Raw genomic sequence first — 53,190 nt, forward strand, 5'->3', positions numbered from 1 at the left:
GGGTGCTCAAGCTCATCGACAACGTGTCGTTCCCGGTGATCTCGGGCAACCTTGATGTGAGCCAATCGAATATTCTGGCGGACAAGGTTCAGAACCATGTCGTGCTGGAAGTCGGTGGAGAGAAAATCGGCATCGTGTCGGCGCTGGCCGTTGATACTGTGGAAACCTCGTCGCCGTCGGATGCCGTGATTTTCCAGAACGAGATCGACAGCATCTCTGCCGATGTTGCGACATTGACTGCTGAGGGTGTGACCAAGATTATCGCTCTGACCCATGTCGGTCTGCCGAAAGACCTTGAAATCGCGGCGGCGGTCCCGGGGCTGGATGCGGTTGTCGGTGGTCACAGCCACACCTATCTGAGCGCCTCTGATCCTGACCGTGCCGGGGCCTACCCGACATTCGCGAGCCAGGAAGATGGTACGCTGGTGCCGGTGGTGCAGGCCTATGCTTATTCCAAATATGTGGGCCATCTCGAACTGAACTTCGACGATGCGGGCAATCTGACTTATGCGTCGGGCGATACCATTCTGCTTGATGCGTCGGTCGAGGAAGACGCCGAGATCGTGGCCCGTGTGGCAGAACTCGCCGGGCCGATCGAAGAGATGAAGACACGGATCGTCGCTGAAGCTGCCGAGGCCATTGAAGGCAGCCGCGATGTCTGCCGCGCGATGGAATGCCCGATGGGCAACCTTGTCGCCGATGCGATGCTGGACCGGGTGCAGGATCAGGGCGTGCAGATCGCCATTCAGAACGGGGGTGGTCTCCGTTCCTCGATTGATGCAGGCGAAGTAACGATGGGCGAAGTTCTGTCGGTGCTGCCGTTCCAGAATACATTGTCGACCTTCGAGGTGACGGGCGCGCAGATCCTTGCGGCCCTTGAGAACGGTGTGAGTCAGGTGGAAGAGGGCGCTGGCCGTTTCCCGCAGGTGGCGGGCATGAGCTTTACCGTTGATCTGACGCAGGCACCGGGCAGCCGTATTTCGAACGTGATGGTTGGCGATGCCGCACTTGATCCAGAGGCGACCTATGGGGCTGTGTCGAATAATTATGTTCGCAATGGTGGCGATGGCTACCGCATGTTCCGCGATGCGATGAACGCCTATGACTACGGCCCCGATCTGGCGGATGTGACGGCTGAATATCTGGCCAAGGTTGGCCCTTACCAGCCCTTCACGGATGGTCGGATCACCGTGAACAAGTAAGGCATATGCAGGCCGGGTGATCGTGCCCGGCCTGCCTTTTCGCCCATGTGTGGACGTTTCGCCCTAACCCTGCCGCATGACGCGATGGCGCAATTGTTCGATGCGGTGCCGTCGAACGCCTTACCCGACATTCCCAACTACAACATTTGTCCGACTAATCTTGTCCATGCTGTGCACACGCTGGAGGGGCAACGGCGGCTGGTGGCGATGCGTTGGGGGTTCCTGCCGCATTGGTACAAGGCGGAAAATGGTGGACCACTTCTGATCAATGCGCGGGCAGAAACCATTGCGGAAAAGCCTGCATTCAAAGCGGCGTGCCGGGAGCGGCGCTGCCTGATCCCGGCGACGGGTTTTTATGAATGGACCAAGGACGCCGACGACAATCGACTGCCATGGTACATCCATCCGGCAGATGCCGAATTGCTGGCCTTCGCGGGGGTCTGGCAGGATTGGGAGCGCGACGGCGAGGCCCATCGGACTTGCGCCATTGTCACCACGGCGGCCAATGACCGGATGTCGTCTATTCACCACCGCCAGCCTGTGACGCTGCGCCCCGAGGATTGGGCGCTTTGGCTGGGCGAAGCGGGGCATGGCGCGGCAACACTGATGAAGGCAGCGCCTGAGGGCGCGATGGCGTTTTACCGGGTTGACCCAAAGGTCAATTCGAACCGTGCGTCGGGGCCAGAGTTGATTGAACCGATTGACGGCTGATCGGGGTTTTCCCTGTCGCGATGACGCAGTAGCGTGTCGCCGATTAGGGAGGCCCGCATGTCCAACGCCAACATCGAAGCAACCATCGCCGTTTTGCGCGACGTCTTGGGAGAGCGGCTGTCCACGGGACCGTCTATCCTTGATCAGCACAGCCATGACGAGGCCTATACCCGACCCGTTCTCCCGGACGCCGTGGCCTTTCCCGAGACGACCGAAGAGGTGTCACAGATCCTCAAGACCTGTTCCCAGCACGGATGTCCGGTGATTCCGTATGGGATTGGATCGTCGCTTGAAGGACATATCGTGCCCATTCATGGCGGGATTACTGTCGATACGAGCCGGATGAACAAGGTGCTGCAGGTCAACGAAAGCGATCTGGACGCTGTGGTCGAACCCGGTGTCACGCGGGTGCAATTGAACGAGGAACTGCGCGCGACAGGGCTGATGTTCACAGTCGACCCCGGCGCGGATGCCACGTTGGGTGGTATGGCAGCGACGCGCGCCTCGGGCACCAACACGGTGCGTTACGGCACGATGGCGGACAATGTTCTGGCGCTGGAAGTGGTCCTGCCGGATGGGCAGATCATCGAAACCGGAAGCCGGGCGCGGAAATCCTCGAGCGGGTATGACTTGACCCATCTTTTTGTCGGATCAGAGGGCACGCTGGGGATCATTACGAAACTGACGGTCAAACTGCGCGGCCAACCCGAGCACGTGGCGGCTGCGACCTGTGCCTTCCCGGATATCGAAAGCGCGGTGAACACGGTGATCCTTGCGATCCAGATCGGGTTGCCCTTGGCGCGGGTCGAGCTTTTGGATGAGCTGCAAATGAAGGGCATGAATATCTACAACCCCGATATGGGTTTGCCCGAAACGCCGCATCTGTTCCTTGAATTCCATGGGTCCGAGGCAGGTGTGGCCGAACAAGTTGAAAGCTTTGCCGCGCTCGTTGGTGAGCATGGCGGGTCGGATTTCCAATGGGCCACCAAGACAGAAGACCGAAACCGTCTCTGGCAGGCGCGGCACAACGCATATTATGCGGGCCGGTCGCTGCGACCGGGGGCAAACGGAGTTGTCACTGATTGCTGCGTGCCAATTTCCAAGCTGTCCGAATGCCTTATGCGCGCCAAGGATTTGGCGGCCGAGTTGGGCTTTCTTGCTCCGATTGTCGGGCATGTGGGGGACGGAAATTTCCACCTCCTTATCCTTGTTGATCCGGAAAGCGATGACGAACTTGGTCGCGCCAAAGACCTTGTCGAAGCGGTCAACATGCTCGCGCTCGAATTTGGTGGCACCGTCAGCGGCGAACACGGGATCGGTGCAGGCAAGCGCAAATATCTGGTGCAGGAACACGGCGCAGCCTACGCGCTTATGGGGACTTTGAAAAAGGCAATTGATCCGGGCAACATCATGAACCCTGGCAAGCTGGTGACGTTGAACTGAGGCTGTAGAGGATGCAATGATGCATCCTTGCTTTGCGTTGAGGCAACGCGGGGGCGCTGCCCCTGTCGCCTTTCCGGCGCCACCCCCCCGGGGCTATTTATGAAACAGAAAAAATCAGAACTTAGCCTTTGACCGCTCCGGCGGTCAGGCCTGATACGATCTGGCGCTGGAAGAACATAATCAGGAGGAACAAGGGCGCTGTGGTCGAGACCACGGCAGCAACGGCAAACATGACATTGCCCTTGGTCTGCGTGGTACCTAGGAAAGACGCGATTTTTGGCACCATGGTCTGGTTCTGCTTATCCAGGATCATCGCGGTCACAGCAAAGTCGTTATAGGCCAGCAGGAAGCTGAAAAGCCCTGTGGTGATCACGCCGGGCCACATCACTGGGATGATCACGTGGCGGAAGGCCTGAAACCGGGTGCAGCCATCGACCATTGCCGACTCATCAAGGTCTTGGGGAATGTTCTTGAAGAAGGAATGCAACATCCACAGCGTGAAGGGCTGGTTGATGGCTACCAGCACGATGATGGCCGTCGGCAGGTGCCCCCAGATGTTCCACTGGAAGAACACCGGCAGGTAACCTGAGACCAGCGTGATCGGCGGCATGGCACGGAAAATAAGGGCGATGAGCAGAAACCAAAAGGCATAGCGGTAGGTGGATCGAGCCAGCGCGTAACCGCCCAAGGTGCCCAAGGTAAGAGAGATGGTCACGACAAAAAGGCACACCAACGTCGAATTCCACGCCGCTTTCCAGAACTCTTCTTGCACCCATGCCCCAGTATAGCCCTCGGTGGTGAAGGCGTCGCCGGTTTCGCGGGTGGTCATCTCGCCGGTCAGAACGTTGGTCCAGTCGGCAAGCGAAAAGAAATCTCCCTCGACCTTGAACGATCCCCACAATGTCCAGAAGAACGGGAAGGCGGCGGCGATCATCCAGAGGATCAGGATGCCGACAAGAACGGTTTGAAGAAGAACGGGGCGTTTCTGAACTTGGCTTGCCATTGTCGTTCTCCTCAGGCCGCTTTGCCGTAGTCGCGATAGGTGCGGATCAATACCGGTGACAAAAGGATGGCGACGCCAATGATGGTCAGAACCGATGTCGCAGCAGCCGAGCTAAGCTGCTGTGTCTCGCCGCCCAGATCATTGTAGATCGCCCAACTCAGTGAGGTGGCATGGGCACTGGCGTTAAAGCTCACAATGGGCTCGAACACCCGGAAATTGTCCATCAGCTGCATCAGCGCGATGAAGGTGGTCAGCGGCAAGAGATGCGGGATCACGACGTGGCGGATTTGCTGCCACCGGCTTGCGCCGTCGATGCGGGCCGCTTCAAGCGTGTCGGTGTTCACGGTTTGCAGTCCGGCATAGTAGACGATGAATGCAAAGGGCGCGGAGTGCCAGACGCCATACACCATGAGCATGACCCACATCAGCCCGGTATCGGCTTTGACCGACAGGCTGGGATCATCGGCGAGCCAGCGCAGGGCGGTGCCGAGGATGCCGCGCGCATCGACCATCCAGAACAGGATGAGTGAGCCGATCAGCGGCGTGACCATCATCGGCAGAAGTGAGAAAAAGATCAGCGGGCCACGAATGGCGCGGGCGGCGCTGTTGACGGCCACCGCAATAACGAAGCCGAAGATGATCGTAAGTGGCGTGACCACGAAAGTAAAGGTCAGGGTAAAGCCCATCGCCTTATAGAAGGGCAGGTTCATCAATTTGCCGATGAAGTCCCCGATCCCGGTGCTTTGTTCCCAAAGTGGACCGATCTGGGCGGTGGCAAGGTGATTGCGGTCCTTGTAAATTTCCAGACCAGCAAAGCGCCCAAGCGGTTGGTCTTCACGCAGCGCTGCTGTGGCCTCTTGGTCAATGGCGGTGGCTTTGGTGCAGCCGAAGGGCCCGCAGTTTTCCACTTCGATGATGACCTGCTCATGCGCGGAATGCAGCGATTGGACCACGACCGACACGATGGGAAAGAAGATGAACAACAGCATGGCGACCGCCGAAGGCAGCACAAACCAGAAAAACGCACTGTGTTTCATCAGATCACCCCCGCGAGGTTCGGACGGTCAGAGCTGCGCGGGGCAACCGTAGTCCCCCGCGCGATAGACGGCTTAGTTCACAAAGCCTTTTTCCTTGGCTGCGGTCATATAAGCCGCTTCGATGTCAGACAGAGCCTGCTCTGCGCTTTCCTTGCCTTGCAAGAAGTCTGCGATGTTGTCGCCTAACGCAGTGTGCAGCAGTCCGTGATGCGGCAGCATCGGGTAGGGTGTCGTCTGCATTGAGATGGCCGAGAACACACCTTCATTGACCGGTGCAGGTTGGTAACCTTCGATCATCCAAACAGCCTCGCCCATTGTCTCGTTGTTCAGGATCGCCGAGCTGATACCGTGCTTCATGGCTTTGAAGGTCGCAGCCGCGTCTTCGTCGCTGATGTTCTTGGCGACGGTCCAGCCGTCCCACCACAGAGTCGATGCAGGTGAATCGCCGCCAGCGACGGTCATCGGTGCGCCGACCATGGTGTTTTCATAGACTTCGGGGGTGGAGCCTTCGGCGTCCATCAGAACGCCTGTACGCGATCCCCACATGTTCATGAGCGCGACATTGCCCGCTTCCCATTCTGCGCTCGTGGCGTTGGAATCGTGGGTCAGGTAATCGGGGTTCATATAAGCGCTGAGTGACTTGAGCATCTCAAGCGTGGCCAGACCCGCCTCGTTGTTGATCGAGACCTGTGCCGTACCGGGTTCATAGAAATCCCCGCCATGGCCGATATACATGTTCACGAATTCCTGTGCGAGGTTCCAGCCCGCCATGTACGCGCCGCCCAGTGGGTATTCGAGAATGCCCTCGGCGCGGATTTTCTCGGCTGTGGTGAGCATGTCCTCGTAGGTTTTCGGCGGCTCCATGCCAATCTGTTCAAGGATGTCCTTGCGATAGACGAGGTGCTGCGCATTCGCCATGAAGGCCACGGCCATCACCTGACCGTTGATTGTGATAAGCTGGTTTTTCGGGATGTCCTGCCCGTATGCGGCAACCAGATCATCAAGTGGGCGGATCACGTCTTCGTTCATCAGCGCCACGATAGACGAGTTGGCGACAATCGCGGTTGTGTATTCTGCCGGATCACCCTGCATACCGGCAAGATTGATCTTTTGGTGGTCGGCGGTGAGGTTCGCCTTGGCCTCGGAAAGGCCATCGCAAGCCTGCGCATTGCGCGCGACAGTCTGAATTGCGGGGAATTCGTTGCCGACGATGCTCAGCCGCCCGCTATCGATGGCGCAGTCTGCGGCCATTGTAGTCGAGGCGCTGGCCGCAACGAGGAAAGAGCCTGTCATCAGGATATGTCTAAGGTTCATCTTGGTCTCCCTGTGTGTCTGGATGCGCTGTGCAAGCGCGCATCTCTGTCTCCCGGTTGAGCCGGGAATCCCGTGATTGTTCAGCCGTCGATGCGCTGTCCTGTGTCTGTGGAAAACAGGTGGCAAATCTCGGGTGGAACGCGGATCGAAATCGGATCTCCGATTTCGGCCCGGAAGGTTTTGTCGGCCTTGACGGCAACCAGCGCCTGGCCGATCCGAACCGAGATCATTGTGGCGTCGCCCAAAAGTTCGAGCGTGTAGATCGGCGCGGTGATCTGTCCCTCGCCAGCGGCAGCAAGCGACGCATCCTCGGCGCGGAAACCCAGTGTGGTCTTGCCGCTGGCGGCAGACAGTCCGGGGATGCGCGTGTCGCGCGCCTCGAAAGTCCCGTTTTGAATGTCGCCGTTGATCAGGTTCATCGCTGGGTTGCCGATGAAACTGGCGACGAACATATTTGCGGGGCGGTCGTAAATCTCGGTCGGACTGCCGACCTGCTGGACGATGCCTTTTTCCATGACCACGACGCGGTCGGCCAGCGTCATCGCTTCGATCTGGTCATGGGTCACGTAGATCGTCGTCACGGCCAGTTCGTGGCTCAGGTTCTTGATCTGAGCGCGGGTGCTGACGCGCAGCTTGGCGTCGAGATTCGACAGTGGTTCGTCCATCAGGAACACGTTGGGTTCACGGACAATCGCGCGGGCTAGTGCCACGCGCTGGCGCTGACCACCTGACAGTTCGGCGGGCTTGCGGTGCAGGAAATCGTCAAGCTCGACCATCGCGCTTGCTCGGCGCACCTTGGCGTCATGAGTGGAGGGGTCGATGCCGCGTACCTTGAGTGGAAAGCGAATGTTTTCGTAGACGTTCATGTTGGGGTAAAGCGCGTAAGATTGGAACACCATCGCAACGTCGCGATCTTTGGGGTCGAGGCTATTCACCACCTTGCCGTCAATGGCGATTTCGCCGTCGGTGATGTCCTCAAGCCCGGCGATCATCCGCATGGTCGTTGTCTTGCCGCAACCCGATGGTCCGAGCAGCACAAGGAATTCTTTGTCGGGAATCGTCAGGTTGAAATTGTCGACGCCGACGAAGTTGCCCCAACGTTTGTTGACGTTCCTGAGCTGGATTTCCGCCATGGTTTCCCCCTGCGCAAAGATCGGATTTGCGGTCGACCACCCCACCAAGCCATAGGGTTCGCGGTTTGGCAAGAATTCTTTGCAAACGTGTGCAAAAAATCAAAACTGATCCGTGACCACTCGAAATAGAGAGGCAAATGCGGTGGAAACGGAGAGCCAAAGCTGGCTCTTGGCATCGGAACGCAGCGTCACAGGCATTCTGTCGTAGCGTCGGGGTGTCTTGTTTTGCCGAAATATCCGCTAAACAGGCGTGCCAGCGCTCAAGTGCGCAGGCGCAGACTGACACAGGGGAGGGGACGCCATGACGTTTGCGAGTTTCGAGGACCGCAACGCGATTGAGAATGAAATGCCTTGGGCAGACAGGGATGTTCCGGCCACGCTCTATGGCCAGTTGAGCAAGACGGCGGCTGCGTTCCCGAACCGTCCTGCCGCCAGTTTCCAACTGCTTTCGGGCCCAAAGGACAAGGCCGAAACCCTGACATGGTCACAGTTGTTGGCACGGACCGTTCAGGCCGCCAACCTGTTTCGCAAGCTCGGGGTCGGAGAAAATGACGTGGTTGCCTATGTGCTGCCCAACAGTATGGAAACAATTGTGACCTTGCTGGGCGGTGCGATTGCCGGCATCGCCAATCCGATCAATCCACTCTTGGAGCCGGAACAGATCGCCGCGATCCTGCGTGAAACCGAAGCCAAGGTTGTCGTCACTCTTAAAGCGTTTCCCAAGACCGATGTTCCACAAAAAGTGGCTGAGGCCTGCCGCCATGCGCCAAAGGTCCACACGGTGCTTGAGGTCGATCTGAACCGATACCTCACACCGCCGAAATCCTGGATCGTGCCACTGGTGCGGCCAAAGAATCCCGGCGGTCATCATGCCGATGTTCTGAGCTTCAATGCCGAGTTGAAAAAGCAGAACACCACGCTCGACTTCGCCGATAGCGCGGATGATCGAGTGGCGGCCTATTTCCATACTGGCGGCACCACCGGCATGCCCAAGGTCGCGCAGCACAAATATTCCGGCATGATTTACAATGGCTGGCTGGGCAACAAGCTCTTGTTCACGGAACAGGACAGTATCATGTGCCCATTGCCTTTGTTCCACGTCTTTGCCTGCCATGTGATCCTGATGGCTTCGGTCGTGTCCGGCGCACATACGGTGTTTCCAACCCCGCAAGGGTATCGGGGCGAGGGTGTCTTCGACAATTTCTGGAAGCTTTGCGCGCGTTGGAAAACCACCTTTGTGATCACCGTACCAACCGCGATGTCCGCGATGATGCAGCGTCCGGTGGATGCCGATATCTCGACCATCAAGACCGCGTTTTCCGGGTCGTCGCCGTTGCCCTTGGAACTGTTCCACCGGTTCGAGAAGGCCTGCGGGGTAAGAGTCGTTGAAGGCTATGGTCTGACTGAGGCGACTTGCCTTGTGTCCTGCAATCCTCCGGATGGCATCAAGAAAGTAGGCTCGGTCGGGATTCCTTTCCCTTATACGAACGTGCGCATCCTGACCCAGAAGAACGCGTCCGTCGTAGAGTGCGGCGTGGACGAAATTGGGGAGATCTGCGTATCGAACCCGGGGGTCTTTGCCGGGCATACCTATACCGAGGTGGCCAAAAATGCTGATCTTTTCTATTTCGACACCCACTTGCGCACTGGCGATCTGGGCCGCATCGACGCGGATGGTTATCTCTGGATCACCGGACGCGCGAAGGATCTGATCATCCGCGGTGGGCACAACATCGATCCGGCAGAGATCGAAGAGGCGCTGTTGGCGCATCCGGCCGTGTCCTTTGCTGGGGCGATTGGTCAACCCGACGAACATGCGGGCGAGTTGCCCTGCGCCTTTGTTGAACTGGTCGATGGTGCCAGCGTGACTGAGGTCGAATTGTTGGAGCATTGCAAAGTGCATGTCCACGAGCGCGCAGCAGTCCCGAAACACATGACGATCCTCGACGAATTGCCCAAGACGGCTGTGGGAAAGGTGTTCAAGCCTGATCTGCGCAAACACGCCATCACGCGAGTGTTCAATGCCGCGTTGGACAAGGTAGGGTGCCCCGCGCGGGTCGTCTCGGTAGTTGACGACAAGACCCGTGGTCTGGTGGCGCAGGTGGATTTACACGGGGCGGGTTCCGAAGATGTGGGCCATGTTCTGGGGAATTTCGCCAACCGGTGGGAGGTTGCGGATTAAGCCTGGTTCGGATCGGCTGTGCCGATCCGACCAACGCGCGCCTGTGGCGCGCTTTTTTTGCATATTTTTGAAAAAGAGAAGCAGAGGTTTGTAGCTTTGCGCCCAACGTAGGCTTGACGCCTTTGGGTGTGGGCGTGTCATGCTGGGGCATGACGCAAACGCCTGCCATCCCGGACGATATTTTGGCTGCCTTGGATGCGCTTCCCAATTCTGCGCGTCCTGTTTTAGTGCGGCTGCGGGGAGTGATCTTTGATGTTGCCAGCACGGTGCCCGGCGCGGGTGTTGTGAGCGAAACGCTTAAATGGGGACAGCCGTCCTATGCGGTTTCGACTGGCACGCCCCTGCGGGTGGGTGTGACGAAGACCGGCATTCCCAGCCTGTTCGTACATTGCCAGACCAGTGTTGTATCCGACGCCCGATCCGTTTTGGCGACGGACCTTCTGTTCGAAGGCAACCGCGCTGTTTTGGTTGCGCAGGACACTGCCTTTCCCGAGGCGGCGTTGCGGCAGGTCATCCATGCCGCACTAAGCTACCGTCTGACGCGTTAACGGACGATCGGGTCAATCAGGGTGACCGGAAGATTTAGGGTCTGTTCCAGCGTGTGCGCCACTTGTAACAGCCGCGCTTCGCCGCGCGGGGGGCCGACCAGTTGCAGGCCGACCGGCATGCCGGAGGGGGTAAACCCAACGGGCAGAGACAGCGCAGGAAGGCCTGCCACGGTGGCAAGGAAGGCAAATTGCAGCCAATCGATATAGTCGCGCATCGGGCGACCAGCGACCTCTTTCGGGTATTCGATCTCGACCGGCAGGGGGGCGAGTCCATTGACCGGGCAGGCGAGCACATCGTGGGTCTGAAAGAAGGCCGCCATGGTGTTGTAGATCGCGGCTCGGTCGCGCTCGGCCTGCACGTAATCGTCAAAGGTCATTGCGCGGGCATCCGCGAGATTGCCCTTGATCGTGTCCTTGTAGTGCTTTGTCACGCTTTCAGGCGTGACCTGATAGCTGCCCATGAAGGACATGCAGCGCAGGGCACGGAAGGTTTCGTCCAGCCTGGGCAGGTCGGGACAGTGGTCCTCAACGGTGACATTTGGCAGGCGCAGGCTGTCGAGTGCGCCACGGAGCACCGTGTCGATTTCGGATGTGACGGCCGCAAAGCCGTTGAGGTCGCGCGTGTAGGCGATGCGGATATTGCCTGCGTCGCGGCGCGCGGTCTCAAAGTATGAGGTCTCGGGAGCAGGGAAGGAAATCGGCCAGATCGGATCGTAGCCTGCCATTGCGTCGAGGAAGAGCGCGCAGTCCATAACGTCACGTGCCATTGGGCCGTCGACGCCACCATTGGTAAAGCCAAGGTGGGCCGAACTGCCGCCCGCAATACCGGGCGAGGGGCGTAGGCCGACGATACTACAGTAATTCGCCGGGCTACGCAGGCTGCCGCCAAAATCCGAGCCATGGCTCAACCACAGTTCTCCGGTGGCGAGCGATACTGCAGCGCCCCCTGACGATCCGGCGGCGTTCATCCGTGTGTCCCACGGGTTGCGAGTGGCCCCGAAGACAGCGTTGAAGGTATTGGCACCGGCGCCCATCTCGGGTGTGTTGGTCTTGCCTAGCACCACGCCACCGCGCTCTTCCAGCCGCAGCACCAGCGGGTCTGACGCGCTGGGCACGTGGTCGGCCATGCCTTTCGTGCCGAAAGTTGTGCGGACGCCTTCGACTGGGTTGAGATCCTTTATGCCAATGGGCAGTCCGGCCAAAAGGCTGTCTTTGGCGGCAGTTGCAGCACGCGCGCGGTCGGGACAGCGGGTGACTACGGCGTTCACGGCGGCTTCCACCTGATCCATGCGTGTCACGCTGGCAGTGATGAGATCATCCGTCGTCACCTCGCCTTTGCGGAGGAGAGTGATCACATCACGCGCGGATTTCGCGCAAAGCTCGGGGCCGGAAAAGGCGGTGTCAGGTCGCGTCACGATCCGCAGAACATCCCATGCAAATGCGCGATCAGACGCGCGGTGTTGTCGTCGTTCAGGCTATAGTAGATGGTCTTGCCATCGCGCCGGGTCTTGACCAGTTGCTCGTCACGCAGACGGGCGAGCATCTGGCTGACCGCTGCCTGCCGGATATTGAGCAGAGCTTCCAACTCACCCACAGACTTTTCGCCCACGCCAAGGTGGCAGAGGATCATCAACCGACCCTCATGGGCAAGCGTCTTGAGATACGCAGATGCCTGCGCTGCGCTTTGGGCCATGTCTTTTGCGGCATCTGGCGCAACACTCGTATCATTCATCGGAGAACCCCCAGTAACCCCCGAGCTTTTAACACCGAAGCGGGGAGGGTTTCAAAGAATTATCACGGTTCTGTCTGTGTCACGGGCGTTGGTGCGCCGCCGGTGAAGGCATTGCCGTTCTTATAGTCACATGGCGCTTCCTGCATTTGCAGGTGCAGGCCAGTTCCGGTGAAGGGATGGGCCCGTGCCAGGTCTTCGTCCACGTCTATTCCCAGACCGGGTGTGTCGGGCGCGGTGATAAACCCGTCTTCCACCCGGATCGTGTTGCGGATCAACGCCGCGTGAAATGGTGTTTCGATACTCTCAGCCAGCAGCACATTGGGGATCGACGTGCACAGGTGCACATTTGCGGCCCACTCGACTGGGCCTGCGTAAAGATGTGGCGCCATCTCGGCGTTGAAAGCTTCGGCCATGCCAGACAGCTTTTTCATCTCCCAGATACCGCCCGCGCGACCCAAGGCGGGTTGCAGGATCTTTGCTCCTCCTGTGCGCAGTAGCGTTGCGAACTCGGCCTTTGTGGTCAGACGTTCGCCTGTCGCGATGGGGATGCGAACAGCACGCGCCACCTCGGCGAATTCGAGCAGATTGTCGGGCGGAATAGGCTCTTCGTACCATAGCGGCAGATAGGGCTCGATTGCCTGTCCCAAACGGATCGCGCCCGAAGTGGTGAACTGGCCATGTGTGCCGAAAAGCAAGTCGGCCTTGTTCCCCACCGCCGCGCGAATGGCTTTGCACATCTCGACCGAGAGCGCGATGTCGGTCAGCGCGGGTTGGTGGCCGCCGCGCAGGGTGTAGGGGCCAGCCGGGTCGAATTTCAGGGCTGTAAAGCCCTGTTTCAGGTAGAAGGCCGCAGCTTCGGCTTGCGCGTCAGGGTCTGTCCAGAAACCGTCGATATCGTGATGGGGAAGGGGATAAAGATAGGTGTAGGCGCGGACCTTGGGGGTCATTTGACCGCCCAAAAGCGCCCATACCGGGCGTTCGCGTGCCTTGCCCAGAATGTCCCAGCAGGCAATCTCCAGCCCAGAGAATGCGCCCATCACCGTCAGGTCGGGTCGCTGAGTGAAACCAGAAGAATAGGCGCGGCGGAACATCAGCTCGATGTTCTCGGGGTTCTCGCCGCGCATGTGCCGGTCGAACACGTCCTCGATCACCGCTTTCATCGCGTTGGGGCCGACGCTCGAGGCATAGCATTCGCCCCAACCGGTGAGGCCGGTGTCGGTCGTGACTTTGACCAGTGTCCAATAGCGCCCACCCCAGCCCGGAGCAGGGGGGGCGGTGGTGATCACATCGAGCGCTTGCAGTTTCATATGCGGTCCCTCTCCTGTGGGCGGACGATGCGTTTTCGCATCGTTGTGTTTCCGTTGACGGAAACGCACGGGTGGCGGTTGTGGGTCAAAACAGGATCACGTTGCGTTTGGCCCCGCCGGCCTTGGTGTCGGCGATGGCCTCGTTGATTTGATCCAGCGACCAGCGCCCTGACACCAGTTCGTCCAGCTTCAGGCGGCCCTGCCGGTAGAGGTCGGCCAGCCACGGGATGTCGCGGCGGATCACCACGTCGCCCATCTTCGAGCCGACCATGCCTTGCGCCATGTAGGCCAGCACCACCGGTTCGTATTCTGCCATGGCACCGGAATGGGGCATGCCGATCATCACCATGCGGCCGCCCCATCCAAGGTAGCGCGGCGCTTGGTTATAGGCCGGGATTGCGCCGACCGTCACCGCGATCAGGTCTGCACCGCGCCCCAAAATCTTGTGGACCTCTTTCCATGGAGCCTTGCCCGTAGCCAGAACGCCGTCGGTCGCGCCAAATGTCTTAGCGGTTTCCAGCTTGTCCTCGGTCATGTCGACCGCGACGATGCGCCGAGCGCCGGCAATCCGCGCGCCCTGAATGGCGTTGAGGCCGACGCCACCTGCGCCGATGACCACCACGTCTTCGCCCGCGCGCAACTTGCCTGCGTTGACGATTGCGCCGACGCCTGTGATCACGCCACACGCCATGAGCGCAACCGCTTCGGGCGGCATGTCATTGGGCAAAGGCACCACTTGGCTTTGATGTACGACGACCCGCTCGGCAAAGGCACCGCAATCCATCGCTTTCTTGACTGGCGTGCCGTCAGGGCGGGCGATTGGCGATGCTCCGGTGTCAGGGGCCTCGCAGATCGTGGGTTTGCCGCTGGCGCAATTGGCGCAGGTGCCGCAGGAGCGGATCAAAGTGACCACGACGCGCTGCCCAACCGTCAGGTCACTGACCGATGCACCCACGGCTGAAATCCGCCCTGCCGCTTCATGGCCGTAAACCGCAGGCAGGTCACCGCCCCACGCACCTTCGGCAAAGTGAATGTCGGAATGACAGATTGCCACCGCTTCAAGAGTGACTTCGATTTCACCCATCTGCGGCGCGCGCAACTCAACGTCTTCGATCTGTAGAGGTTGGCCGAATTCGGTACAGACGGCGGCTTTGATGCGGGTCATGCGGTCTCCCTTGTTCTGCGGTCAACCTGAGGGCGTCGAAGTCCAAGCGCAAGCGGGAAGTCGACCTGAACAGGTCAGGCTGCGACAGGGCTGCGGCGCGGAGCCAGAAAGACCACCAAGGCGACGAGGATCAGCGTCAGAGACAACAGGAACGGCGCACCGGGGAAATAGATATCGGCGTCGGTGCGAGTGTATCGCGCAAAGACCCCGGTCATCACCAAAGGGGCGATGATCATCGCGATGGCCCCGATTGAGGTGAGCGCGCCTTGCAATTCGCCCTGTCTCTTGTCTCCGACCGCCCTAGACATGATGCCCTGCAACGCAGGGGTGATGACCGCGCCAAGGGCAGCCAGTGGTGTCAGGATCAAAGCAATGGTGCCCGATGTGACAAAGGCCAAAGCGCCAAAGGCGAACACATCAAAAACAAGTCCGTAGATCACCGTGCCGCGTTCGCCCAATCGAGCGAGGATCAGGCGGATGAGACCACCTTGAACCACCGCCATCATGATCCCAAACAGGCCCAGCGACAGACCGATCATACCTGCGTTCCAGCCGAACCTAGCCTGCCCGTAATAGGCCCACACTGCCGGGTAGACGAAGAATGCAACCTGGTAGAGGAAAAAGACCGCAAAAAGCCGACCAAGCCCCGGCAGTTCACCCAAGGCGCGGAATGCGCCAAACGGGTTTGCGCGGCGCCAGTCAAAGGGTCGCCGGATGGCGTCGGTTACAGTCTCGCGCAAGACGAAATAACCCAGCACCGCATTTGCGCCGGCCAATGCTGCTGCGGCCCAGAAAGGCGCGCGTGTGCCCCATTCGCCCAGCAGACCGCCCATCAGTGGGCCGATCACGAAGCCCAGCCCAAAGGCCGCTCCGACCAGCCCGAAATTCTGCGCCTTTTTGTCTGGGTCCGAGATGTCGGCCATATAAGCCGAAGCGGTGGCCTGCGTTGCGGAAGTGATGCCGCCGACGACCCGTCCCAGCAGCAACAGCCAAATGCTGCCCGCTACGGCCATCACCACATAGTCCGCTGCCATCACCACAAGCGAGATCAGCAGCACCGGCCGCCTGCCGAAACGGTCCGACAGGTTGCCGATCACCGGGCCGAACAGGAATTGCATCACGGCAAACACGGTTGTCAGCACACCGCCCCAAAGGGCTGCATTGGCCAGATCGCCGCCTGTTACCTCGCGGATCAGATCGGGCATGACCGGGATCATCAATCCAATCCCCATCGCGTCGATCATCACGGTGATCAGGATAAAGACGACGGGCAGGCGCATGTGCAGTGCTTTCGGGATCAGGCAGGTGCGCCTTCAATGTGTAAACTACACTTGACAGTTCGCCAGTCAATGCGCCTGTGCAGCAATGAACTCGGCCAGCACACGGGCGTATTCGTCCGCGGCCTCGACGCACGGCAAATGGCCCGCCTTGCGGATCAAATGGAACTGCGACCCCGGCACAAGTTCGGCGGTTTCGCGAACCAGATCAGGCGGAGTCGATCCATCCTCGCTGCCTGCGATGCCCAGCGTGGGAAGTCGCAGCGCGGCGGTCGTCGTGTAGAAGTCGGTGCCTGCAATCGCATGGGAACACCCGATGTACCCTTCGGCCGAGGTGCGGACCATCATGTTGCGCCAGAAGCGGAATTCGTCCGTGGCACGAAAGGCTGGTGTGAACCAGCGGATCATCGTGGCATCCGCCAGCGCCTCGACCCCGCCGGTTTCGACATTGGCGATACGCTGAGCCCAAATCTCGCGTGTGGCAATGCGGGTGGCGGTGTTGGACAGCACCAACGCGCGCACAAGATCCAGCCGCTTGGCTGCAAGCCCTTGGGCGGTCATCCCACCGATGGAGAGGCCAACGAACACCGCACCCTTCACGCCAAGGTGGTCCATCAACCGCTCGACATCGCGCACCAGCGTGCCCATCCCGTAGGGGGGAGGAGTGCCGTCGGACAGCCCATGCCCGCGCGTGTCATAGCGGATGTATTTCAATCCGGCCTTTGGCAGACGGGCGATAACCTTGTCCCAGAGACGCAGATCAGTGCCGAGGGAATTGGAGAATACAACCGGCGCGCCGTCGGGGTCGCCATCAATGCGGTAGTGCAGGCGGATATCGTCAAGATCGGCGCTCAGCATAACGAGGCCTTTACCCTTCTCCGAACTGATCGAGCGCGTGCAGGAACACAGCGCGGTCCACGTTGCCGCCGGAGATGGTGCAGATGACAGTGTCAGCGTCGATTTGATCGCCGTGATAGAGCGCAGCAGCCAGCGCCACCGCGCCACCCGGTTCTGCAACCAGTTTGAGCCGGGCAAAGGCTTGCGACATTGCTTTCTGTGCCTCTTCGTCGGTCACCACGATGCCCGGACCACAAAGGCGGTGCATGATGGGAAACGTCATGTTCCCCGGTTGCGGGGTGACGATTGCATCGCAGAGACCATTCGCGCTGCCGGTGTTTCGTTCGATCTGTCCCGACGCCAAGGACCGCGTCACGTCATCAAACCCTTCCGGTTCCGCAGGGCGCACGCGCATGCCTGGAGCATGTGCCTCTAACGCCAGCGCGATGCCGGAAGTCAGACCACCACCACCACAGCAGACAATGACGTCGGCCTCGGTCACGCCCAACTCCGCCGCCTGTGTCGCGATCTCAAGTCCACAGGTGCCTTGCCCCGCGATCACTTCGGGTTCATCGAAGGGGCGGATCAGGGTCAATCCACGGTCATCGGACAACTTGGTGCCAATGGCATCCCGGTCTTCGGTTGCCCGGTCATAAAGTACCACTTCGGCTCCGAGGGCGCGGGTGTTGTCGATCTTCATCTTTGGGGCATCTGACGGCATGATGATCACCGCGCTTGCACCAAATTGCTTTGCCGCCAAAGCAACGCCCTGCGCATGGTTGCCCGAAGAGTAGGCGATCACGCCGTTCCTGCGCTGCGCGTCAGAAAGGGCCGACACGGCAGATCGGGCGCCGCGGTATTTGAAACTCCCGGTGTGTTGCAGGCACTCTGCCTTGACCAGCACCCGCCGCCCGGCGATCTCGTCCAGAAAGGGCGAAGACAAGAGCGGCGTGATCCGCGCGTGACCTTTCAGGCGACCCGCTGCCGCTTCAATGCGTTGAATGTCCATAGCTTACCTCAGCATATCCAGCCAACGCCACAGGGCGTTCAGGCTTTGGGGTTCGTCAAGAAAGGGGATGTGGCCACGGTCCGGTACGTCGACAGCGATCATGTCGGGCCGGCGGCGTTTCATTTCGGCGAAGGTTTCGGGCGAAAGCAGGTCGGAATTCGCGCCCCTTATACAAGCAAGCGGCAATCCTGACATCGCATCGAAAAGTGGCCAGAGATCCGGCATCGGTTGCGCCCCGCCCTCTAGCACCGCGTCGCGAAGGCGGGGGTCGTAAGTCAGCTCCAGCCCGTTTTCAGTTTCGTTGAACAGGATCTGAGCTTCGCGCAGCCAACGGTCTGGAGGCACGTTCTGGAAAGCGATCAGCACACGGGCGCGGGCTTCGGCCATTTCTGCATGGGTTTTCAGAACCGGCGGTCGGCCAAGGTAATCCTTGATCACCTCAAGCCCCTGTGGCGCGATCTCGGGGCCGATGTCGTTGAGTGCCACTCCCAGCAGCCGATCCTTGGCCGTGGCGGCCAGAACCATTGCGATCAAACCGCCGCGTGACGTGCCCAGCACGGCCGCTTTTTCCAGCCCCAGATAATCCAACAATTCGATGGCATCGCGCCCTTCGACGGGGATTTGATAAGTGGTCGGTTCGCCCCAATCGGACTGGCCTCGGCCGCGATAATCCAGACGGATCAGGCGCACACCTTCAAGATGCGGGGCCACGAATTCGAAATCGCGCCCATCACGGGTGAGGCCGGCCAGACACAGCAACGGCAGACCGTCGCCCTCGTCCGTGTAGTGTAGAGACAATCCGTCGGACGTTGTGAAACGGGGCATCAGGCCAGCTCCGGGATAGTGGACAGATCAGACAATATGTGGGCAGGGCGATGCGGCAGACGGTCCACAGGATCACCCGCGCGATTGACCCAAACTGTCTGGAAACCATATCCCGTGGCCCCGGCTATGTCCCATCCGTTCGAGGACACGAAGAGCACGTCCTTCGTGCCGCAACCGAACCGCGTGCCCACCATGTCATAGACCAACGATGAGGGTTTGAAGATACTGACATCTTCGACCGACAGAACCGCGTCAAGGAATTCGCCGATCCCGGCGCTGTCCACCGCACCTTCCAGCATGTCTTTGCTGCCGTTCGAAAGGATCGCGCATTGTTTTCCAGCGGCTTTCAATTGGGCCAGCATAACCGGCACTTCGCGATACGCGGCAAGCTCCCAATAAAGTGCCAGCAGACGTTCGCGCAGTTCAGGATCGTCGATCAGACCGACCTTCTCCATTGCCCAATCCAGACCGTCTTTCGTGACCTCCCAGAACGGTGTGTATTCGCCCGTGATGGTGCGGAGCCACGTGTATTGTAACTGTTTCAGCCGCCAGTGTTCGGCCAGTTGTGGCCAGACCGCTTTGAGCGCATCGCGCCCTGGTTCATCGGCTGCAACACGTGCCGCAGCCGCCACATCAAACAGCGTCCCATACGCGTCGAACACACAGACCTGCGCCATGATCGGAGCCTCCCGTCCTCGTCTTGGCCGCAACGTGTCAGATCACGACGGGGGAGGGAAGCTCTGTTTCAATGGTCAGAAATCTGCGCTTGTCCAAGCAACCCGATCTCCGTTGCGCCGCAGCGGGATAACCGGTCGATATATCCTCTGGTATGATCTGGGATGATAGTCGCAGACCAACGTGTCGCTGGCGTCTTTGATGAACAAGTAGGCGCCGTTTCTGTGTTGCCATGCCACACCGCCATAGCTTGCGATCGTCATCGCGGTGATATGGTTGTTGGCAGACCAGAAGCCATAATCGTCCGTGCCATATATCCCGCCACGTACCGCTTCCGGTTCATCCTGCTTCGCCTCGGCAACCAACCCGCCCACGTAATCGTCCACCGCTGCTTTGATGATACCGGTCACGGAGGCTGGGACAGCAAGAATCCAGCCAGCCATAGCCCCAGCCGCACCAACGCCATAGATGAACGCGTCCGCCGCATCCGGGCCATTGCCGGTGACCGCCCAGACAACGGGTTGGACCACAAGCCCGGCAGCGCCACCGCGAGACAGTCCGCCCGCCATACTGATCCTGCCTTCGATGGCATATTCCACGGAAAATGCAGCGACTGTAACGGCAGCATTTGTTGTGGAGTTTTCTCCAGTCATAAATCACCCCTCTTACAAGGCGGCACAAACCGGATGCTGAATCGCACAGGCCATCCAAGTAGGCCGTTTATTGAAATCGAAAGCTTCGGCGGAAATGTCAGGCCGAGCTTAGGTGTATGATCTCACAGTCCAAGCGAGTCGGGCAAGTCGTTGTATGAGCTTTGACGCGTGGGCGCGCGCGCCAGAAAACCATGCTTTGAGACTGCTGCAAAATCCTGAGCATCGCAGCGGCACCCAAGGATGTTCGTTCAAAACTTTTTGGGTTGTCGATATTGCAAAAGCCGGCAACCGCAAAAACAAACCCCCGAAAGCGCGGGGCTCCGGGGGCTGTCAAAATCAAAGCGTGTTGGAAAGAACTGCTTAGAGCATACCTTCGCGCTGTGCCTTTTTACGCGCCAGTTTGCGCGCACGGCGGATCGCTTCGGCTTTCTCGCGTGCTTTTTTCTCGGACGGCTTTTCGAAATGTTGCTTGAGCTTCATTTCACGAAAAACGCCTTCACGCTGCAGCTTTTTCTTCAGAGCGCGGAGCGCCTGATCGACGTTGTTGTCACGAACACTAACCTGCATGTGGTTTTCACCACCTTTCTAAGTTGGATTTGCAAGGATTTGCAGGAGCGCGCCGTATAGCAAGCCTTTGACTGTTTGTCCAGTCACCCGGTTGCCATGCGTTGCTGTGTGGTGTCCTCGTCCAAAGGGTTGGCCGGATGAAGAAAAATCGCAAGCGACAACAGCGCAAAAATACACTCGTAGACCTCCCACCTGCGGCTTTCGTCTAGAAACGGGATAATCGCCGTCACCGCAAATGCGAATGCTGCGTGATAGCGTCGTGGAACCGGGATGATCATCTGACGCACCAACCGCTGCACCCACTCAATTCGCGGCCATAGCAGCGGCAGAACGATGAGGTAGGCAAGGATCACGTAGGACAGCACCGGTCCAAAGATCAGCTCATCCAGCTTGACGTTCCCGATCACCAGATTGTGGAAGGTGAATTCCTGTTGGTCGTTGTTCTGTTGAAAATAGTCGGGGCTGTCAAAGCCCAGAATGCGTTGACCCCAAGACACTTCTTCACCGCCCGCCCAGACATAGACGAGACCATATAAAACACCAAGAATGACCGCCCCGCGCGGCACCATGCTGCGCGCGCCCAAGGCACGCCACCAAAGCGCAACACCGCAAAACGCCAAGAGAATGGCTGTGGCAGTCTCGACAGGTGAGTCCTCGGCGCCAAAATAGACGAAGAACAGGTCGCCTTCTTGTGCGGACGCGATAAACGACGCAACAAGTAGCCCTGTAGCGATCAAAAGAAGTGAAAAATCAGCGGATTGCCGTGTCACGAGTGGTTGATTCCTGATCTTGAAGAGCAAGCGAGCGTACAAAGCCGTCAATTATCTCAAGTTTGAAACGCGGCGTAACCCCCTGAAGTTCCGAAGATCATCACGTTTTTGCGTTTGCAAATAAGAGTTCGCCCAAATGGCCCTGTTGGGGCGAACGTTCAGAATATCGTGTCGCAGTGGCGCTAGGCGGGATGTCGCCCTAGGTTGACAAGCAACACTGATTGAACCGGAGTGTCATCCATGACCGAAACATCGCGCGATATCGCCACCGAGCTGCTGGACGCGGCGCTCATGCACGTGCCTTTCGATGGTTGGTCCGAAACCGCCTTCAAGGCAGCCATCGCCGATGTGGATGTGGCCCCTGCTTTGGCGCGTGGGCTGTTCCCGCGTGGCGCAATCGATCTTGCAGCGGCCTTTCACCGTCGCGGTGATGATGCGATGGTGGCGGCGCTTGCTGCGCGGGACTTGTCCGAACTTCGGTTCCGCGATCAGGTTGCACTGGCCGTGCGACTGCGTCTTGAACTGATCGAAGATAAAGAGGCGGTTCGGCGCGGTGTGACACTTTTCGCGCTCCCGATGCATGCGCCCGAGGGGGCCAAGCTGATCTGGGGTACGGCGGACCGTATTTGGACCGGGCTTGGTGATGGGTCGCGCGACATCAATTGGTACACCAAGAGGGCAACCCTTGCAGGGGTCTATTCGTCCACCGTGCTTTACTGGCTTGGCGATGATTCGCTCGACAATCAGGCAACTTGGGCCTTCCTTGACCGCCGGATCGACGATGTGATGCAGATCGAAAAGGTCAAAGCGCAGGTTCGCAAAGCGCCAGGTGTTGCTCGGATGATGAAAGGCGCGGAGGCCGTTCTGTCCCGGATCAAACCACCCAAGCCGCGCCGTGACGATCTGCCCGGTGGCTGGACCGCCCCAAGATAATCCGATTCAACGGATCGGCTCGAACAGCGCATCTGTCGCGGTGCAATCGCGGATCACATCGCGACCACAAGGGACTGGCTCCAGTGACTTTGACAGGCAAATCCGCGCTTCCTGAATCCGCCCATCCTTGCAGGTGATCGTGATCATGTCCGGCGCAAGCTGCGGGTTGGCCTTGATGAATGCCTCCTCGACCAATTTGGCCGGGAGCCTGACCGCCTTATCCAACTGGCGGAACACTGGGGGACGGACAATTGCGTCGTATGCTTGGCGCGAAAGATCGTAGTACCCGGGGGCGGACAACCCTGTGCACACCCCGTGTTTGTTCCACTGGTGCCACGCCAGACCGGACGTGCCCATGATATCCGCCATATCATTGGTCATGGCCCGCGATGGGTTGCGTTCGACGGTCGGGCAATAGGACGGCCAGCCGCGATGATACTGTGGCCAGAGTCCGTGCAAGACCCAGCCGAAATCAGCATTCGCATCGCATTGAGGCGACTGACGCGCATCGCCTTCGATGGCACACCAAGTGGGTGACCAGCTGAGCGACATGACGTAATAATCGAACACTCCAGAGCGTTCGCCTTTCGCCCATGCCATCGACGCCGTGATCAGCCCTGCCAAGGCCAGCACCAAAACCCGCATTGCCTCTTCCCTCTTTGCCTCTGCGCGACTATAAGGCCGCCAAGTTCCCTGACAATGGAAACCGTCCCGGCAAACCGGGACCTCTTGGACCCGCTCCGAGAGACCGAAAAAGCTTTGCGTAAGGAGACGCGAGATGGGTAAACCGATCATGGCAAAAGCCACCGCTGTCTGGCTGGTGGATAACACGACACTGACCTTCAAGCAGATCGCCGATTTCACCGGCATGCATGAACTTGAGGTACAGGGCATCGCTGACGGTGATGTGGCTGCCGGTGTCAAAGGGTTCGATCCCATCGCCAATAACCAACTTGATACCGACGAGATCAAGAAGGGCGAAGCCGACCCGATGCGCAAGCTCACGCTCAAGATTTATGCGGCCGCCCAAGGCGAAGAAAAGAGGCGTGGCCCGCGCTATACACCGCTGTCCAAGCGTCAGGATCGCCCAGCGTCGATCTTGTGGCTGGTCAAGTTCCACCCGGAACTCAGCGACGGTCAGATTTCCAAGCTGGTCGGCACCACCAAGCCCACCATTCAGGCGATCCGTGAGCGCACGCACTGGAACATTAACAACATCCAGCCGATCGACCCGGTGGCACTTGGACTGTGCAAACAGTCCGAATTGGATGCGGCTGTTGCCAAAGCTGCGAAAAAGCAAGAAGCGGTGATGACCGACGACGAACGCCGCAAGCTGGTGTCCACAGAACAGAGCCTGGAGATGGACGCTGAACCGCGTCTGCCGAGCGCGATTGAAGGTCTCGAGACCTTCAGCCTCAGTGGCTCATCGTCCGATAGCGAAGAATCTGGCGGTCGCGAAGATTACGCCGATGCCGACAGCTTCTTTAACCTGCCAGACGGCACGCATGATGATGACGATGAGGATGAGGACGACGATCACCGTCGCTAAGATCGTCCGGTGCGACAGATTGAAAGCCTGGCCCGCGTTGCGGTGCCGGGCTTTTTCTTGAACTACGATGTCTTTCGCATTTCCTTTGGGGCACCAGTCGCCATGTCGGTTCCCATATATGTCTGGCCATCGTCCTTCCATGCCGCGAACCCACCTGCCATATGGGCGATCCGGTCTTCCCCGGCCGCAAGGCACAGCTTGGCCACCCGAGCCGAGCGGACACCTGATCCACAGTGAAACACGATCTGTTTCTTGGACTGGTCCGGCATATGGTTCGGCTGGAAAGCTTGCATCGGGGCCAGCAGCGCTCCGTTGATCCGCTCAAGCGCAAATTCCTGCGGCGTGCGCACGTCGATCAAGACGATCCTGTCTTCGCTGAAAGCGGCTGCCACTTCGGATGGCGTCCAGTGTTCAAGGGTGCCGTGTTCCGTCTTTTCAATGTCCATAGTACTCTCCTGAATGCGCATCGGCATGGACGCAGTCTTGCCGTAAGCGCTGTGTCGAAGCGAGAATTTTAGCCGTGTGGTGTGCAGCAGAGCGGAAGGCCTGGCCTAAATCGGCTTGCGCGCGTTCATGGCGGCCGTGATCGTACCTTCGTCGAGGTAATCCAGCTCTCCCCCAATCGGCACACCCTGCGCCAATGAGGTCAGCGCGACACGCCCGTCCAACTGATCGGCGATGTAATGCGCCGTCGTCTGGCCGTCGATCGTGGCATTCAGAGCGAGGATCACTTCGGTGATCTCTTCGCTGTCCACACGGGCCGACAGCTTGGGAATGCGCAGCTCGTCCGGACCGATCTGATCCAGCGCCGACAGGGTGCCGCCAAGAACGTGATAGCGGCCTTTGAACACGCCAGCCCGTTCCATCGCCCAGAGGTCTGACACATCTTCGACCACGCAGAGCAAACCGTTGTTGCGCTGGTTGTCCTGACAGATGTCGCAGATGTCTTGCGTACCGATATTGCCGCAATTCAGGCATTCGCGCGCGTCTCGAGCGACGCGTGTCATCAACTCGGCCAACGGCCCCATCAAGAGTCCGCGCTTGCGGATCATATGCAGAACGGCGCGGCGAGCCGACCGGGGGCCAAGCCCCGGCAGGCGCGCCATCATCGCAATGAGCGCTTCTATGTCGCCGCCGTCACGCATCAAATCACTGTCATCTCCGGGCGTTGAAGTGCACCGTCAGAACGGCAGGTTCATCCCCGGCGGTAGACCCAAACCTTCGGTCAGCTTGGACATTTCTTCCTGTGCCTTGGCCTGCGCCTTCTGCTGCGCATCCTTGATCGCGGCAAGGATCAGGTCTTCGACCACTTCCTTGTCGTCGCCGTTGAAGATCGACGGGTCAATATCCAGCCCGGTCAATTCGCCTTTGGCTGTTGCCGTCGCCTTGACCAGACCTGCGCCGGATTCGCCGGTCACGGTCAGGGATGCAAGGTCTTCCTGCATCTGGGCCATCTTGCCCTGCATTTCCTGCGCGGCCTTCATCATCTTGGCCATGTCGCCCATTTGGCCCAAACCCTTGAACATGTTTTTCTCCGTAGGTCAGCGCCCCTTGATCGGTGGCGCGGTGTAAAAAATCGTCCCTACACATATTGCAGCGATGATGCCGATGAACAAGGCGGGTGACCCGACGCAGCCTTCCGCCATCGCCAATTCCCGCGAGGCCGGGGCTAGCATCGTCAGGAAGGTGACAAAGGCTGTCCAACCCAGAACCACAGCAAGTGATCCCCATTGGCTTTTGAAGCGGATCGCGACCGCGGTGCCCAGAAGCAAAACCAACGCAGCAGGCGAAGAAGCCAGAAACACCGCTTCCTGCACGGCGCTTACTGGCGCGCCATCCCATCCGGGGCGCTGCACCGTGCAATCCTGCGCCCATGCCATTCCCGGCAGGAGCGACAGGATCACTCCTCCTCGAACGGGTCCCATTCGTCTTCCACTTCGGGCAATGCTTCGGCTTCGGCCACGGCGGCCAATTGGTCGGGTGTGCGCACCTCTTCGATTACAGCACCGGGAAAGGTGTCGAGTACAGCCTTGACCAGAGGATGTGCCGCCGCCTGCGCCTTGATTGCGTTTTCGGCGGCGTCGCGGGTTTCCACGATGGTCGGCGCGTCCGATCCGTTGACCAGCGTCACCGCCCAGCGGTTGCCAGTCCAACGTTGCAGCGCACCGCCAAGCCGTTGCGCCAGATCGCCGGGCGCGTTGTCGGTGGGCGTGAATTCGATCCGACCGGGCTGATAGGCAGCCAGCCGGACGCAGCCCTCGACCTCGACCAGCAGCTTTACATCGCGGTTGGACCGGATCAGCTCGATCACATGCTCAAAGCTCGGATACCGGGCCAACGCCTGATCCACGGCAACGGCCACTGCAGCACCGCCGTAAGACGCATGCGGGCCAGAGGATGCGCCATGTGTCGGGGCAGGGGTGCCCATCGCCTGCGCGCGCGCGCCACCACCCGAGTGCATTCCACCACCGGACGGCGGCGGCGGAGGCGGGGTGTCCTGCAGGCGCTTCACCAAATCCTCGGGGCTGGGCAATTCGGACACATGAGTCATGCGGATGATCGCCATTTCCGCCGCCATCATCGCGTTGGGCGCCTGTGCCACTTCGTCCAGCGCCTTGAGCAGCATCTGCCACAACCGCGTCAGAGGCCGCATCCCCAGCGCATGGGCAAAATCCTGTCCGCGCTGGCGTTCATCCGGGCTGATCGTCGGGTCTTCGGCGGCTTCGGGCGTGATCTTGACCACGGAAATCCAATGCGTGATTTCCGCCAGATCGCGCAGCACCGCCATCGGATCGGCCCCGTCGGCATATTGCGCGCTCAGTTCGGTCAACGCGCCTGCCGCATCGCCCTTCATCACCATGTCAAAGAGGTCGAGCACGCGGCCCCGGTCGGCCAGACCCAGCATCGCGCGCACCTGTTCAGCGGTGGTTTCCCCCGCGCCATGGCTGATCGCCTGATCCAGAAGCGAGGTCGCGTCGCGTGCCGACCCTTCGGCTGCACGTGTGATCAAAGCGAGCGCATCATCCGTGATCTCGGCGCCTTCGCGCGTGGCGATCTTGCGCAGCAGGGCAATCATCATCTCGGGTTCGATCCGCCGCAGATCAAACCGCTGGCAGCGCGATAGCACCGTGACCGGCACCTTGCGGATCTCGGTTGTGGCAAAGATGAACTTCACATGCGCGGGCGGTTCCTCAAGCGTCTTGAGCAGTGCGTTGAAGGCGCTGGTCGACAGCATGTGCACTTCGTCGATGATGTAGATCTTGTAGCGTGCAGAGGCTGCCCGGTAATGCACGGAGTCGATGATTTCTCGAATGTCGCCCACCCCGGTGCGCGAGGCAGCGTCCATCTCCATCACGTCGACATGACGGCCTTCCATGATCGCCACGCAATGTTCGCACTGGCCACAGGGATCGGTCGTCGGCCCGCCGGTGCCATCCGGCCCGATGCAGTTCAGCCCCTTGGCGATGATCCGCGCGGTGGTGGTTTTGCCGATGCCCCGAATCCCCGTCATCACAAAGGCCTGCGCGATGCGATCGGCGGCAAACGCGTTCTTGAGCGTGCGCACCATCGCCTCTTGCCCGACAAGATCGGCAAAGGTTTCGGGGCGATACTTGCGGGCAAGCACCTGATACGGGGTTGCGTCAGTCATCCGGGCATCCTTGGTTGCGGTCGAACCTAAGCCGCGTGGGCGTCAGCGTCCACCACTTGCGCGCTGGTCTTGTTCCTTATCCATTCCAACGAACCGTTCCGGCCTTGGAAACATCGTAGCCTTTCAAAGCCGCGGCATGTGTCCTGAACTCGGTCGACGAAAGAAAGCTGACGAAACGTTGCATGGGTTGGTCGAAATACGCGCGGCGGCAGACCAGCAGATCGAAGTGTTCCTCGATCAACGGAACGAATCCCAGATTGTGCTGTGCCGCCAGGGCCTCAAGGCCGAAAGTGGCGTCTGCTGTTCCGGTCGCCACATCCAGCACCGCGTCTGCCTCGCTTCGCGCGACGGGACGCATATGGACCGTGTCGGGTAGAATGTCCGCTTCGCGCAGCAGGTGATCAAAAAGCGTCCGGGTTCCCGCGCCGACCTGCCTTGGTGTCATCGTCCGCCCCGCAAGATCTGCAAGACCTCCGATATCTGCCATCAGGTCGGACTTGATCACCAGACCGCGTCTGCGTTTGGCAAACCCCAGCAACACCGCCGAGGCTCCTGGCATTGCTGCGTTCACCGCCGCGATGTTCCAGGAAGCGGACGCAGCATCGAACATGTGCAACCCGGCAGCGATACCCTCGCGTGCGGCGAACCGGTCCAAACCGTCTTGGGACCCATCAAAGAAAGTGGCAATTCCGCATTCTGATTGCCGCAAAGCCCAGTCCAGCAACGGATCATGGCTGCCCAGAAACACCACCCGACGCGCTGACTGTGTTTGCGCCGACCCGGTCTGGCCACGTTCCAGCCAGCGCCGAACAGCTTGCTCTGGAAACAGCAACTTGCCGGTGACCTTGGAACAGGGCACCGCTCCTGTTGCCGCAAGATCATAGACCTTGCGTTCCTTGATCCGCAAAAGTGCGGCCAATTCCGGCACGGTCAGGTAGCGCTCTGCAGAGGATGGATCTGTGGTCGTCATAGCGTCGCGACTATGTCCTACAGTCGTCCGGGCGGCAAGTCAGACAAACCGGGTGTTGTCGCGTTCCCGATTGGAGATTTGTGCTGATCTTGGCAATGTTGCCGCGTAGTCTTGCAGGCAGGAGGACATGACCGTGAAAAAGACCAGCGACATGCGCGACGGAGAGGCGGTTCTTGATGCACCGCAGGCCCAAGATGCCTTTGTTCAGTTCATCGGCACGATTCGAACGCCCTTCACAACCCGAGATCTGTGCCCCCGTCAGGGAAAACTGGAAGGGCCGGACTGCCGGCTCGAGCTGCTCCCCGAATGGGCTGCCGCCTTGAAGGGGATCACCGCGTTCGAATACCTTGATGTCCTGTATTGGCTGCATATGTCGCGCCGCGATCTCGTGCTGCAAAGCCCGAAAAGTAACGGCACAACCACGGGCACCTTTGCTTTGCGGTCTCCTGTGCGACCAAACCCGATCGGCTTGTCCCGTGTGCGGCTGATCCGGCAGGAGGGTCCGACACTGATCGTCAAGGGATTGGACTGTCTGGACAAAACACCATTGATCGACATTAAGCCCGAACGCTGTGCGTTTACACCTCAGGCGCCGCACAAGGATGCCGACAAGGCGTGACAGTGGCAAAATGCCTCGGATCTGCATTTGGAGGTGAAAGATAAGTAGGCGGATTGCATCGCATCGGGTAGAACGCTGCAACGCAAACGAAAAAAGCAGGCTTATGTCCGAGCAGTTTACAATCAGCGGGCATACGCCCGCGACGACCTCCGCAAAAGACTGGGTGAAAGTTCTCGCCAAATACCGCGAACCCGATGCGATGCGCAGCTCTTTCGAACTCGCCGTAACTCTTGGCCCGTTCGTGGCCCTTTGGGCCGCGGCATGGTGGGCCATGGGTGTCAGCTACTGGCTCACTTTGGCGCTGTCCTGCGTCAACGCAGCCTTTTTGCTGCGCCTGTTCATCATCCAGCATGATTGCGGCCATGGATCGTTCTACAACAACCGCACGCTCAGCGATTGGTTGGGACGAATTCTGGGCGTTCTGACGCTGACACCCTACGATGTCTGGCGGCGTACACATTCGATCCATCACAGCTCGCATGGCAACCTCGAACGGCGGGGAATCGGTGACGTACACACCATGACGGTTGCCGAATACAAGGCGCTGTCTGGGTGGAGCAAACTGATGTACCGCGTGTATCGTCACCCAGTTATCCTGTTCGGATTGGGGCCGGGATATCTGTTCCTTCTGCAAAACCGCATTCCGCTGGGCCTGATGTCCAGCGTCCGCTACTGGGCCAGTGCAATGGGGACGAATGCCGCCATTCTGACCGGCCTTCTGATCATGCTCTATTTCGGGGGGTTGATGCCCATCCTGCTGATCTTCTTGCCGTCCACGCTGTTGGCGGCGACGGCGGGCGTGTGGCTTTTCTATGTGCAGCACCAGTTCGAGACCACCTCATGGGACGGCGACGAAGAATGGCAGCTTCACGATGCGGCGCTGCATGGAAGTTCATATTACGTGTTGCCCAAGGTGCTTCAGTGGCTCAGTGGCAATATCGGCATCCACCATGTGCATCACCTCTACAGTCGCATTCCGTTCTACCGGCTGCCCGAAGTGGTCCGTGATCACGCCAATCTGGCGGATCACAACCGCATGACAATCCGCGAAAGCTTTGCCAACGCGCGGCTGCACCTCTGGGACGAAGGTTCGCGCCGGTTGCTGTCGTTCCGCGACGCGCGATCACTCTGATCAAGCCGATGGCGTAGGCCGGGCGTCAGCCCGGCATCCCCACCAGACCACATAGCACAAACAAAAAGGCCGCCCCGAAAGGCGGCCTTTTCGATATTCTGGAAGCGTAGATTAACGCTTGGAGAACTGGAAGCTCCGACGCGCCTTGCGCTTACCGAACTTCTTACGTTCCACAACGCGGCTGTCGCGTGTGAGGAAGCCGGCAGCTTTGAGCGCCGAACGCAGGTTCGGATCGTACAGCTGCAGCGCCTTGGAGATGCCGTGCTTGACCGCACCGGCCTGACCCGAGAGACCGCCGCCCTTGACGGTGGCCATCACGTCGAACTGGTCGGCAACGCCGGCGACGTCGAACGGCTGGCGTAGGATCATCTGCAGAACTGGGCGCGCGAAATAGGCGTTCATTTCCTTGCCGTTCACGCTGACCTTGCCGGAGCCCGGCTTGATCCAGACGCGGGCGACCGCATCTTTCCGCTTGCCGGTCGCATAGGAACGACCCAGCGCATCACGCTGCGGCTCACGCGGGGTTTCAACCACTTCCGGCGCGGCATCAAGGCCTGCGGCGGTGTTCAGCTCTTCGAGAGAATTGAGTTGCTCAGCCATTATTTCGCCGTCCGGGTGTTTTTGGAGTTCATGGATTTCACATCCAGCACTTCGGGGCTCTGGGCCTCGTGCGGGTGCTCGGTGCCAGCATAGACGCGCAGGTTGGTCATCACCTTGCGGGACAGGCGGTTGCCCGGAAGCATACGCTGAACTGCTTTCTGGACGACGCGCTCGGGGTGTGCACCCTCGAGAATCTGCTGCTTCGTGCGGGATTTGATGCCGCCCGGATAGCCGGTGTGCCAGTAGAAATTCTCGTTGCGCTTGTTACCGGTCATCTGGATTTTGTCCGCATTAATCACGATGACATTGTCACCCATGTCCATATGCGGAGTGAAGGACGGCTTGTGCTTGCCGCGCAGGCGGGTGGCGACGATCGCAGCAAGACGGCCCAGAACGACGCCTTCAGCGTCGATCAGGATCCATTTCTTGTCGATGTCTGCCGGTGTTGCAGAAAAGGTTTTCATCGTGGGATGTCCCTGACGTTGGATTGGTAAGGCAGGGTGCAGGCACCCCGTGTATTCCGATGCGCGGGTTATAAGGATTGCCAAATCCCAGTCAAGCGACGTTTGTCTCAATTAAATATTCAAAAACAATAGGTTAAAAATAAGGTATTACTATACCCCACACTTTTGAAGGTTTCAGGCCTCCGCCAGTTCCAACTTGCGATAGACGAGGTACTTTTCGAACGCGGCAGGGTTTGCAGTGCCGTCATATCGCGGCGTTTCGCTGAACCCCAAACGGTCATAAAGAGCCAGCATTGAACTGTTGCCGCGCACCGTATCGGCAAGGATTGTCGTAGCGCCCATGTCGCGGGCTTTTTCAATCCGCATTTCGATCATCCGACGCCCCAGACCGTAGCCACGTGCGATATCGCGGACAAACAAGCGTTTCAATTCCGCGCGGTGATCGTCGATCATGCGGACAAAGCCACATCCCAGCAAATACCCCGAACTGTCGCGCGCCAGCAAAACGCCGCCTGTCGGAGGCAGGAAATCGTCGATCACGTCAAGGCTGGATTGCACATGGTCTTCAACCGACAGGCTCGGTCCCCCTACCGCCATCAGACGTTCGAGAATCTGGGCGTAGTATTCTGTCAGAATGTCAGACAATTCGTCGAGATCTGGCCGCGTCTCAACGAAGGCCAAGCTGATTTCCAAACCCATTTACGTTCCATGGTAGGTGAGTCGCCCTGCAAGCCTAGCGTTCGATTTGAGGGCAGGCGACCGTTTTTTGGTCATTCCAGCGGAAAATCAGACACTTATCTGCTCAGGCGGATGCCCGAGGAGATCTCTGAGTTGAAGCATGGCATTTTCGAACACCTGTAGGGGCACTTGCGCGTTCACGGCTATTCGAACCGCATGTGGTGCGCGTCCATCCCGCAAAGCAAATTCATCGGCTGAACGGATCTGAATGCCGCGCGCCTCTGCGGCCCGACAGAAGGCGGCGGCCCTCCAACCCTGAGGTAGCGGGAGCCACAGGAACGGCACATCCTCGTGCCATGTCAAACGGTAGGTGCCCAATGCGTTCACTGCCACCCGCACGTATTCAGCCATGCGCTCGCGGATCGCGACCATGATCTCATCGGTTTCAGGCGCGGTCAGGATGCGCTCTGCCACTTCGGCCAAAGGTTGTGCGATGCCGAAAAAACCGTGTTCCGCGATCTGTCGCAACTCCGGCCCGCGTCCACGCGGCGCAGTCGCAAAGCCGATCCGCAGAGCGGGGGTCAGCAATTTCGAGATCGACGTCAGGTGCCATGCGCGTTCAGGCGCGAGGATGCGGTAGCTCGGTGCTGTGATGTCGGTGCGGCGGTAACAATTGTCCTCGATGATCTGTATGTCCTGAGTGCGGCAGACTTCTGCGATTGCCTTGCGCCGCTCCGAAGGTGTGCAGGCAAGCGTCGGATTATGCACGTCCGGCGAGGTGCAAAGCACCTGCGCGCGTGTCGTGCGGGCGATCTCGGACAGTGCATCGGGCAGCAGGCCATGCTCGTCGCTGGGAACACCGACCACATCGGCCCGCAACAGATCAGCCGTGCGACGAAAGCCGGGATAGGCCATGTCCTCGACAAGAACCGTTGGCCTTGGCCCGTGAAGTATGGTCTGCAAAATCACGCTCAGCCCGTTTTGGGCGCCATGAACGATCACAACATCGGATTCATCGATGCTGCCCAACGGGATACTGCGTAACCAATAGACCGCTGCTTCGCGCAAAGGACGGTAGGCTTCGCGGGTCGGGTAATGCAGCAGGCGTTCGGGGGCGGTTTCTCCGATCCGTGCAAACGCATTCTGAATCAGCGAGACCTGTCCAAGATCCGGCAGTTGCGGGCTGAACAATGACAGCTTTCCGTCCTGCACAGGGACAGTGACGTATTCGCGCACGGGGCGTGTGACCCGCGTTGTCCGATTGGCGACAAATGTCCCGCGCCCCACTTCGGCCACCGCGTGACCGGCATCGGTGAGCAAGGTATAGGCCCGTGCGACCGTTCCGGGTGTGATCCCAAGCGACCAAGCCAGTTCGCGCACCGGAGGCAACTTGTCACCAGCGCGCAAATCTCCCGAGCGGATTGCGGTTTGGATCGTATCCGCCACCCGTTTGTACTTGGGACCGGCGGCAGGTTGCGGCAATGCCACAATCTTGTCTGGCGAAATTGTATCCGACACAATCTTTCTCTGGAGCGTTACATGACTCGAATGTATCCATTTTTGTATCGTTATGGCAATACACTTGCTGCGATATATCAAGATTGTGTCGATACATTTGAGGAGTACACCCATGGCACACGCAACTCACGCCCCGCAGATCGCCTATCTTGGCGGACAGTCCAAGCTGTCCCCGCTGGCCGTCGTCGCGCTGCGCGTTGCAGTGACCGTTACGGTGTGGTCCGAACGCCGCCGCACGCGGCTGCATCTCAAACATCTTGATGATCACCTGCTTCAGGACATCGGAGTCGATCGGTTGGCCGCCCAAAAGGAGGCCAACCGTAAGTTCTGGCTGATGTAAATCCCTGCGTCAGACAGACCTCTGGGGGCGCAAAGACCGGCTTTGCGCCCCTTTTTTGTCCAGCGGGATCATCCGCTATACAAGACGCCCCATCGTGCCAGCAGCCTTTGTTGCAGTTTGCGCGCGGCAACCGCATAGGTGCGTCCCCCGGGCGGGCTTTCGCGCTGCTCCCGGGTGAGGGAATCGCGGGTTGGTAGGTCGGCAGAAAAGGTCGCAAACGCCAGTTCGGTCCCGTCAGGCAGGTCGATGAAGCCGCCAAGGCCACTGACGAAATTCAACGTTCCTGTTTTTGCATGCACACTGACAGGGTGGTTTTCGAGTATCTTACGGTCCTCGTCCCTCAGCGGGTGCTCTTTGAGCAGTGCCTTGATTCCCATTGCTTTTCTTGCAGAGATCAACGCCTTCACCATGTCACGCGCGGTAACGCGGCTGTCATCGCCCAGGCCTGAATGGTCTTCGAGCGCGACAGATGTCATGCCCAGCCTGTCTTGGGCCCATGCATTCATCTCGTCCGCAGATGCCTTGAGCGAGGCCACGGTTCCACTGCGCGCGGCAGTGGCCGTGAGCCCGACACATTCCGCTGTGATGTTGGTCGAGAATTTCAGCATGTCGCGCAGAATGATGCGCAGTGGCGCGCTTTGATGAACGACAATAGCCGTGGTTCCGGTAGGCACCGTGTCGATCAGTTCCGGCGTTTTCAGGACAATGCCGTTGGACCGCGCCAGAATCTGGAACACTTCGGCGGCATACCGGGCAGGTTTGCGCACAGGCAGCCAGCGTGCGCCGTTGCGCCCCAAGGCCCCGCGTGCCACGGTCCAATCATCGAATGCCCCACCGTCCTTGTAGGTGTAGATCGGATGGTTCCGGCCTTCGACGCGCATGCGCGCAGCCCGCACTTCCGGCCGCAGCGTGGCAGAGCGCGCGTCCATGGTCACATTGTACCCGTTGCCGGCACGCTGCCATTCAAAATGTACGCGGTTGAAATTCAGGTTCAGTCCGGAGATCCCCGGATTGTACCCCACCTGAGACGGCTGTTCACTGTCGATCCCGTTCAGCGCAGGCAACGCGCCGCCCCATACAAGGAACCGGCCCGTGACTTCGGTCACGCCTGCCTCTTCACGCAGGCGCCTGGCAATCGCGGCAATCGCGTCGGTGTCCAGCGTCGGGTCACCCCCTCCGGCAAGAATTAGGTCGCCATTGATCCGGCCATTCGTCACCGGCGCCGTTGCCAGAACACGGGTCTCAAAGTGATACCCCGGACCCAGTACATCCAGCGCGTAACACGCGGTGATCGCCTTGGCCACGCTGGCCGGAGGTAAGGCGCGCAAGGGATTGTGCGATTCGAGCACCAATCCGGTTTTGACATCCGCCACCTGTACACTGACCTTGCCCGCAAGATCGGCCTGATTGATCAGGTCGCTCAACGGCGGAAGATACGATTTCAGAATGTTCTCGGCCCGCGCCGCGGGGCGCAGTGACGTGGCCGGGGCAAATGCGGATTGTGCAAATGCGGACGGGGCGACCATGGCCGAAGCCAGACCGCTCAAGACCGCGCGACGTGAAACCTCCCGTGTCATGTCGCGGATGTAACCTCACTCATCGCCAAGTGACAAGAACACGCTTTGGTGAGGAGCAAGGTATTCAGCTGTGGCATCATGTCTGTCTGAATCGCTCTCAGGGCTCGGCCCCCCAAATGCCCTTTGCTCTCAGTTCTGTCGAACTGATCTGCACCATCGGCATATTGACGAAACACCATGCCGGGGCAGGCTGATCCGCCAGCATTTTCGAAGACCGGCCGGGCAGGCGCATATGTTGATACTTGCGGGCTGTGCGGGAATTCAGACCCGCTTGTCGCCAACCCGGGCGGGCCAGTACCCCGACGGGAACCGCCCGGAATATGTCTTCCCATCGCTGCCAGCGGTGAAACTGATGCAGATTGTCCGCCCCCATCAGCCAGACAAACCGCACACCGGGGTAGGCTGATTTGAGTGTGTTAATGGTCTCGGCCGTGTATGCGGTTCCGATCTGAGCTTCGAAATCACTGACGATCACACGCGGATCGCGCATGATCTCTTGCGCCCGTGCCACGCGCGCGTCGAGCGCGGCTGGACCACGTGCCTTAAGAGGATTTCCCGGCGAGACCAGCCAGATCACCCGATCCAACGCAAACCGACGCAGCGCCACCCGCGTGAGATGGACATGTCCTTCATGCGCCGGATCGAACGACCCGCCAAGAAGGCCCACGCGCATGCCGGGCCGAAGGTGGAACCTGTTGTGGGGCAAGACTATTGTGACCAGTCAGGGGGGCGCTTTTCCAGAAACGCGGCGATCCCTTCTTCGGTGTCACGGTAGAGCATGTTCTCGACCATCACCTGTCCGGTATAGGCATAGGCGTCATCAAGGCCCATCTGTACCTGTTCATAGAACGCGTGCTTGCCGATCTTCACCGCTGCACCCAGCTTGCTGGCAACCAGCTGCGCCATGTCTTGCGTTGACACGGCCAAGTCATCCGCGGGCACGACCTTGTTCACCAATCCCAACGCTTCGGCACGGTGGGCGTCGATGAACTGGCCTGTGACCAGCATCTCGAATGCTTGCTTTCTAGGGATATTGCGGGACAGCGCCACCATCGGTGTTGAACAAAACAGTCCGATGTTTACGCCATTGACCCCGAACCGCGTGCCTTCGGCGGCGATTGCCATGTCGCAGGACGCAACCAACTGACACCCGGCCGCCGTGGCAATCCCATGCACCTGCGCGATCACCGGCTGCGGCAGACGCTGCACACCCGTCATCACGCGCGCACAGCGGTCGAACAAATCCTTGAAATACGCCTTGCCGCCATCTTCGGCCTGACGCCCCGCCGTCATCTGCTTGAGGTCATGCCCGGCGCAGAACGCCTTGCCAGCGCCCGAGATCACGACCACCCGCACAGATGTGTCGTCATGCAGCGCGTCGATCTGCTCTTGCAGCGCGGCCAGCATTTCGTCCGAAAGCGCGTTCAGGCGCTCTGGTGCATTTAGGTGTAAATGGCAAACCGCATCCGTGTCGCGACGTTCCAGGATTTTCATCTTGTCCTCCCAGTGACTTGGCGCAACTCTATCGGTTCAGAGCAGCGGAGGAAAGCATGGCGCTCAAAGTTCCGGCAGATGAGATGGAAGCGTTCTTGGACGAGGTGTTCCCACAGGTCAAAGGCATTTTCGGGATCGACCACCTGGATGAAGACCTGTTGGTGATGCGTCTTCATGCAGGCGAACAACACCTGCGCCCCGGGGGCACCGTGTCCGGCCCCGCCATGTTCAGCCTTGCCGATGTCGCCGCCTATGTCGCCACAATGTCGCGCATCGGAAAAGAGGCGTTGGCAGTCACCACCAATTGCTCCATCGATTTCATGCGCAAACCCGTAGCTGGTGCTGATGTCATAGCGCACGCCAAAGTTCTGAAACTTGGGCGCGCCCTTAGCGTGACAGACGTGCTGCTTTATTCCGACGGGCAATCCAGTCCAGTGGCCCGAGCCACATTGACTTATTCGATCCCGCCCAAACGCGACGCCTAATCATTCACTCAGGTGACGCGCCCGTGCGCCGCGCTCGATCGCGGCCGCGTGCAGGCGATCAAGCGCCAGTTCATAGCGGATTTCTTCCAGCAGCCGCAGTTCCGCCTCGCGCAGCGTGCCGTCGGCTGCCGCCACATCGCAGGCCAAGGCATAGGCGGTTTCGAACAGGCGTTCCGGCAGGTTATCGCGGATCAGGCCGAACAAGGCGTCCAGCCCGTCTTCTTGCTCGAACAGTTCAAAGACCAGCCCGGACATTTCTGGAATGCGTGCCTCATCATAATCGGCAAAGATCGGCAGGTTGTTGACCGCCGTCTGGATCTTCACCAACTCGGCCGTCCGTATGCTTTCATCGGAGGCAGAAACCGCGATCATGAGCGCGACAAGACAATCCTGCGGGCTGAGGGGGTGGGGGTCGATGTCTGACACGGCGTATCGCTTTCTGGTGTGAGTGTTTGATACCCAACTTATTGACCCGCCCCCGCCCCCGCAATAGGGAGTGCTTTTTGAACACACGCACAATCCCGTGCGGCGACCATCCGGAGTAACAGAGCAATGTCCGATCTGCGCGAAGCTGCAATGACCTCAAAGGCCTGGCCCTTTGAAGAGGCGCGCCGGCTGCTCAAACGCTACGAGAAAAAGCCGCCAGAAAAGGGCTATGTTCTCTTCGAGACGGGCTATGGCCCGTCCGGCCTGCCGCATATCGGCACCTTTGGCGAAGTGGCGCGCACCACCATGATCCGCCGCGCGTTCGAGGTGATTTCGGACATCCCGACCAAGCTGATCTGCTTTTCCGACGATCTGGACGGCATGCGCAAGGTGCCGGGCAATGTGCCCAATCCCGAGATGCTGCGCGAACACTTGCAACGCCCGCTGACCGATGTGCCGGACCCGTTTGGCACCCATGACAGCTTTGGCGCGCATAACAATGCGATGCTGAACCGTTTTCTGGATACGTTCGGGTTCGAATACGAATTCATTTCGTCGACCGAATTCTACCGCTCGGGCAAGTTCGACGAGGTGCTTCTGCGTGCGGCTGAACGGTATGACGCGGTTATGGAAGTGATGCTCAAGTCTTTGCGCGATGAACGGCGCGAGACTTATTCGATCTTCCTGCCGATCCACCCCGACACGGGTCGCGTGCTCTATGTTCCGATGAAGAACGTCGATGCCGCACGTGGCGAGATCACCTTTGACGACGAGGACGGGCGCGAGATCACGCTTCCAGTCACGGGCGGCAACGTCAAACTTCAGTGGAAGCCCGATTTCGGCGCGCGCTGGGCGGCGCTCGATGTCGATTTTGAGATGTACGGCAAGGATCACAGCACCAATACGCCGATCTATGACCGCATTTGCGAGATCCTTGGCGGCAAGAAGCCTGAGCATTTCACCTATGAACTGTTCCTTGATGCAGACGGTCACAAGATTTCCAAGACCACCGGCAATGGCGTGTCCATTGATGAATGGCTGACCTACGCCAGCTCGGAATCGCTGTCGTACTTCATGTATCTCAAGCCGAAGACGGCCAAACGGATGCATTTTGACGTGATCCCAAAGGCGGTCGATGAGTACCACCAGCAACTGCGCGCTTACCCGACGCAGGACGCGACCCAGCAGGCCAACAACCCCGTCTGGCACATCCATTCCGGTGATGTACCCCAGTCGCACATGGTTGTTCCGTTCTCGATGTTGCTGAACCTCGCCTCTGCCGCCGGGGCCGAGGACAAGGATACGATGTGGGCCTTCATCAAACGCTACGCGCCTGATGCAACGCCGGAAACCCATCCCGATCTGGATCAGGCGGCAGGGTTTGCCGTTCGCTATTACGAAGACTTCGTGAAGCCCACCAAGACTTTTCGTGCGCCAGATGAAAAAGAGCGTGCCGCGATGGAGGATCTCGCCTCCCGTCTTGCAGCGCATGATGGCCCGAATGACGACGAAACCCTGCAAACCATCGTGTTCGCGGTTGGCAAAGACCATGGGTTCGACCCGCTGCGCGACTGGTTCAAGGCGCTCTACGAGGTGCTGCTGGGTCAATCCCAAGGTCCGCGTTTTGGCGGGTTTGTTGCTCTCTACGGTGTCGATGAATCCGTTGCCCTGATCGGGAAGGGGCTGTCCGGGGAGCTTTCTTAGGACGGGCATTTTGCCCGGCGCATGAAATGCGCTACCTTTCATTCAGAAACGAAAGGTGACCCCATGCGCAAATTCATCACCGGACTGACCCTTGCCCTTTCGATGACAGGCACGCTTTGGGCGCAGGAGGTTCTTGCGCCCGAACCCGGCATCGAAAACACCATTCAAGGCCAGATCGACGCTTTCCTGCAGGACGATTTCGGCACCGCCTTCACCTTTGCCGCCCCGAACATCCGCAACATTTTCCGCACGCCGGAAAATTTTGGTGCGATGGTCCAGCAGGGCTATCCAATGGTCTGGCGCCCCGAAAATGTGACCTTTGGCGATCTACGGGCCATCGCAGGCGGTCTGTATCAGACTGTGATTCTCACGGATACAGCAGGAAACCTGCATTATCTCGACTACCGGATGGAGATGATAGACGGGCAGTGGCGCATCGCCGGGGTGCAGATCCTGCAAGCGCCCGAACTGTCGGCATAAGGACGCGATCCGTCGATGGAACGCTGCGATGCGTCACCGCATCGCCACCGCAAGGTCGTCCGCTGTCAGAACATACGCCTTGCCGAAGCCGCCGTTCAGATGCGCGCCCAACGGGGTAAACCGCACCAGCGCGAAATCCGCAAACCCGATGTAAAGCTTGGCTTTCGGCTGCTTCGATAAGAACGCTATTGCCAAATCTGCGCGCTCGGCCTCTCCATGGCGCACGAAATGGGCCGTCGCGCGAAGGCTCAGGCGCGGATGGGTCAACGGATCTCCCTTGCCCTTCGGCTCACCGATCAAGAGCGCGCAAAGCGGGTTATGCTGCAGCGCAGCGCTGTGATGGCTGAGATCCGACATCAGACTGAGCGGCATGCCCTCCGGGCCAGCAACCAGCGCCACGCGGCTGATCATCGGCAATCCATCCGCCTTATCCGTATAGGCCAACCCAGCGAATCGAGCGCTTTCGATCAGGCTGCGAGCAAGCGTACGCGCATCGTCATCGGTGGGGCGAATGGGTGATTTCATGTAACTGATCCTAGTATCCTGACGGGCTGTGGCAATTTTTATGCTGCACCTGCACAATAACCCTGTACCCTCGGCCCGAATCGAAGGAACAGACCATGCCCGGCCACGTCATCACAGTTGCGCAACAAAAAGGCGGCTCTGGCAAGACCACCGTTTCCGCCAATCTCGCCATCGGCTTCATGCGCCAAGGCAAACGCGTCGCGCTGGTGGACATTGACCCGCAAGGCAGCTTGGGGCGCTGGTTCATGACACGGCTGGAAACCGAAGCTGGTCCTGTTGACGCGCTGGAATTCGCCACCTCTTCGGCTTGGGGCATCACCTACGAGGTGCGAAAGCTCTTGGAAAACCATGACATCGTCATCATCGACACGCCACCTAAGGCCGACAGTGATCTGCGCCCCGCCTTGCGCGTGGCCGATCTTGTGGTCGTTCCTGTCAGTGTCAGCCATGTAGACCTCTGGGCCACTGAAGGCGTGCTCGATCTCGCCCGGCGCGAGGACAAGGAAGCGATGATTGTCCTCAACCGGGGACGGCCGAACACCCGGCTTGGCACCGATGTGGCGAAAGCTGCAGAAAAGCTGATGGCACGGATCGCCGACGCGACGCTGGCCAACCGCGTGATCTATGCCGAAGCCTTGGGGCAGGGGCGTGGTGCTGCCGAAGGCCGCAAGACACCGGCACAGGCCGAAGTTGACGCGCTCACCTCAGAGGTGGCACAGGTGCTGTCAAACGGGTAAGGCAGGGCACCTGACCAAGGAGCCTGCGCAATGACCGACCTCGACGCCCTGAAAGCCGTGATCCGTGCCGATAGCGCCGCACGCGGGCAGACCGTGTCGAAGTTGGGTTATTTCTGCGCACCGTTCCGCCCTGCATCCGGCCCGTTCTCGGACAAGGTGATCAAGGTGTATCGCGGGTTGCGCGATCAGGCTGCTCTCGACCGGCTGGCGCAATGTCACGACGATTACGTCGCTGCGCTGAACACAGCTGGGGTCGCCCTGCCGCAAACCGAATTCCACCTGCTCAACATGGACGGCAATCGCATCCCGGTGATCGTGCAAGAGGCGCTGCCCTCGGACAGCATGATGCGCCCACAGATGCAGATCGCCAGCACCGATGAAACGCTCCAGATGATGGAAGCGGCAGGCGACGTGATCGCCACGTTCTGGAACAACGCCGACCAGTTCGACACCCGCATCGGCTTTCACCCGTCGATCCGCAATTTCGCCTATCTCGACGGCCGTGCGCTGTTCTTCGATACCTTCCCGCCGCTGATCCATTACAGCCGCGAGGAAATGGGCAAGATGCTGCTCCTGTTCTCGGACAAGGCGCTGATGCGCTGGGTCGGGCCGTTCCTGCAAACCAAGGTCACGGGCATTCAGGACGAATGGTACTCGGCCCCGGAAACGCTGGTGGGTCTGGTGGGGTCGGCCTGCCGCCTGCGACCCAATGATGCCGAAGCCTACCTGGCGTGGGGCCGCGATTTCACCCAGCGCCGCATGTCCCGCTGGGCGGATGAGGCGTTGCCGCATTTGCAGGAACCGCCACGCCTTCCGGGCTATTGGACAGGGTTCCGCAAGTTGTTGGGTCTTCAGGGCGAACCCAACGTGTCGTGACTTTGCAAACCTGAAGGTAAGGTTTGCAAACTTCGGCGCAAATCTGATGCGGATCAAAGAATGTCCAGTTTTGTGGCGCTAACCTGACCCTATCCTGAACAAAGGGAGGGGTTCATGTATTCGAACATTCTCGTACCCATCGCGCTCGATAATGAGGACGACCGCACATCGCAGGTCTTGGAGATCGCCAAGACGCTCTCGGCTGACGGGGCCAGGATCACGTTGCTGCATGTGGTGGAGGCGGTGCCAAGCTACGCTATCAGCTACATTTCGGCAGACATCCTGAACGTCACACGCAAAGGGATCGAAACGGAAATGGCGCGCCTTGCATCCGACATCGGCGCAAATTCTGTGGTGATCGACGGCCATTCCGGGCGGTCCATCCTCGACTATGCTGAGGAACAGGAGAGTGATCTGATCGTCATTGCCTCGCACCGGCCCGGCATGCAGACGCTTCTGCTTGGGTCTACGGCGACCCATGTGGTGCGCCACGCAAATTGCTCGGTTCATGTTCTGCGTTGATTGACATTCGCCGCGCGCACTGCACCTCCTGCCCGACAACAGGAGGTGGCCATGGACGATACTCTGACACTCGACACCCGCGACGGTTTGCCGGACGCGCTGCGCGTGCTCTTGCAGGATTTCCCGCGCGAGACATGGCCCGAGCATAACAATTTCGCGGGTCTGGTCGCGTTCTGGCTGGACCGTCATCTGATGTTTCGCCGGTTGATGACCGCCCTCATCGACGATGCCGAACAGGCAGTGGATCGCAAGATTGACGCGCAGATCCACGCCGGAAAACTATCGCGATACGGGTCTATGCTGCTGCAGAACCTGCACGGGCATCACCAGATCGAGGACCACCATTATTTCCCTGTGTTGGCCACGCGGGAGCCGATCCTGAACAAAGGATTTGAGCTGCTGGATGCCGATCACCACGCGATGGACGGCTTGCTCAATCGCTTTGCCGATGGGGCCAATGCGGTGATCCAAGGCAAGATGGAGGCGGGCGGTTTTCGAGCGGACCTGCTCAGCTTTCAGTCGATGCTCAACCGTCACCTGATTGACGAAGAGGAACTGGTCGTACCGGTGATCCTCAAACACGGACCCGGGGGCTTGGGCTGACGGGTTTACTTGGTTGCCCGGCCCATGGCACATGTGCCGCCAGACCAAGACGGAGCCCCGCGCATGGACATTGACGATCTGGCCACCCGCATCCTTGCCGGTGAACGACGCGCGCTGGCACGGGCGATCACACTGGTGGAAAGTGGACGCGCCGATCACCGGACCGATGCTCTGACGCTGTTCGACAGGCTCAAGGGCCATGAGCGCGAAGCCTTGCGCATCGGTTTGTCGGGCACGCCCGGCGTGGGTAAATCCACATTCATCGAAACCTTCGGCCTGATGCTGACAGGGCAGGGACTGAAGGTGGCGGTTTTGGCGGTCGATCCAAGTTCTGCACGATCCGGCGGGTCTATTCTTGGCGACAAAACCCGGATGGAGCGCCTGTCGCGCGATCCAAGTGCTTTTATTCGCCCTTCGCCGTCGCAATCGCATCTGGGCGGTGTCGCTCGCCGCACGCGCGAAGCGATTGACCTGTGCGAAGCGGCAGGCTTTGACGTGGTGCTGATCGAAACCGTTGGCGTGGGACAGTCCGAAACCGTGGTCGCGGAAATGTCCGACCTCTTTCTGCTGTTGCTGGCCCCGGCCGGTGGCGACGAATTGCAGGGTGTCAAGCGCGGTATCATGGAGATGGCGGACATCATCCTGGTGAATAAGGCCGATGGCGATCTGAAACCCACGGCGACTCGCACCTGCGCTGACTATGCCGGGGCGCTGCGCCTTCTGCGCAAACGCCCTCAGGATCCGCAGGGCTTTCCCAAGGCGATGACGGTGTCGGCGCTGGAGGATACGGGTCTGACCACCGCGTGGGAGGAAATGCAGAACCTGACCCAATGGCGGCGCGATAATGGCCATTTCGCCGCCCGCCGCGCGGCACAGGCGCGGTTCTGGTTTGAGGCAGAACTGAAGCAGTCGCTGCTGGCCCGGCTGGAACGGGAGCCGATGAAAGGGCTGGTCCGATCCTTGGGGCAGTTGGTGGAAGATGGGGCCAAGACGCCGAGTCAGGCAGCGGACGAGGTGCTGTCCCAGCTTGAAGGGCGAATCTCTCCGGTAGCGTGACCAGAATGTGCGCCTTTGGCGCACAGGTTTGAGCTTGGATGACCTTTGGCCATTCAAGCCGTTTGGGGGCTCTGCCCCCAACCCGTTGGGTCGGGGACGGCGGTTTGACATAAAAACCTTGAACTTCGGGTCGACTCCCGGTTTTCCGGCAAGGCCCTACTTGACGCCTTACCCGCATCCCTCTAAGGACAGCCAACGAGATTCCGGGCGCTGCCAGTCGGCGCCCTTTCATATTGGTGGAAGCCCGCTCTTCCGCTTCTGATAAAACGAGGATGAACCCATGTCGCGTGTTTGCGAACTGACCGGTAAAGGCCCGATGACTGGCAACAATGTCAGCCATGCCAACAACAAGACACGTCGGCGTTTCCTGCCGAACCTGAACGACGTGACGCTGCAGTCCGAAACTCTGGGCCGCGGCATCAAGATGCGCATCTCTGCGCATGCGCTGCGCAGCGTTGATCACCGCGGTGGTCTCGACAAGTTCCTGGCGAAAGCCAAGGACACAGAGCTGTCGTCCAGTGCGCTGAAGGTCAAGAAAGAGATCGCCAAGGCACAAGCCGCTCAGGCCTGATCCTTTTCGGTTTAAAGTTTAAACAGCCTCGCATGGTTTTGCTGTGCGGGGCTGTTTCCTTTTGTCGCCTTGTGGGTGCGCGTGCCGCCCTTATCTAGGCGCCATGAGGGTGTTGCTCCGACATATCACTGTTCTGACACTTGCGCTTTTGATTGGTGTAACAAGTGTGCAATTCGCAGCGGCGCGCGGGCAATCCCCTGCGGTCGGCACGATGGAGATCTGCACCGGCACGGGACCGATTCACATTCTCGTGGACGAGAATGGCCAGCCGACCGGCGGCGTCATGATTTGTCCTGACTATGCGATGGCGTTTTTTGCCGAAATGTCGGTTGGTTTGCCCGATCTGCAGCCGGTTGCCCTGTGGCAGAGCATGTGGATCTCGCGCACAGCCGTTGCAGCGGTCAGCGTCCCCTTAATGAGCGCGCAGGCGCGGGGACCACCGGATTTCGTTTGAGTCGCATATACATCTGATATCAAACGAAAGAACCAAGCCATGTTGAAGACAACACTTCTTGCCGGGGCTGCCGCCCTTGGCCTTGTCCTGCCCGCCTTTGCTGAAATCACGGTCGAGGACGCGTATGCGCGGTCGGCGTCGCCAATGGCGAAATCCGGTGCCGCGTTCATGCTGATCCACAATTCCGGCGAAACCGCAGATCGTTTGATCGCGGTGAGCAGCGATGCTGCCGCCCGCACCGAACTGCACACCCATCTTGAAGATGGGAACGGCGTTATGCGGATGGTGCATGTCGAAGAGGGCTTCGAGCTTCCTGCTGAGGGCATGATCGCCATGCAACGCGGTGGCAAACACGTCATGCTCATGGGGTTGAACGATGCGATGGAGCAGGGCGAAACCGTGACCATCACCCTCACCTTTGAACAGGCTGGCGATGTCGTGATCGAGGTTCCGGTCGATCTGGAACGGCAGGATCACGGTGGCATGCAGCATGGCACCGGCGCCATGAAGCACGGCTCGGACAGCTGATCCTTCAGCTCAGCAGGCGGTCCACCCATGTGGGGACCGTCTTGCTGGCCCGTCCGGTGATGTGGTCCTCAAAGGCATGGGACATGTCACTGTCGCGCAGGTTCAGCTCGACTGTGGCTGCCCCTGCCATCCGGGCCTCTTCGACGAATCCGGCAGCGGGGTAGACCTGTCCCGAGGTGCCGATTGCTGCGAAAAGATCGCAGGTGTGCAGTGCGTCGATGATGCGGTCCATGTGATAGGGCATTTCGCCGAACCAGACGATGTCCGGACGTGCCGATGGGGCGCTGCAAGCTGGGCATGCCTCTCCCACCTCCATTTCTGCGGGTGCATCCCAGCGGTGCCCGCAGGTGGCGCAGAGTGCACGTGACAGTTCGCCATGCATGTGGATCGCCTGCGCGCCGGCTTTTTCATGCAGCCCGTCCACGTTCTGTGTGACAAGGGTGATGTCCCCGGCGAAATCTGATTGAAGCCTGGCAAGTGCCTGATGCGCGGCGTTCGGTTGTGCATCCGTGGCTTGGATACGACGCGCATTGTAGAACCGATGGACCAAGGCTGGATCGCGCATGAAGGCCTCGGGTGTGGCCACGTCTTCGATCCGGTGCTGCGCCCATAACCCACCTTCATCGCGGAAGGTGCCAAGCCCGCTTTCCGCCGATATCCCGGCTCCGGTCAGAATAACGATCCTGTCGATCCGTCGCATCGCGTCCCCTTTCCCCACTGGCCGCAACCGGCTAAGTCATGAGCATGTCCCACCGTATCCTCTTTGTCTGTCTGGGCAATATCTGCCGCTCTCCCACCGCAGAAAGCGTGACCCGCGCCAAGGCAGCGGCGCGTGGGATGGACGTTGTGCTGGATAGCGCAGGCACAGGCGACTGGCACATTGGAAAGCCGCCTTACGGCCCGATGCAAGAGGCGGCGCGGGTGAAAGGCTATGATTTGTCACGCTTGCGCGCCCGGCAACTATCGCGGGACGATTTCGGCCAGTTCGACCTGATCGTTGTGATGGATGGAGACAACGCGCGCGATGTTGCCGCCGTTGGCCCAGCCGATCGGGTGAAATTGTTTACGGATTTTGCGCCCGAGACCGGGGCAAATCACGTGCCGGACCCATATTTCACCCGTGACTTCGATGCCGCTCTTGCATTGATCGAAGCCTGTGCGGATGGCCTGTTGGACAGGCTCGAAGCCGCGACGGATCAGGACTGATAGACTTCTCGCGCGATCAAGTACGAAACCGGCAACGCCAGCGTCGCCCCTACGGCGGCCGCTGCCACAATCGGGACAAGCGTGCCGTATCCGGCAGTCAGGACCACAACAACAGCCGTACCAGCAAGTGTGGTTGCAATCAGCGAATAGAGAATTGTCGCGAGTCGGATCATTTTGGCCTCCCATTCCTTTAGGATGGCCATAACATTCCATAATGCGTATGTGTTTTCTTTGATGCGGATCAAGTTCGCTGAACCGCCCTGAGCCACCACCACAATAAGCCAGCTCAGGCGTTAGCCCCGTCCAGTTTTCTTGGCTGCAAGCGTTGCATAAGCTTCGATCAAGGTCAGGAACGTGCCACTCTTATGACACCAGGGAGGCGGGCCGTCATCTGATCCGGTTTGCCATTCAAGACAGGTCTTGGGGCAATGGCATGCACCACATGCGCCGAACGTCGCCTTCAGTTCGACGACAAGCAAAGATGCGTCGAGATCCGTCAGATGCAAACCAAGATGCGCGAGCATCCCTTCGTGTGCAGTCATGCGCGCGTCGAAATCTCGCCGCATGGAGTCTAAAAATTCTGACACAACCCCTCCCCAAGTGTACTTTTTTGTAGACACTTTGATGTACGGTTGCATGCGGCAACTGGATCACAAGCATGTTTGAAAAAATAGTAAGTTTCTGTAATGCAATGAATAATAAGTCGTCTCACTCCAGTTTGTCTGGGAGATGAAAAAAGGCTGCCCGGCACCAGCGCATACCAGATCGTCAAGACGAAAGCCGTGGAATGCACAAGCAATGGGGCGGGGTCTGAGGTCATCGGGCGGTCACGGTGGAAATCTCAGGCGCATTGCCGACACAGGGCAGCAGTGGGAACTGCGCGCAGTCGTTCCTCGGCAATGGCATCGCCGCATTTTGCGCAGATGCCATAGCTTTCATCCGCGATACGCCCCAATGCGGCGTCGATGCGGCGCAGTTCGTCAAGATCGGATTTGCCAAGCGCTTCTAGAACCTCGTCGCCCTGACGCTCTGATGCGCGATCACCCCAATCCTTGGGCATCGGATCATCCAGTGTGTCCTCGATCTCGATGAGATCACGGGTCAGCTCGGCCCGCCGTTTGAGGAGCAGTGTTTCTTGTGCCATCAGGTCCATGTCGGTTCTCCTGCTATTGGGCGTCATTCTGCCAGATAACACTGAGTTCCACGTTGATATCGGTCAAATCGGCTGAGGCCGTTTGACAAACCAGTTGCCCGACTCTGGGCTGTCGCGCTACAATTCCTGATATTGTGACGAATTTTTTTAAAGCTGGAGTATTCAAATGAGCTACACGATCAATGTCGTGCGCAAAAATGGCACGGGCATACTCACGTTCAAAAGCGGATCGATCAACATCTCGGAGACCTGCTGGTGGGATCAGGAGGTGGTCATCGATGCCGGATCCTATACCGGCTATGCGACGCGCATGGCGAACAAGACCGATGGCACCGATGGCGGCAATCGCGAAGCGATCTGGCTGGGCCTCAAAGTGCCGTATAACGGCAATGGCGGCACGGCGAATGGGTTTTTCATCCACAAAGGCACCAGCGCTTCTTGGTCCGATGGGTGCATCGTGTTGCCGGGGGCAAAAGTCTATCAGATGTGGTCCGAAATCACGCCGAAAGAAAGTGGCAACATCACGGTCAATATCTCGGATGAGTCCGTAGAACGTGGTCGTCCGTTAGATTGGGATTGCACCCAGCATATGCATTCCATGTGGGGCGGTATGCCCGCGTTCGATTGATGGTCTTGCGACGTACCGGGGCGGTCGTGGGTCTGTGTTTCGCAGTGTCCACCGCTGGGGCACAAGACCTGCCGCCACCTCAGCCCGGGGATGCGGTCGAGATGATCGAATTGATGCTGGGACGTGTTCCGTCCCGGCATGATAGCCCGCTGGCAGCCATGCACGGGCTTGCCGATCTCTATGGTCGCGGCCTTGAACAGGCGCGGTCCGGCACTCCGGGCGCTGCGGGCCTTTGGCTTTTGCTGGGGGATGTCGCGCTGCGCAGCACAGATGCGGGGCTCACCCAATCTTATGCGGCGGATATGCTGCCGCTCTACCGCCAACAGCCAGATGCCATCCTTTTGGTACTGACAGATGCGCCGTGGCTTGCCCCCTCCACCTGTCATCACCTGTCCGCCTATTTCGGCTCTGAGGACCGACCCGAAGACGGTCGTGCGCCATTTCTAGCGTCCGAGACACCGCGCATTGCCAAGGCGCTTCCAGACCCGGTCGCTTCTGCCTGTCTTGAAGCGTTGGCGACGCCCCGGTAACGCAGCAGAACGCGGGCGGGTCGCGGTATCTCGCAAGGTGCGGGCAGTCCAGTGGACCGTTCCCGTTTTCCGCGACAAGACAACGGTCTGGCTGTGGAAAAGGCTCAGCCGGCGTCTCCGACCACCTGAAGCGCAACATTCCCGATCACCGTGTTGCGTCCCGCGTCCCGGTGCATCAGCACGCCATCGACGATGTAGAGGTTCTTTACGTCGAACAGGAACGGCCCGACACCCGCAGCCGCGATCCGCACCTTGTCCTCACCAGCCAGTGCATTGCGGCCCTTGAGTGTGACATATTCCGCTCCCTTGGGAATCAGCCGGAACATCGTTGGGTCAGAATTGGCTGACAGGTTCGACACGATATACCGGATCTCGTCATAGTCTGTGATCCGCTCTTGGCGCAAATAGCAGGCCCCTTCGTAACTGCCGAGCGCCACAGCTGTCAGTCCAGCCACCGTAATGGTGACGGGCGCGGTGACAATCGCCGTCGCTGTGGTCATCGCACCACTGGCCCCAGCGGCGACGCTGCTGCCTGCCGCCGCGGCGCTGTTGACGCCGGTGCTGATCATGCTCAACCCCGACACCGGGTTTTCGAGCGTGAACACTCCGACAGCCCGCACCGTTTGCGACGCGGCCAAAGCTATGCTTCCCGCAGTCGCCTTGGCGGCCTGTCCTGCCTTGCTGGCAAGGACACTGGGGCGAAAATCGCAGACATCGGCCTGCGCATAAGGGGCTGCCACCAGAAGGGAAGCCAGAAGAATCGGGCGCATTGTTTACGGATCCTGCTCGGGACTTTTCCGGCAGCTTACCCTGTCTTGCAGATGCTGTGCAGAGGGTGCGGGATCACGTTGCCGGGACTGGCAAGATGATGCCCGCACCGCGCCTGAGGTTAGGGCTTCACGTAGGCGTAGCCTTGCTCTTGCAATTCGATCAGGCGCACCACGCCCGACGGGGTGACCGTCGCTTCGGACATCAGCACGATGTCATGCCCGGCCTTCTTTTGCATGGCGGCCAGCGTGTTGCCACAAGCGGAAAAGCTCAGGGTCTCGATCTCGAGCGACATGGTGGAAATTCGATCTTCGACCGGGCTCTTGCCGGGGATGAACATGTTCAGACCGGGGCCATAGGCCACCATCTCGATCACCACCTCATCCCCCTTGGACGCATAGTAGTTCGCCACGTTCTGCGCATTGTTCAGCGCGATGTTCATGACCTGCGGGTCGTTCTCGTTGACGTGGATCGCAATGTGATGTGTTTGGCCTTCGGCATAGGCGCCGCTTGCCATCGCCAACGACAGCGCGGCGGCAGTGATCAGATGTTTCATAAGTGTGTCCTCCCTTGACGAGGGAAGCCTAGCACGGGTGCGAAACTTTGCATGTGTTTTCTCAGGCGTAGGGTGCGTGCTTGCACGTACCAAAAAGGCAAACTCGCCAGGATACGGGCAGGGGATGGCCGCGGCCTGCCGCACGATGGCCCGTGGTCGCGACTTTATGCCGGGCAGATCCGGACGACCTCAATCCTTGCGAAGGCGTTGCCAAAGCGGCTGGCCGGGGGGTGGCCATCCGCTGCCCGCAGTTCCTTGGGCGGGGGTAGGGTGCGTGTTTACACGCACCATTCCACGGGTTGCGGTGAATTGGTGCGTGAAAACACGCACCCTACACCGTGCTCACCCATCCATCTTCAACGCCGAGATGAACGCCTCCTGTGGGATGTCCACCTTCCCGAACTGGCGCATCTTCTTCTTACCGGCCTTCTGCTTTTCCAGAAGCTTCTTTTTCCGGGTGGCGTCGCCGCCATAGCACTTGGCGGTCACGTCTTTGCGCAGGGCGGACAGGGTTTCGCGGGCGATCACCTTGCCACCGATGGCGGCCTGAATGGGGATCTTGAACATGTGGCGCGGGATCAGGTCCTTGAGCTTTTCGCACATGGCGCGGCCCCGGGTCTCGGCCCGGTCGCGGTGAACCATAGTGGACAGCGCATCCACGGGTTCGTCATTCACCAGAACCTGCATCTTCACGAGGTTGTCCTCGCGGTAGCCGATCATCTGGTAGTCAAAGCTGGCATAGCCCTTGGTCACCGATTTCAGGCGGTCATAGAAATCGAACACCACCTCGTTCAGCGGCAGGTCATAGACCACCATCGCGCGGCTGCCGACATAGGTCAGGTCAAGCTGCAGGCCGCGGCGGTCCTGACACAGCTTGAGCACGTCGCCCAGATAATCGTCCGGCACAAGAATCGACGCCTTGATGCGCGGCTCTTCGATGTGGTCGATGGTCGAGGGGTCAGGCATGTCGGCGGGGTTGTGCAATTCCTGCATCTCGCCGTCTTTGGTGTAGACGTGATAGATCACCGAGGGTGCTGTGGTGATCAGGTCGATGTCATACTCGCGTTCCAGACGGTCGCGCACCACTTCGAGGTGCAGAAGACCAAGGAACCCGCAGCGGAAGCCAAAGCCAAGTGCGGCCGATGTTTCCATCTCGAAGGTGAAAGAGGCGTCGTTCAGCGCCAGCTTTTCCATCGCGTCGCGCATGTCTTCGAAATCGTTGGCATCTACCGGGAAGAGGCCGCAGAACACCACAGGGATCGACGGTTTGAAGCCGGGCAGGGGTGTCTCGCACCCCTTCTTCTCGGTGGTGATCGTGTCACCGACGCGGGTGTCGCTGACCTGCTTGATCTGTGCGGTGATATAGCCGATCTCGCCGGGGCCCAGCTCTTTGACCTCTTGCATCGCGGGGCGGTAGACGCCGATCCGGTCGATGTCATAGGTGCCGCCGGTCTTCATCATCTTGATGCTCTGGCCCTTTTTCAGAACTCCGTCGATGACGCGCACGATGACCACGACGCCCAGATAGGGGTCGTATTTGCTGTCCACCAGCATCGCCTTGAGCGGCTTGGTCGCATCGCCTTCATGGGGCGGCGGCAGGCGCTTGACGATAGCCTCAAGCACTGCGGGAATGCCGACGCCGGTCTTGGCGGAAATCTCCAAAGCCTCGGACGCGTCGATTCCGATCACGTCTTCGATCTGTTCCTTGACCCGGTCAGGCTCGGACGCGGGCAAGTCGATCTTGTTCAGAACCGGCACGATCTCGTGGTCCGCGTCAATCGCGGTATAGACGTTGGCCAGCGTCTGCGCTTCCACACCTTGCGTGGCATCCACTACCAGCAGCGACCCTTCGACCGCGCGCATCGACCTGCTGACTTCGTAGGCAAAGTCCACGTGTCCGGGCGTGTCGATCAGGTTGAGGATATACACCTCTCCATTCTCGGCCTTGTACTCGATCCGAACGGTGTTGGCCTTGATCGTGATGCCGCGTTCCCGCTCGATATCCATCGAGTCGAGAAGCTGTTCCTTCATCTCCCGTTCCGAGACCGTGTTGGTCGATTGGATCAACCGGTCGGCCAGGGTGGATTTCCCGTGGTCGATATGGGCAACGATGGAAAAATTGCGGATGTGCGAAAGCTCTGTCATGCGCCGGATATGATGCGGTTTTGGGGTCTGGTCAAGGTGGCGTGAAGGCCGCGGTTCGCTTGACAAAAGGTGATTTGAAAACACGTGACATTTCGGGCATGCTTTCATCAGGCAGTTGGTCGCGACACGGGGCACAAGACCTTGGGCACGGCCGCAGAGAAAAGAGATCAGGCGTCATGAAATTCTTGGCAGCGTTAATGGTGACGGCATTGGTCGCAGGATGCGGCGGCAGCAATCGTTTTGATCGGAATGACACGGGCGCCGTAACGCGCTTTTCAACCGGGCCGATCAGCCGCGCTTGTCTGTCCTCGGATCGCAAGGCGC

The 53,190-nt window shown here is 59.5% G+C and carries 65 protein-coding genes (1 of these 65 only partly in view); 25 read left to right on the forward strand and 40 right to left on the reverse strand.

Going from position 1 to position 53,190, the window contains the following annotated elements:
- A partial coding sequence (locus tag MCRY_RS15850; RefSeq protein ID WP_139834106.1) for a bifunctional metallophosphatase/5'-nucleotidase occupies nucleotides 1-1,202 on the forward strand: 1,202 nt, incomplete at its 5' end.
- A gap of 45 nt (nucleotides 1,203-1,247) precedes the next feature.
- A complete protein-coding gene (locus MCRY_RS15855) occupies nucleotides 1,248-1,913 on the forward strand; it encodes an SOS response-associated peptidase (protein WP_085631661.1) in 666 nt (221 codons plus the stop codon).
- Here MCRY_RS15855 and MCRY_RS23715 read toward each other — a convergent pair.
- Complete coding sequence (locus MCRY_RS23715; protein WP_477401791.1) at nucleotides 1,841-2,038, reverse strand: hypothetical protein; 198 nt, start codon at nucleotides 2,036-2,038, stop codon at nucleotides 1,841-1,843. The two genes, MCRY_RS15855 and MCRY_RS23715, sit on opposite strands and share 73 nt — an antisense overlap.
- On the opposite strand from MCRY_RS23715, the gene MCRY_RS15860 reads away from it, so the two are divergent.
- Nucleotides 1,971-3,356 carry an FAD-binding oxidoreductase gene (locus MCRY_RS15860; protein WP_085631663.1) on the forward strand — a complete coding sequence of 462 codons (1,386 nt, stop codon included), beginning with the start codon at nucleotides 1,971-1,973 and terminating at the stop codon, nucleotides 3,354-3,356. The two genes, MCRY_RS23715 and MCRY_RS15860, sit on opposite strands and share 68 nt — an antisense overlap.
- Nucleotides 3,357-3,477: 121 nt before the next feature.
- Here MCRY_RS15860 and MCRY_RS15865 read toward each other — a convergent pair whose 3' ends face one another.
- The 4 genes from MCRY_RS15865 to MCRY_RS15880 form a co-directional block, all read right to left on the reverse strand.
- Nucleotides 3,478-4,359, reverse strand: coding sequence for a carbohydrate ABC transporter permease (locus MCRY_RS15865; RefSeq protein WP_085631665.1), 882 nt, complete (start codon nucleotides 4,357-4,359; stop codon nucleotides 3,478-3,480).
- An 11-nt stretch (nucleotides 4,360-4,370) separates the two neighbouring features.
- Complete coding sequence (locus MCRY_RS15870) at nucleotides 4,371-5,396, reverse strand: carbohydrate ABC transporter permease (RefSeq protein ID WP_085631667.1); 1,026 nt, start codon at nucleotides 5,394-5,396, stop codon at nucleotides 4,371-4,373.
- A 72-nt stretch (nucleotides 5,397-5,468) separates the two neighbouring features.
- Nucleotides 5,469-6,710 carry an ABC transporter substrate-binding protein gene (locus MCRY_RS15875; RefSeq protein ID WP_085631669.1) on the reverse strand — a complete coding sequence of 414 codons (1,242 nt, stop codon included), beginning with the start codon at nucleotides 6,708-6,710 and terminating at the stop codon, nucleotides 5,469-5,471.
- Between the two features lie 80 nt (nucleotides 6,711-6,790).
- Complete coding sequence (locus MCRY_RS15880) at nucleotides 6,791-7,843, reverse strand: ABC transporter ATP-binding protein (protein ID WP_085631892.1); 1,053 nt, start codon at nucleotides 7,841-7,843, stop codon at nucleotides 6,791-6,793.
- 301 nt (nucleotides 7,844-8,144) lie between these two features.
- Between MCRY_RS15880 and MCRY_RS15885 the strand changes: the two genes are divergently transcribed.
- Nucleotides 8,145-10,025, forward strand: a complete 1,881-nt coding sequence (locus MCRY_RS15885) for an acyl-CoA synthetase (RefSeq protein WP_085631671.1) — start codon at nucleotides 8,145-8,147, stop codon at nucleotides 10,023-10,025.
- A 149-nt stretch (nucleotides 10,026-10,174) separates the two neighbouring features.
- Nucleotides 10,175-10,573, forward strand: a complete 399-nt coding sequence (locus MCRY_RS15890; RefSeq protein ID WP_085631673.1) for a DUF1801 domain-containing protein — start codon at nucleotides 10,175-10,177, stop codon at nucleotides 10,571-10,573.
- On the opposite strand, the gene MCRY_RS15895 is transcribed toward MCRY_RS15890, so the two are convergent.
- The 12 genes from MCRY_RS15895 to MCRY_RS15955 form a co-directional block, all read right to left on the reverse strand.
- Nucleotides 10,570-11,988 carry an amidase gene (locus MCRY_RS15895; RefSeq protein ID WP_244897922.1) on the reverse strand — a complete coding sequence of 473 codons (1,419 nt, stop codon included), beginning with the start codon at nucleotides 11,986-11,988 and terminating at the stop codon, nucleotides 10,570-10,572. The two genes, MCRY_RS15890 and MCRY_RS15895, sit on opposite strands and share 4 nt — an antisense overlap.
- Nucleotides 11,985-12,305, reverse strand: a complete 321-nt coding sequence (locus MCRY_RS15900) for an ArsR/SmtB family transcription factor (RefSeq protein WP_238939516.1) — start codon at nucleotides 12,303-12,305, stop codon at nucleotides 11,985-11,987. Before MCRY_RS15900 ends, MCRY_RS15895 begins: the two co-directional genes overlap by 4 nt.
- A gap of 62 nt (nucleotides 12,306-12,367) precedes the next feature.
- Nucleotides 12,368-13,612, reverse strand: a complete 1,245-nt coding sequence (locus MCRY_RS15905) for a mandelate racemase/muconate lactonizing enzyme family protein (protein ID WP_085631679.1) — start codon at nucleotides 13,610-13,612, stop codon at nucleotides 12,368-12,370.
- A gap of 85 nt (nucleotides 13,613-13,697) precedes the next feature.
- Entirely contained in the window at nucleotides 13,698-14,777 is a 1,080-nt protein-coding gene (locus MCRY_RS15910) for an alcohol dehydrogenase catalytic domain-containing protein (protein WP_085631681.1), read from the reverse strand.
- 74 nt (nucleotides 14,778-14,851) lie between these two features.
- Nucleotides 14,852-16,057: a TCR/Tet family MFS transporter gene (locus tag MCRY_RS15915; protein WP_085631683.1), complete on the reverse strand. Its 1,206-nt coding sequence runs from the start codon at nucleotides 16,055-16,057 to the stop codon at nucleotides 14,852-14,854.
- A 66-nt stretch (nucleotides 16,058-16,123) separates the two neighbouring features.
- Nucleotides 16,124-16,912, reverse strand: coding sequence for a 3-oxoadipate enol-lactonase (pcaD, locus tag MCRY_RS15920; protein WP_085631685.1), 789 nt, complete (start codon nucleotides 16,910-16,912; stop codon nucleotides 16,124-16,126).
- Between the two features lie 10 nt (nucleotides 16,913-16,922).
- On the reverse strand, nucleotides 16,923-17,900 hold the full coding sequence (locus tag MCRY_RS15925) for a threonine ammonia-lyase (RefSeq protein ID WP_085631687.1): 978 nt from the start codon (nucleotides 17,898-17,900) through the stop codon (nucleotides 16,923-16,925).
- A gap of 3 nt (nucleotides 17,901-17,903) precedes the next feature.
- Complete coding sequence (locus tag MCRY_RS15930) at nucleotides 17,904-18,725, reverse strand: alpha/beta fold hydrolase (RefSeq protein WP_085631689.1); 822 nt, start codon at nucleotides 18,723-18,725, stop codon at nucleotides 17,904-17,906.
- Nucleotides 18,725-19,402: a haloacid dehalogenase type II gene (locus tag MCRY_RS15935; RefSeq protein ID WP_085631691.1), complete on the reverse strand. Its 678-nt coding sequence runs from the start codon at nucleotides 19,400-19,402 to the stop codon at nucleotides 18,725-18,727. The genes MCRY_RS15930 and MCRY_RS15935 overlap by 1 nt, the downstream gene beginning before the upstream one ends.
- A 75-nt stretch (nucleotides 19,403-19,477) precedes the next feature.
- Nucleotides 19,478-20,053 carry a hypothetical protein gene (locus tag MCRY_RS15940; protein ID WP_085631693.1) on the reverse strand — a complete coding sequence of 192 codons (576 nt, stop codon included), beginning with the start codon at nucleotides 20,051-20,053 and terminating at the stop codon, nucleotides 19,478-19,480.
- Between the two features lie 360 nt (nucleotides 20,054-20,413).
- On the reverse strand, nucleotides 20,414-20,620 hold the full coding sequence (gene rpsU, locus MCRY_RS15950) for a 30S ribosomal protein S21 (RefSeq protein ID WP_008207378.1): 207 nt from the start codon (nucleotides 20,618-20,620) through the stop codon (nucleotides 20,414-20,416).
- An 83-nt stretch (nucleotides 20,621-20,703) separates the two neighbouring features.
- Nucleotides 20,704-21,390: a hypothetical protein gene (locus tag MCRY_RS15955; protein ID WP_085631697.1), complete on the reverse strand. Its 687-nt coding sequence runs from the start codon at nucleotides 21,388-21,390 to the stop codon at nucleotides 20,704-20,706.
- 240 nt (nucleotides 21,391-21,630) lie between these two features.
- Here MCRY_RS15955 and MCRY_RS15960 point away from each other — a divergent pair, with 240 nt between their 5' ends.
- Entirely contained in the window at nucleotides 21,631-22,323 is a 693-nt protein-coding gene (locus tag MCRY_RS15960) for a COQ9 family protein (RefSeq protein ID WP_085631699.1), read from the forward strand.
- Between the two features lie 6 nt (nucleotides 22,324-22,329).
- Here MCRY_RS15960 and MCRY_RS15965 read toward each other — a convergent pair whose 3' ends face one another.
- Nucleotides 22,330-22,968 carry a ribonuclease T2 family protein gene (locus MCRY_RS15965; protein WP_085631701.1) on the reverse strand — a complete coding sequence of 213 codons (639 nt, stop codon included), beginning with the start codon at nucleotides 22,966-22,968 and terminating at the stop codon, nucleotides 22,330-22,332.
- A gap of 133 nt (nucleotides 22,969-23,101) precedes the next feature.
- On the opposite strand from MCRY_RS15965, the gene MCRY_RS15970 reads away from it, so the two are divergent.
- The gene (locus MCRY_RS15970; RefSeq protein ID WP_085631703.1) at nucleotides 23,102-23,872 is read left to right on the forward strand and encodes a DUF1013 domain-containing protein; all 771 of its coding nucleotides are present in this window, start codon (nucleotides 23,102-23,104) and stop codon (nucleotides 23,870-23,872) included.
- 62 nt (nucleotides 23,873-23,934) lie between these two features.
- On the opposite strand, the gene MCRY_RS15975 is transcribed toward MCRY_RS15970, so the two are convergent.
- The 6 genes from MCRY_RS15975 to MCRY_RS16000 form a co-directional block, all read right to left on the reverse strand.
- Nucleotides 23,935-24,318 (reverse strand): rhodanese-like domain-containing protein, encoded by a 384-nt coding sequence (locus MCRY_RS15975; protein WP_085631705.1) that lies wholly within the window; start codon nucleotides 24,316-24,318, stop codon nucleotides 23,935-23,937.
- 105 nt (nucleotides 24,319-24,423) lie between these two features.
- A complete protein-coding gene (recR, locus tag MCRY_RS15980; RefSeq protein ID WP_085631707.1) occupies nucleotides 24,424-25,017 on the reverse strand; it encodes a recombination mediator RecR in 594 nt (197 codons plus the stop codon).
- Between the two features lie 36 nt (nucleotides 25,018-25,053).
- On the reverse strand, nucleotides 25,054-25,398 hold the full coding sequence (locus MCRY_RS15985) for a YbaB/EbfC family nucleoid-associated protein (RefSeq protein WP_085631709.1): 345 nt from the start codon (nucleotides 25,396-25,398) through the stop codon (nucleotides 25,054-25,056).
- 15 nt (nucleotides 25,399-25,413) lie between these two features.
- Nucleotides 25,414-25,776: a hypothetical protein gene (locus tag MCRY_RS15990; RefSeq protein ID WP_085631711.1), complete on the reverse strand. Its 363-nt coding sequence runs from the start codon at nucleotides 25,774-25,776 to the stop codon at nucleotides 25,414-25,416.
- Nucleotides 25,773-27,521, reverse strand: a complete 1,749-nt coding sequence (locus MCRY_RS15995) for a DNA polymerase III subunit gamma/tau (protein ID WP_085631713.1) — start codon at nucleotides 27,519-27,521, stop codon at nucleotides 25,773-25,775. The genes MCRY_RS15990 and MCRY_RS15995 overlap by 4 nt, the downstream gene beginning before the upstream one ends.
- A 76-nt stretch (nucleotides 27,522-27,597) precedes the next feature.
- On the reverse strand, nucleotides 27,598-28,491 hold the full coding sequence (locus tag MCRY_RS16000) for a helix-turn-helix transcriptional regulator (RefSeq protein WP_085631715.1): 894 nt from the start codon (nucleotides 28,489-28,491) through the stop codon (nucleotides 27,598-27,600).
- A gap of 127 nt (nucleotides 28,492-28,618) precedes the next feature.
- Between MCRY_RS16000 and tsaA the strand changes: the two genes are divergently transcribed.
- Together tsaA and MCRY_RS16010 are read left to right on the forward strand one after the other, a co-directional pair.
- The gene (gene tsaA / locus MCRY_RS16005; protein WP_085631717.1) at nucleotides 28,619-29,110 is read left to right on the forward strand and encodes a tRNA (N6-threonylcarbamoyladenosine(37)-N6)-methyltransferase TrmO; all 492 of its coding nucleotides are present in this window, start codon (nucleotides 28,619-28,621) and stop codon (nucleotides 29,108-29,110) included.
- Nucleotides 29,111-29,213: 103 nt separating this feature from the next.
- A complete protein-coding gene (locus tag MCRY_RS16010) occupies nucleotides 29,214-30,242 on the forward strand; it encodes a fatty acid desaturase (protein WP_085631719.1) in 1,029 nt (342 codons plus the stop codon).
- A 111-nt stretch (nucleotides 30,243-30,353) separates the two neighbouring features.
- On the opposite strand, the gene rpsI is transcribed toward MCRY_RS16010, so the two are convergent.
- The 4 genes from rpsI to MCRY_RS16030 all read right to left on the reverse strand — a co-directional run bounded on the left by rpsI (nucleotide 30,354) and on the right by MCRY_RS16030 (nucleotide 33,502).
- Nucleotides 30,354-30,842: a 30S ribosomal protein S9 gene (gene rpsI / locus MCRY_RS16015; RefSeq protein WP_085631721.1), complete on the reverse strand. Its 489-nt coding sequence runs from the start codon at nucleotides 30,840-30,842 to the stop codon at nucleotides 30,354-30,356.
- A complete protein-coding gene (gene rplM / locus MCRY_RS16020) occupies nucleotides 30,842-31,306 on the reverse strand; it encodes a 50S ribosomal protein L13 (protein ID WP_085631723.1) in 465 nt (154 codons plus the stop codon). Before rplM ends, rpsI begins: the two co-directional genes overlap by 1 nt.
- 174 nt (nucleotides 31,307-31,480) lie before the next feature.
- The gene (locus MCRY_RS16025) at nucleotides 31,481-32,005 is read right to left on the reverse strand and encodes a GNAT family N-acetyltransferase (RefSeq protein WP_085631726.1); all 525 of its coding nucleotides are present in this window, start codon (nucleotides 32,003-32,005) and stop codon (nucleotides 31,481-31,483) included.
- An 87-nt stretch (nucleotides 32,006-32,092) separates the two neighbouring features.
- Nucleotides 32,093-33,502 (reverse strand): aminotransferase-like domain-containing protein, encoded by a 1,410-nt coding sequence (locus tag MCRY_RS16030; protein WP_244897923.1) that lies wholly within the window; start codon nucleotides 33,500-33,502, stop codon nucleotides 32,093-32,095.
- Nucleotides 33,503-33,614: 112 nt separating this feature from the next.
- Between MCRY_RS16030 and MCRY_RS16035 the strand changes: the two genes are divergently transcribed.
- Nucleotides 33,615-33,842 carry a DUF1127 domain-containing protein gene (locus MCRY_RS16035; RefSeq protein WP_085631729.1) on the forward strand — a complete coding sequence of 76 codons (228 nt, stop codon included), beginning with the start codon at nucleotides 33,615-33,617 and terminating at the stop codon, nucleotides 33,840-33,842.
- A gap of 68 nt (nucleotides 33,843-33,910) precedes the next feature.
- On the opposite strand, the gene dacB is transcribed toward MCRY_RS16035, so the two are convergent.
- The 3 genes from dacB to MCRY_RS16050 form a co-directional block, all read right to left on the reverse strand.
- Nucleotides 33,911-35,419, reverse strand: a complete 1,509-nt coding sequence (gene dacB / locus MCRY_RS16040; protein WP_085631731.1) for a D-alanyl-D-alanine carboxypeptidase/D-alanyl-D-alanine endopeptidase — start codon at nucleotides 35,417-35,419, stop codon at nucleotides 33,911-33,913.
- Nucleotides 35,420-35,516: 97 nt separating this feature from the next.
- Entirely contained in the window at nucleotides 35,517-36,092 is a 576-nt protein-coding gene (locus MCRY_RS16045; RefSeq protein WP_138488211.1) for a nicotinate-nucleotide adenylyltransferase, read from the reverse strand.
- Nucleotides 36,093-36,127: 35 nt separating this feature from the next.
- On the reverse strand, nucleotides 36,128-36,913 hold the full coding sequence (locus tag MCRY_RS16050) for an enoyl-CoA hydratase (RefSeq protein ID WP_085631735.1): 786 nt from the start codon (nucleotides 36,911-36,913) through the stop codon (nucleotides 36,128-36,130).
- 56 nt (nucleotides 36,914-36,969) lie between these two features.
- Here MCRY_RS16050 and MCRY_RS16055 point away from each other — a divergent pair, with 56 nt between their 5' ends.
- Nucleotides 36,970-37,398 (forward strand): PaaI family thioesterase, encoded by a 429-nt coding sequence (locus MCRY_RS16055; protein ID WP_085631737.1) that lies wholly within the window; start codon nucleotides 36,970-36,972, stop codon nucleotides 37,396-37,398.
- Here the strand turns inward: MCRY_RS16055 and MCRY_RS16060 are convergent, their stop codons facing one another.
- The gene (locus MCRY_RS16060) at nucleotides 37,399-37,770 is read right to left on the reverse strand and encodes a tellurite resistance TerB family protein (RefSeq protein WP_085631739.1); all 372 of its coding nucleotides are present in this window, start codon (nucleotides 37,768-37,770) and stop codon (nucleotides 37,399-37,401) included.
- A 180-nt stretch (nucleotides 37,771-37,950) separates the two neighbouring features.
- On the opposite strand from MCRY_RS16060, the gene MCRY_RS16065 reads away from it, so the two are divergent.
- Both MCRY_RS16065 and MCRY_RS16070 read left to right on the forward strand, forming a co-directional pair.
- The gene (locus tag MCRY_RS16065) at nucleotides 37,951-39,528 is read left to right on the forward strand and encodes a lysine--tRNA ligase (RefSeq protein ID WP_085631741.1); all 1,578 of its coding nucleotides are present in this window, start codon (nucleotides 37,951-37,953) and stop codon (nucleotides 39,526-39,528) included.
- A 63-nt stretch (nucleotides 39,529-39,591) separates the two neighbouring features.
- Nucleotides 39,592-40,008 carry a DUF4864 domain-containing protein gene (locus MCRY_RS16070; RefSeq protein ID WP_085631743.1) on the forward strand — a complete coding sequence of 139 codons (417 nt, stop codon included), beginning with the start codon at nucleotides 39,592-39,594 and terminating at the stop codon, nucleotides 40,006-40,008.
- 33 nt (nucleotides 40,009-40,041) lie between these two features.
- Here the strand turns inward: MCRY_RS16070 and MCRY_RS16075 are convergent, their stop codons facing one another.
- Nucleotides 40,042-40,533 (reverse strand): HugZ family pyridoxamine 5'-phosphate oxidase, encoded by a 492-nt coding sequence (locus MCRY_RS16075; protein ID WP_085631745.1) that lies wholly within the window; start codon nucleotides 40,531-40,533, stop codon nucleotides 40,042-40,044.
- A 95-nt stretch (nucleotides 40,534-40,628) separates the two neighbouring features.
- Here MCRY_RS16075 and parA point away from each other — a divergent pair, with 95 nt between their 5' ends.
- The 8 genes from parA (at nucleotide 40,629) to MCRY_RS16115 (ending at nucleotide 45,880) form a co-directional block, all read left to right on the forward strand.
- On the forward strand, nucleotides 40,629-41,270 hold the full coding sequence (parA, locus tag MCRY_RS16080) for a ParA family partition ATPase (RefSeq protein WP_085631747.1): 642 nt from the start codon (nucleotides 40,629-40,631) through the stop codon (nucleotides 41,268-41,270).
- A gap of 30 nt (nucleotides 41,271-41,300) precedes the next feature.
- The gene (locus tag MCRY_RS16085) at nucleotides 41,301-42,146 is read left to right on the forward strand and encodes a DUF6206 family protein (protein WP_085631749.1); all 846 of its coding nucleotides are present in this window, start codon (nucleotides 41,301-41,303) and stop codon (nucleotides 42,144-42,146) included.
- Between the two features lie 114 nt (nucleotides 42,147-42,260).
- Entirely contained in the window at nucleotides 42,261-42,668 is a 408-nt protein-coding gene (locus MCRY_RS16090; RefSeq protein ID WP_085631751.1) for a universal stress protein, read from the forward strand.
- A gap of 51 nt (nucleotides 42,669-42,719) precedes the next feature.
- A complete protein-coding gene (locus MCRY_RS16095) occupies nucleotides 42,720-43,271 on the forward strand; it encodes a hemerythrin domain-containing protein (RefSeq protein WP_085631753.1) in 552 nt (183 codons plus the stop codon).
- 63 nt (nucleotides 43,272-43,334) lie between these two features.
- Complete coding sequence (gene meaB / locus MCRY_RS16100; RefSeq protein WP_085631755.1) at nucleotides 43,335-44,327, forward strand: methylmalonyl Co-A mutase-associated GTPase MeaB; 993 nt, start codon at nucleotides 43,335-43,337, stop codon at nucleotides 44,325-44,327.
- A gap of 280 nt (nucleotides 44,328-44,607) precedes the next feature.
- Nucleotides 44,608-44,898 (forward strand): 50S ribosomal protein L28, encoded by a 291-nt coding sequence (rpmB, locus tag MCRY_RS16105; RefSeq protein ID WP_085631757.1) that lies wholly within the window; start codon nucleotides 44,608-44,610, stop codon nucleotides 44,896-44,898.
- 109 nt (nucleotides 44,899-45,007) lie between these two features.
- Nucleotides 45,008-45,352, forward strand: coding sequence for a hypothetical protein (locus MCRY_RS16110; protein WP_138488209.1), 345 nt, complete (start codon nucleotides 45,008-45,010; stop codon nucleotides 45,350-45,352).
- A 39-nt stretch (nucleotides 45,353-45,391) separates the two neighbouring features.
- The gene (locus tag MCRY_RS16115) at nucleotides 45,392-45,880 is read left to right on the forward strand and encodes a copper chaperone PCu(A)C (protein ID WP_085631761.1); all 489 of its coding nucleotides are present in this window, start codon (nucleotides 45,392-45,394) and stop codon (nucleotides 45,878-45,880) included.
- Between the two features lie 4 nt (nucleotides 45,881-45,884).
- Here the strand turns inward: MCRY_RS16115 and MCRY_RS16120 are convergent, their stop codons facing one another.
- Nucleotides 45,885-46,580, reverse strand: a complete 696-nt coding sequence (locus tag MCRY_RS16120; protein WP_171046195.1) for an NAD-dependent deacylase — start codon at nucleotides 46,578-46,580, stop codon at nucleotides 45,885-45,887.
- A 44-nt stretch (nucleotides 46,581-46,624) separates the two neighbouring features.
- On the opposite strand from MCRY_RS16120, the gene MCRY_RS16125 reads away from it, so the two are divergent.
- Entirely contained in the window at nucleotides 46,625-47,086 is a 462-nt protein-coding gene (locus MCRY_RS16125) for a low molecular weight protein-tyrosine-phosphatase (protein WP_085631896.1), read from the forward strand.
- Here the strand turns inward: MCRY_RS16125 and MCRY_RS16130 are convergent.
- The 3 genes from MCRY_RS16130 to MCRY_RS16140 form a co-directional block, all read right to left on the reverse strand.
- Nucleotides 47,077-47,259: a hypothetical protein gene (locus MCRY_RS16130; RefSeq protein WP_085631898.1), complete on the reverse strand. Its 183-nt coding sequence runs from the start codon at nucleotides 47,257-47,259 to the stop codon at nucleotides 47,077-47,079. The two genes, MCRY_RS16125 and MCRY_RS16130, sit on opposite strands and share 10 nt — an antisense overlap.
- Nucleotides 47,260-47,379: 120 nt before the next feature.
- The gene (locus MCRY_RS16135) at nucleotides 47,380-47,628 is read right to left on the reverse strand and encodes a hypothetical protein (protein WP_138488208.1); all 249 of its coding nucleotides are present in this window, start codon (nucleotides 47,626-47,628) and stop codon (nucleotides 47,380-47,382) included.
- 299 nt (nucleotides 47,629-47,927) lie between these two features.
- Entirely contained in the window at nucleotides 47,928-48,239 is a 312-nt protein-coding gene (locus tag MCRY_RS16140) for a TraR/DksA family transcriptional regulator (protein ID WP_085631765.1), read from the reverse strand.
- 166 nt (nucleotides 48,240-48,405) lie between these two features.
- Between MCRY_RS16140 and MCRY_RS16145 the strand changes: the two genes are divergently transcribed.
- A complete protein-coding gene (locus tag MCRY_RS16145; protein ID WP_085631767.1) occupies nucleotides 48,406-48,867 on the forward strand; it encodes a hypothetical protein in 462 nt (153 codons plus the stop codon).
- A gap of 5 nt (nucleotides 48,868-48,872) precedes the next feature.
- Nucleotides 48,873-49,397: a hypothetical protein gene (locus MCRY_RS16150; RefSeq protein WP_139834107.1), complete on the forward strand. Its 525-nt coding sequence runs from the start codon at nucleotides 48,873-48,875 to the stop codon at nucleotides 49,395-49,397.
- 104 nt (nucleotides 49,398-49,501) lie between these two features.
- Here MCRY_RS16150 and MCRY_RS16155 read toward each other — a convergent pair whose 3' ends face one another.
- From MCRY_RS16155 to lepA, 3 genes are all read right to left on the reverse strand, one after another.
- The gene (locus MCRY_RS16155) at nucleotides 49,502-50,167 is read right to left on the reverse strand and encodes a hypothetical protein (protein WP_085631771.1); all 666 of its coding nucleotides are present in this window, start codon (nucleotides 50,165-50,167) and stop codon (nucleotides 49,502-49,504) included.
- Between the two features lie 119 nt (nucleotides 50,168-50,286).
- The gene (locus MCRY_RS16160; protein ID WP_238939517.1) at nucleotides 50,287-50,721 is read right to left on the reverse strand and encodes a DsrE family protein; all 435 of its coding nucleotides are present in this window, start codon (nucleotides 50,719-50,721) and stop codon (nucleotides 50,287-50,289) included.
- Nucleotides 50,722-51,063: 342 nt separating this feature from the next.
- Nucleotides 51,064-52,866, reverse strand: coding sequence for a translation elongation factor 4 (lepA, locus tag MCRY_RS16165; RefSeq protein WP_085631773.1), 1,803 nt, complete (start codon nucleotides 52,864-52,866; stop codon nucleotides 51,064-51,066).
- Nucleotides 52,867-53,042: 176 nt separating this feature from the next.
- On the opposite strand from lepA, the gene MCRY_RS16170 reads away from it, so the two are divergent.
- A protein-coding gene (locus MCRY_RS16170) for a hypothetical protein (protein WP_085631775.1) crosses the window boundary here: on the forward strand, nucleotides 53,043-53,190 show its 5' end (the start). Its footprint extends 203 nt past the window's final position; the window shows 148 of its 351 coding nt (coding positions 1-148); its start codon is at nucleotides 53,043-53,045; the stop codon falls past the right edge of the window.

The sequence above is a fragment of the Marivita cryptomonadis genome (genome assembly GCF_002115725.1).
Lineage (GTDB): Bacteria > Pseudomonadota > Alphaproteobacteria > Rhodobacterales > Rhodobacteraceae > Marivita > Marivita cryptomonadis.

What these genes read in the sequence shown, in the direction of transcription:
- MCRY_RS16135 (WP_138488208.1), bottom strand. Translation starts at nt 47,628, where the DNA reads ATGACTGCACACGAAGGGATGCTCGCGCATCTTGGTTTGCATCTGACG.
- MCRY_RS15870 (WP_085631667.1), bottom strand. Translation starts at nt 5,396, where the DNA reads ATGAAACACAGTGCGTTTTTCTGGTTTGTGCTGCCTTCGGCGGTCGCC.
- MCRY_RS16025 (WP_085631726.1), bottom strand. Translation starts at nt 32,005, where the DNA reads ATGGGTTTGGAAATCAGCTTGGCCTTCGTTGAGACGCGGCCAGATCTC.
- MCRY_RS16130 (WP_085631898.1), bottom strand. Translation starts at nt 47,259, where the DNA reads ATGATCCGACTCGCGACAATTCTCTATTCGCTGATTGCAACCACACTT.
- rpsU (WP_008207378.1), bottom strand. Translation starts at nt 20,620, where the DNA reads ATGCAGGTTAGTGTTCGTGACAACAACGTCGATCAGGCGCTCCGCGCT.
- lepA (WP_085631773.1), bottom strand. Translation starts at nt 52,866, where the DNA reads ATGACAGAGCTTTCGCACATCCGCAATTTTTCCATCGTTGCCCATATC.
- MCRY_RS15885 (WP_085631671.1), top strand. Translation starts at nt 8,145, where the DNA reads ATGACGTTTGCGAGTTTCGAGGACCGCAACGCGATTGAGAATGAAATG.
- MCRY_RS15960 (WP_085631699.1), top strand. Translation starts at nt 21,631, where the DNA reads ATGACCGAAACATCGCGCGATATCGCCACCGAGCTGCTGGACGCGGCG.
- MCRY_RS15975 (WP_085631705.1), bottom strand. Translation starts at nt 24,318, where the DNA reads ATGGACATTGAAAAGACGGAACACGGCACCCTTGAACACTGGACGCCA.
- MCRY_RS16075 (WP_085631745.1), bottom strand. Translation starts at nt 40,533, where the DNA reads ATGAAATCACCCATTCGCCCCACCGATGACGATGCGCGTACGCTTGCT.
- MCRY_RS15985 (WP_085631709.1), bottom strand. Translation starts at nt 25,398, where the DNA reads ATGTTCAAGGGTTTGGGCCAAATGGGCGACATGGCCAAGATGATGAAG.
- MCRY_RS15880 (WP_085631892.1), bottom strand. Translation starts at nt 7,843, where the DNA reads ATGGCGGAAATCCAGCTCAGGAACGTCAACAAACGTTGGGGCAACTTC.
- meaB (WP_085631755.1), top strand. Translation starts at nt 43,335, where the DNA reads ATGGACATTGACGATCTGGCCACCCGCATCCTTGCCGGTGAACGACGC.
- recR (WP_085631707.1), bottom strand. Translation starts at nt 25,017, where the DNA reads ATGCGTGACGGCGGCGACATAGAAGCGCTCATTGCGATGATGGCGCGC.
- MCRY_RS15935 (WP_085631691.1), bottom strand. Translation starts at nt 19,402, where the DNA reads ATGGCGCAGGTCTGTGTGTTCGACGCGTATGGGACGCTGTTTGATGTG.
- MCRY_RS16010 (WP_085631719.1), top strand. Translation starts at nt 29,214, where the DNA reads ATGTCCGAGCAGTTTACAATCAGCGGGCATACGCCCGCGACGACCTCC.
- MCRY_RS15930 (WP_085631689.1), bottom strand. Translation starts at nt 18,725, where the DNA reads ATGCCCCGTTTCACAACGTCCGACGGATTGTCTCTACACTACACGGAC.
- MCRY_RS15890 (WP_085631673.1), top strand. Translation starts at nt 10,175, where the DNA reads ATGACGCAAACGCCTGCCATCCCGGACGATATTTTGGCTGCCTTGGAT.
- MCRY_RS16160 (WP_238939517.1), bottom strand. Translation starts at nt 50,721, where the DNA reads ATGAAACATCTGATCACTGCCGCCGCGCTGTCGTTGGCGATGGCAAGC.
- rpmB (WP_085631757.1), top strand. Translation starts at nt 44,608, where the DNA reads ATGTCGCGTGTTTGCGAACTGACCGGTAAAGGCCCGATGACTGGCAAC.
- MCRY_RS16145 (WP_085631767.1), top strand. Translation starts at nt 48,406, where the DNA reads ATGAGCTACACGATCAATGTCGTGCGCAAAAATGGCACGGGCATACTC.
- rpsI (WP_085631721.1), bottom strand. Translation starts at nt 30,842, where the DNA reads ATGGCTGAGCAACTCAATTCTCTCGAAGAGCTGAACACCGCCGCAGGC.
- MCRY_RS16070 (WP_085631743.1), top strand. Translation starts at nt 39,592, where the DNA reads ATGCGCAAATTCATCACCGGACTGACCCTTGCCCTTTCGATGACAGGC.
- MCRY_RS16050 (WP_085631735.1), bottom strand. Translation starts at nt 36,913, where the DNA reads ATGAAAATCCTGGAACGTCGCGACACGGATGCGGTTTGCCATTTACAC.
- MCRY_RS15970 (WP_085631703.1), top strand. Translation starts at nt 23,102, where the DNA reads ATGGGTAAACCGATCATGGCAAAAGCCACCGCTGTCTGGCTGGTGGAT.
- MCRY_RS16055 (WP_085631737.1), top strand. Translation starts at nt 36,970, where the DNA reads ATGGCGCTCAAAGTTCCGGCAGATGAGATGGAAGCGTTCTTGGACGAG.
- MCRY_RS15925 (WP_085631687.1), bottom strand. Translation starts at nt 17,900, where the DNA reads ATGGACATTCAACGCATTGAAGCGGCAGCGGGTCGCCTGAAAGGTCAC.
- MCRY_RS15940 (WP_085631693.1), bottom strand. Translation starts at nt 20,053, where the DNA reads ATGACTGGAGAAAACTCCACAACAAATGCTGCCGTTACAGTCGCTGCA.
- MCRY_RS15915 (WP_085631683.1), bottom strand. Translation starts at nt 16,057, where the DNA reads ATGCGCCTGCCCGTCGTCTTTATCCTGATCACCGTGATGATCGACGCG.
- MCRY_RS15855 (WP_085631661.1), top strand. Translation starts at nt 1,248, where the DNA reads ATGTGTGGACGTTTCGCCCTAACCCTGCCGCATGACGCGATGGCGCAA.
- MCRY_RS16085 (WP_085631749.1), top strand. Translation starts at nt 41,301, where the DNA reads ATGACCGACCTCGACGCCCTGAAAGCCGTGATCCGTGCCGATAGCGCC.
- MCRY_RS16140 (WP_085631765.1), bottom strand. Translation starts at nt 48,239, where the DNA reads ATGGACCTGATGGCACAAGAAACACTGCTCCTCAAACGGCGGGCCGAG.
- MCRY_RS15900 (WP_238939516.1), bottom strand. Translation starts at nt 12,305, where the DNA reads ATGAATGATACGAGTGTTGCGCCAGATGCCGCAAAAGACATGGCCCAA.
- MCRY_RS15875 (WP_085631669.1), bottom strand. Translation starts at nt 6,710, where the DNA reads ATGAACCTTAGACATATCCTGATGACAGGCTCTTTCCTCGTTGCGGCC.
- MCRY_RS16115 (WP_085631761.1), top strand. Translation starts at nt 45,392, where the DNA reads ATGTTGAAGACAACACTTCTTGCCGGGGCTGCCGCCCTTGGCCTTGTC.
- pcaD (WP_085631685.1), bottom strand. Translation starts at nt 16,912, where the DNA reads ATGCTGAGCGCCGATCTTGACGATATCCGCCTGCACTACCGCATTGAT.
- MCRY_RS15995 (WP_085631713.1), bottom strand. Translation starts at nt 27,521, where the DNA reads ATGACTGACGCAACCCCGTATCAGGTGCTTGCCCGCAAGTATCGCCCC.
- MCRY_RS16090 (WP_085631751.1), top strand. Translation starts at nt 42,261, where the DNA reads ATGTATTCGAACATTCTCGTACCCATCGCGCTCGATAATGAGGACGAC.
- MCRY_RS16120 (WP_171046195.1), bottom strand. Translation starts at nt 46,580, where the DNA reads ATGCGACGGATCGACAGGATCGTTATTCTGACCGGAGCCGGGATATCG.
- MCRY_RS16125 (WP_085631896.1), top strand. Translation starts at nt 46,625, where the DNA reads ATGTCCCACCGTATCCTCTTTGTCTGTCTGGGCAATATCTGCCGCTCT.
- MCRY_RS15860 (WP_085631663.1), top strand. Translation starts at nt 1,971, where the DNA reads ATGTCCAACGCCAACATCGAAGCAACCATCGCCGTTTTGCGCGACGTC.
- MCRY_RS16060 (WP_085631739.1), bottom strand. Translation starts at nt 37,770, where the DNA reads ATGATCGCGGTTTCTGCCTCCGATGAAAGCATACGGACGGCCGAGTTG.
- MCRY_RS15865 (WP_085631665.1), bottom strand. Translation starts at nt 4,359, where the DNA reads ATGGCAAGCCAAGTTCAGAAACGCCCCGTTCTTCTTCAAACCGTTCTT.
- MCRY_RS16095 (WP_085631753.1), top strand. Translation starts at nt 42,720, where the DNA reads ATGGACGATACTCTGACACTCGACACCCGCGACGGTTTGCCGGACGCG.
- MCRY_RS16155 (WP_085631771.1), bottom strand. Translation starts at nt 50,167, where the DNA reads ATGCGCCCGATTCTTCTGGCTTCCCTTCTGGTGGCAGCCCCTTATGCG.
- MCRY_RS15910 (WP_085631681.1), bottom strand. Translation starts at nt 14,777, where the DNA reads ATGACCCGCATCAAAGCCGCCGTCTGTACCGAATTCGGCCAACCTCTA.
- MCRY_RS16000 (WP_085631715.1), bottom strand. Translation starts at nt 28,491, where the DNA reads ATGACGACCACAGATCCATCCTCTGCAGAGCGCTACCTGACCGTGCCG.
- parA (WP_085631747.1), top strand. Translation starts at nt 40,629, where the DNA reads ATGCCCGGCCACGTCATCACAGTTGCGCAACAAAAAGGCGGCTCTGGC.
- tsaA (WP_085631717.1), top strand. Translation starts at nt 28,619, where the DNA reads ATGACCGTGAAAAAGACCAGCGACATGCGCGACGGAGAGGCGGTTCTT.
- MCRY_RS16065 (WP_085631741.1), top strand. Translation starts at nt 37,951, where the DNA reads ATGTCCGATCTGCGCGAAGCTGCAATGACCTCAAAGGCCTGGCCCTTT.
- MCRY_RS15905 (WP_085631679.1), bottom strand. Translation starts at nt 13,612, where the DNA reads ATGAAACTGCAAGCGCTCGATGTGATCACCACCGCCCCCCCTGCTCCG.
- MCRY_RS16035 (WP_085631729.1), top strand. Translation starts at nt 33,615, where the DNA reads ATGGCACACGCAACTCACGCCCCGCAGATCGCCTATCTTGGCGGACAG.
- MCRY_RS16045 (WP_138488211.1), bottom strand. Translation starts at nt 36,092, where the DNA reads ATGCGCGTGGGCCTTCTTGGCGGGTCGTTCGATCCGGCGCATGAAGGA.
- rplM (WP_085631723.1), bottom strand. Translation starts at nt 31,306, where the DNA reads ATGAAAACCTTTTCTGCAACACCGGCAGACATCGACAAGAAATGGATC.
- dacB (WP_085631731.1), bottom strand. Translation starts at nt 35,419, where the DNA reads ATGACACGGGAGGTTTCACGTCGCGCGGTCTTGAGCGGTCTGGCTTCG.
- MCRY_RS15965 (WP_085631701.1), bottom strand. Translation starts at nt 22,968, where the DNA reads ATGCGGGTTTTGGTGCTGGCCTTGGCAGGGCTGATCACGGCGTCGATG.